The 57,671-nt window shown below is 43.9% G+C and carries 44 protein-coding genes (1 of these 44 running past the window's edge); 13 read left to right on the plus strand and 31 right to left on the minus strand.

Going from position 1 to position 57,671, the window contains the following annotated elements; translation table 11 throughout:
• A protein-coding gene (locus NSQ91_RS27245) for a response regulator (RefSeq protein WP_076184797.1) crosses the window boundary here: on the minus strand, positions 1-139 show its beginning. The gene continues 1,400 nt to the left of window position 1, outside the view; 139 of the gene's 1,539 nt are visible here — the first part of the coding sequence; it begins with the start codon at positions 137-139; its stop codon lies off the left edge, out of view.
• 261 nt (positions 140-400) lie between these two features.
• Here NSQ91_RS27245 and NSQ91_RS27250 point away from each other — a divergent pair, with 261 nt between their 5' ends.
• Both NSQ91_RS27250 and NSQ91_RS27255 read left to right on the plus strand, forming a co-directional pair.
• Complete coding sequence (locus tag NSQ91_RS27250) at positions 401-1,603, plus strand: MFS transporter (protein WP_076302394.1); 1,203 nt, start codon at positions 401-403, stop codon at positions 1,601-1,603.
• A complete protein-coding gene (locus tag NSQ91_RS27255) occupies positions 1,596-2,261 on the plus strand; it encodes a TetR/AcrR family transcriptional regulator (protein WP_076281962.1) in 666 nt (221 codons plus the stop codon). The genes NSQ91_RS27250 and NSQ91_RS27255 overlap by 8 nt, the downstream gene beginning before the upstream one ends.
• A 37-nt stretch (positions 2,262-2,298) precedes the next feature.
• Here the strand turns inward: NSQ91_RS27255 and NSQ91_RS27260 are convergent, their stop codons facing one another.
• From NSQ91_RS27260 to NSQ91_RS27300, 9 genes are all read right to left on the minus strand, one after another.
• Positions 2,299-3,369 carry a bifunctional transcriptional activator/DNA repair enzyme AdaA gene (locus NSQ91_RS27260; protein WP_076304963.1) on the minus strand — a complete coding sequence of 357 codons (1,071 nt, stop codon included), beginning with the start codon at positions 3,367-3,369 and terminating at the stop codon, positions 2,299-2,301.
• 7 nt (positions 3,370-3,376) lie between these two features.
• The gene (locus tag NSQ91_RS27265) at positions 3,377-4,165 is read right to left on the minus strand and encodes an isocitrate lyase/PEP mutase family protein (protein ID WP_076304964.1); all 789 of its coding nucleotides are present in this window, start codon (positions 4,163-4,165) and stop codon (positions 3,377-3,379) included.
• Positions 4,166-4,327: 162 nt separating this feature from the next.
• Positions 4,328-5,254 (minus strand): EamA family transporter, encoded by a 927-nt coding sequence (locus NSQ91_RS27270; RefSeq protein WP_076130480.1) that lies wholly within the window; start codon positions 5,252-5,254, stop codon positions 4,328-4,330.
• A gap of 208 nt (positions 5,255-5,462) precedes the next feature.
• Entirely contained in the window at positions 5,463-12,833 is a 7,371-nt protein-coding gene (locus NSQ91_RS27275; RefSeq protein WP_076304965.1) for a pectinesterase family protein, read from the minus strand.
• 80 nt (positions 12,834-12,913) lie between these two features.
• Positions 12,914-14,500: a glycoside hydrolase family 43 protein gene (locus NSQ91_RS27280; RefSeq protein WP_340920735.1), complete on the minus strand. Its 1,587-nt coding sequence runs from the start codon at positions 14,498-14,500 to the stop codon at positions 12,914-12,916.
• A 74-nt stretch (positions 14,501-14,574) separates the two neighbouring features.
• A complete protein-coding gene (locus tag NSQ91_RS27285) occupies positions 14,575-15,945 on the minus strand; it encodes a glycoside hydrolase family 28 protein (RefSeq protein ID WP_076130458.1) in 1,371 nt (456 codons plus the stop codon).
• Positions 15,946-15,950: 5 nt separating this feature from the next.
• Complete coding sequence (locus NSQ91_RS27290; protein ID WP_076194114.1) at positions 15,951-17,108, minus strand: glycoside hydrolase family 88/105 protein; 1,158 nt, start codon at positions 17,106-17,108, stop codon at positions 15,951-15,953.
• A gap of 94 nt (positions 17,109-17,202) precedes the next feature.
• Positions 17,203-18,759: an extracellular solute-binding protein gene (locus NSQ91_RS27295; RefSeq protein WP_076130457.1), complete on the minus strand. Its 1,557-nt coding sequence runs from the start codon at positions 18,757-18,759 to the stop codon at positions 17,203-17,205.
• A gap of 88 nt (positions 18,760-18,847) precedes the next feature.
• Entirely contained in the window at positions 18,848-19,705 is an 858-nt protein-coding gene (locus tag NSQ91_RS27300; RefSeq protein ID WP_370510797.1) for an ABC transporter permease, read from the minus strand.
• A gap of 383 nt (positions 19,706-20,088) precedes the next feature.
• On the opposite strand from NSQ91_RS27300, the gene NSQ91_RS27305 reads away from it, so the two are divergent.
• Positions 20,089-20,973: a carbohydrate ABC transporter permease gene (locus tag NSQ91_RS27305; protein ID WP_076130456.1), complete on the plus strand. Its 885-nt coding sequence runs from the start codon at positions 20,089-20,091 to the stop codon at positions 20,971-20,973.
• A gap of 64 nt (positions 20,974-21,037) precedes the next feature.
• On the opposite strand, the gene NSQ91_RS27310 is transcribed toward NSQ91_RS27305, so the two are convergent.
• The 8 genes from NSQ91_RS27310 to NSQ91_RS27345 form a co-directional block, all read right to left on the minus strand.
• Positions 21,038-23,284 (minus strand): AraC family transcriptional regulator, encoded by a 2,247-nt coding sequence (locus tag NSQ91_RS27310; RefSeq protein WP_076304968.1) that lies wholly within the window; start codon positions 23,282-23,284, stop codon positions 21,038-21,040.
• A 198-nt stretch (positions 23,285-23,482) separates the two neighbouring features.
• Positions 23,483-26,152: a copper amine oxidase N-terminal domain-containing protein gene (locus NSQ91_RS27315; RefSeq protein WP_076184806.1), complete on the minus strand. Its 2,670-nt coding sequence runs from the start codon at positions 26,150-26,152 to the stop codon at positions 23,483-23,485.
• Positions 26,153-26,331: 179 nt separating this feature from the next.
• A complete protein-coding gene (locus NSQ91_RS27320; RefSeq protein WP_076304969.1) occupies positions 26,332-28,404 on the minus strand; it encodes a peptidoglycan D,D-transpeptidase FtsI family protein in 2,073 nt (690 codons plus the stop codon).
• A gap of 545 nt (positions 28,405-28,949) precedes the next feature.
• Entirely contained in the window at positions 28,950-31,007 is a 2,058-nt protein-coding gene (locus NSQ91_RS27325; protein WP_076304970.1) for an iron ABC transporter permease, read from the minus strand.
• A gap of 8 nt (positions 31,008-31,015) precedes the next feature.
• Positions 31,016-32,038 carry an ABC transporter substrate-binding protein gene (locus NSQ91_RS27330; RefSeq protein WP_076130322.1) on the minus strand — a complete coding sequence of 341 codons (1,023 nt, stop codon included), beginning with the start codon at positions 32,036-32,038 and terminating at the stop codon, positions 31,016-31,018.
• 149 nt (positions 32,039-32,187) lie between these two features.
• Entirely contained in the window at positions 32,188-33,027 is an 840-nt protein-coding gene (gene licT, locus NSQ91_RS27335) for a BglG family transcription antiterminator LicT (protein WP_076144575.1), read from the minus strand.
• Between the two features lie 129 nt (positions 33,028-33,156).
• Positions 33,157-35,001 carry a beta-glucoside-specific PTS transporter subunit IIABC gene (locus tag NSQ91_RS27340; protein WP_076302384.1) on the minus strand — a complete coding sequence of 615 codons (1,845 nt, stop codon included), beginning with the start codon at positions 34,999-35,001 and terminating at the stop codon, positions 33,157-33,159.
• Between the two features lie 280 nt (positions 35,002-35,281).
• Positions 35,282-36,694, minus strand: a complete 1,413-nt coding sequence (locus NSQ91_RS27345; RefSeq protein ID WP_076194102.1) for a glycoside hydrolase family 1 protein — start codon at positions 36,692-36,694, stop codon at positions 35,282-35,284.
• A 112-nt stretch (positions 36,695-36,806) separates the two neighbouring features.
• Here NSQ91_RS27345 and NSQ91_RS27350 point away from each other — a divergent pair, with 112 nt between their 5' ends.
• A complete protein-coding gene (locus NSQ91_RS27350) occupies positions 36,807-37,775 on the plus strand; it encodes a LacI family DNA-binding transcriptional regulator (protein ID WP_076130318.1) in 969 nt (322 codons plus the stop codon).
• Positions 37,776-37,861: 86 nt separating this feature from the next.
• Complete coding sequence (locus NSQ91_RS27355) at positions 37,862-38,455, plus strand: YdeI/OmpD-associated family protein (RefSeq protein WP_076098816.1); 594 nt, start codon at positions 37,862-37,864, stop codon at positions 38,453-38,455.
• Between the two features lie 20 nt (positions 38,456-38,475).
• Here the strand turns inward: NSQ91_RS27355 and NSQ91_RS27360 are convergent, their stop codons facing one another.
• Positions 38,476-39,387 (minus strand): LysR family transcriptional regulator, encoded by a 912-nt coding sequence (locus NSQ91_RS27360; protein ID WP_076194098.1) that lies wholly within the window; start codon positions 39,385-39,387, stop codon positions 38,476-38,478.
• A 135-nt stretch (positions 39,388-39,522) separates the two neighbouring features.
• Here NSQ91_RS27360 and NSQ91_RS27365 point away from each other — a divergent pair, with 135 nt between their 5' ends.
• From NSQ91_RS27365 to NSQ91_RS27395, 7 genes are all read left to right on the plus strand, one after another.
• Positions 39,523-41,136: a carboxylesterase family protein gene (locus NSQ91_RS27365; protein WP_076194093.1), complete on the plus strand. Its 1,614-nt coding sequence runs from the start codon at positions 39,523-39,525 to the stop codon at positions 41,134-41,136.
• Between the two features lie 44 nt (positions 41,137-41,180).
• Entirely contained in the window at positions 41,181-41,978 is a 798-nt protein-coding gene (locus NSQ91_RS27370; RefSeq protein WP_076098819.1) for a sulfite exporter TauE/SafE family protein, read from the plus strand.
• A gap of 279 nt (positions 41,979-42,257) precedes the next feature.
• Positions 42,258-42,755, plus strand: coding sequence for a DedA family protein (locus tag NSQ91_RS27375; RefSeq protein ID WP_076130315.1), 498 nt, complete (start codon positions 42,258-42,260; stop codon positions 42,753-42,755).
• A gap of 30 nt (positions 42,756-42,785) precedes the next feature.
• On the plus strand, positions 42,786-43,349 hold the full coding sequence (locus NSQ91_RS27380; protein WP_076144587.1) for a class I SAM-dependent methyltransferase: 564 nt from the start codon (positions 42,786-42,788) through the stop codon (positions 43,347-43,349).
• A gap of 31 nt (positions 43,350-43,380) precedes the next feature.
• Positions 43,381-44,061 carry a response regulator transcription factor gene (locus NSQ91_RS27385; RefSeq protein ID WP_076304971.1) on the plus strand — a complete coding sequence of 227 codons (681 nt, stop codon included), beginning with the start codon at positions 43,381-43,383 and terminating at the stop codon, positions 44,059-44,061.
• A 55-nt stretch (positions 44,062-44,116) separates the two neighbouring features.
• On the plus strand, positions 44,117-45,151 hold the full coding sequence (locus NSQ91_RS27390) for a sensor histidine kinase (RefSeq protein WP_340921572.1): 1,035 nt from the start codon (positions 44,117-44,119) through the stop codon (positions 45,149-45,151).
• Positions 45,152-45,157: 6 nt separating this feature from the next.
• Positions 45,158-45,712 carry a class I SAM-dependent methyltransferase gene (locus tag NSQ91_RS27395; protein ID WP_081391922.1) on the plus strand — a complete coding sequence of 185 codons (555 nt, stop codon included), beginning with the start codon at positions 45,158-45,160 and terminating at the stop codon, positions 45,710-45,712.
• 181 nt (positions 45,713-45,893) lie between these two features.
• Here the strand turns inward: NSQ91_RS27395 and NSQ91_RS27400 are convergent, their stop codons facing one another.
• Both NSQ91_RS27400 and NSQ91_RS27405 read right to left on the minus strand, forming a co-directional pair.
• A complete protein-coding gene (locus NSQ91_RS27400; RefSeq protein WP_076280285.1) occupies positions 45,894-46,679 on the minus strand; it encodes a TrmH family RNA methyltransferase in 786 nt (261 codons plus the stop codon).
• A 41-nt stretch (positions 46,680-46,720) separates the two neighbouring features.
• Positions 46,721-47,380: a potassium channel family protein gene (locus tag NSQ91_RS27405; RefSeq protein WP_036685517.1), complete on the minus strand. Its 660-nt coding sequence runs from the start codon at positions 47,378-47,380 to the stop codon at positions 46,721-46,723.
• Positions 47,381-47,614: 234 nt separating this feature from the next.
• Between NSQ91_RS27405 and NSQ91_RS27410 the strand changes: the two genes are divergently transcribed.
• Positions 47,615-47,851, plus strand: coding sequence for a small acid-soluble spore protein SspI (locus NSQ91_RS27410; RefSeq protein WP_076130310.1), 237 nt, complete (start codon positions 47,615-47,617; stop codon positions 47,849-47,851).
• A gap of 100 nt (positions 47,852-47,951) precedes the next feature.
• Here NSQ91_RS27410 and NSQ91_RS27415 read toward each other — a convergent pair whose 3' ends face one another.
• From NSQ91_RS27415 to NSQ91_RS27460, 10 genes are all read right to left on the minus strand, one after another.
• The gene (locus tag NSQ91_RS27415) at positions 47,952-49,550 is read right to left on the minus strand and encodes a peptide chain release factor 3 (RefSeq protein ID WP_076130309.1); all 1,599 of its coding nucleotides are present in this window, start codon (positions 49,548-49,550) and stop codon (positions 47,952-47,954) included.
• 555 nt (positions 49,551-50,105) lie between these two features.
• Positions 50,106-51,656: a glucose-6-phosphate dehydrogenase gene (gene zwf / locus NSQ91_RS27420; protein WP_036685526.1), complete on the minus strand. Its 1,551-nt coding sequence runs from the start codon at positions 51,654-51,656 to the stop codon at positions 50,106-50,108.
• Between the two features lie 205 nt (positions 51,657-51,861).
• Entirely contained in the window at positions 51,862-52,677 is an 816-nt protein-coding gene (locus tag NSQ91_RS27425) for a YwmB family TATA-box binding protein (RefSeq protein WP_076184820.1), read from the minus strand.
• 191 nt (positions 52,678-52,868) lie between these two features.
• Complete coding sequence (locus NSQ91_RS27430; protein ID WP_036685532.1) at positions 52,869-53,522, minus strand: response regulator; 654 nt, start codon at positions 53,520-53,522, stop codon at positions 52,869-52,871.
• 18 nt (positions 53,523-53,540) lie between these two features.
• Complete coding sequence (locus NSQ91_RS27435) at positions 53,541-54,575, minus strand: sensor histidine kinase (RefSeq protein ID WP_076130326.1); 1,035 nt, start codon at positions 54,573-54,575, stop codon at positions 53,541-53,543.
• Positions 54,576-54,606: 31 nt separating this feature from the next.
• Positions 54,607-55,254, minus strand: a complete 648-nt coding sequence (liaF, locus tag NSQ91_RS27440; RefSeq protein WP_036685537.1) for a cell wall-active antibiotics response protein LiaF — start codon at positions 55,252-55,254, stop codon at positions 54,607-54,609.
• A gap of 197 nt (positions 55,255-55,451) precedes the next feature.
• On the minus strand, positions 55,452-56,156 hold the full coding sequence (locus NSQ91_RS27445; protein WP_036685540.1) for a PspA/IM30 family protein: 705 nt from the start codon (positions 56,154-56,156) through the stop codon (positions 55,452-55,454).
• Positions 56,157-56,159: 3 nt separating this feature from the next.
• A complete protein-coding gene (locus NSQ91_RS27450) occupies positions 56,160-56,627 on the minus strand; it encodes a PspC domain-containing protein (protein WP_076184838.1) in 468 nt (155 codons plus the stop codon).
• Positions 56,628-56,631: 4 nt separating this feature from the next.
• Positions 56,632-57,309, minus strand: a complete 678-nt coding sequence (locus tag NSQ91_RS27455; RefSeq protein ID WP_076304974.1) for a PspA/IM30 family protein — start codon at positions 57,307-57,309, stop codon at positions 56,632-56,634.
• Positions 57,310-57,353: 44 nt separating this feature from the next.
• Positions 57,354-57,659 (minus strand): LiaF transmembrane domain-containing protein, encoded by a 306-nt coding sequence (locus NSQ91_RS27460; RefSeq protein ID WP_076130307.1) that lies wholly within the window; start codon positions 57,657-57,659, stop codon positions 57,354-57,356.
• Positions 57,660-57,671: the final 12 nt, after the last annotated feature.

Genomic DNA, 57,671 nt, shown 5'->3' on the forward strand with positions numbered 1-57,671 from the left:
TCTCCTGGATAAGCCTCATCGCATCCGTGCCGTTTTGAGCTTCACCACAAACTTCATAACCGAATTTTTCCCAGTCGATCATCGTCCTTAGCCCCTCAAGAACCCAGGGTTCATCGTCCACGATCAGAACCTTAAGCATGATGTTCGCTCCAATCTTATTAAGTTAAGCCCGCGCTTTACACCAAAATATATAGATCATGCTATCATACTTGGATAATGATGTGAATTCATAAATTTTCCTTCTTTTGTTTAAAACAGTACTTTTTTTACTTGAAAAAACGTACAAAAAACGACGTATCCTAAATTTCAGATACACCTTTACAAGGGCCCATCATTCCATTATCATGGTTTACATCGAGTAAAGAATTACATAGTGTAAACCATATGGGAGGGCTAAGATATGAGCAGCTTATCTAAGTCTGCTAGATTTCCACTTTTCATTCTGATGTTGAATCTATTTATCGCTTTATTAGGGCAAGGTATGGTTATTCCCATTCTACCTGAGTATCTGAAGCTGTTTAATGCGTCAGGAGCTGCTGCCGGATATCTTATTGCAGCTTTTGGAGCAGCACAGTTTATTTTTTCACCTATAGGGGGACAGCTTTCGGATAAATGGGGAAGAAAATCAATGATCATTTCCGGAATGTTTTTAACCGTACTTTCAGATCTGATATTTGCTGTCTCTACGACATTGCCCCTACTCTATGTCGCTAGATTTATTGGGGGTATAGGTATCGGAATCATGGTTCCTTCCAATATGGCCTACGTCGCTGATATCACTACCCATGAAACCCGCGCTAAAGGTATGGGGTACTTGGGGGCTTCCATGAATTTGGGTATGGTGCTTGGTCCAGGGTTAGGCGGCATTATCGCTGGGTTTGGCATACGCATGCCTTATTTTTTTGCGGGTGGACTTGGGCTTATCGCTACGATACTTTGTTTTTATATGCCAGAGACACTCCCAAAGGAAAAACGGAAATCCGTTAACAAACAGGCCCCTCGGGAATCCATTCGTAATCAAATCGTAAATTCATTCCGGACGTCCTATTTCCGCTATCTTTTGCTCATTCTGATCATGACATTTGGTCTGATGAATTATGAAACGGTGTACGCCCTTTTTGTGGAACAAAAATACGGTTTTGATGCAACGAAAATCTCAATCATTATTACGGTTGGTGCTGTTATAGGCATTGTTGTACAGATCTGGCTGCTTGATCATCTGATTAAAAGACTTGGCGAGATAAAGCTTATACGTATATCATTGGTGATGACCGCTATAACCTTATTGTTGATGATATTCAAGATCAATTTAGGTTATTTATTAGTTGTATCCGGTTTATTTTTTGCTTTTAATGCTTTTTTACGACCCACAGTAAGTACATTGATTGCCAACTCAGCTGGTGATCGGCAAGGATATGCTGCCGGATTAAATACAACGTATACCAGCATTGGAAACATACTTGGACCCATTTTAGCGGGATTGATGTTTGACAAACACATGGATATCCCCTATATTTTTGGGGCAATTATCCTGGCATCTGCCTTTTTCATCACCTTACAAAAACCAAAAAAAGAACAAGAAAGGAGTGTAACCCATGACTGAGAACTGGCACCAGAATTTAAAAAACAGAAACCGGGAAGAATTGATTGCTGCGGCGAAGGATCTTTTTATGAAGCAAAGCTTTCTCAAAGTTAATATTAAGGATGTCTGCGACGTGGCTGGTGTAAGCCGGGTTACCTTTTATAAGCATTTCCAGTCCATGAACGAACTGATTTTTGAGGTCCAGATGGAAATCCTGGAGAGCATGACGCAATTTGTTAGAAACGCACCTTCTTCAATTGAAATGAATGGTAAGCAAATGCTTGCTTCGATGCTTAATGCTTGGATTGATTATGCCCGGCAACACCCAGGTTACATCAAATTCATTCTTCTATTCGACTTGCATTTTGAAGCCTATGATTACAGTAAAGAACTCAAAGAAAATTACAGAAATTTTGTGATGCGGGGTAAAGAACGACATTTCTTAATGGATGCTCTGGAGGCCGGAGTTAAAGATGGATCATTAAAATTTGATACAGAACCCTTATCCACTGCTCATTTCATCTTCACGTCTATGATGGGTTTATTGCAGAAAATGAGCCTGATTTCCAAAGACGATTTCAACAACGAACTTCAGGATATTCAAATTGCTAACCGATTTGTGGACATGTTAGTTCAGTATTTAAGTACAGAAAGTGATGAATCTCCTGCCTTGAAGTAAGGGGACCCATCACTTTCTCCGTAATAGAAAGAAGTAGTTAAATGAAATTATTCTGCTTTAAGGAGCGGTTAGACTCATGTTTGATTAACCATTCTTTTCTGGCAAGCCCGCCTCCATAGCCCCCCAATTCACCATTGCTATTTATCACTCGATGACATGGAACCAAGATTGAGAGTTGATTGGTGCCATTCGCCCTTGCTACAGCGCGGCAAGCAGAAGGATTGTTGATTTTCTCTGCAAGCTCCTTATAAGAAGCTGTCTGTCCCAGAGGTATTTTCCGGAGTTCATTCCACACCTTTTGCTGAAAGTCTGAGCCCAGATAACGAACCGGCGTTGTAAATTCCGTAAGTTCACCGGTGAAATACAGCTTCAATTCCTCCTCAATTTGGTCAAGGACGGCTACCTTTTCAGGTAATATAGTTGCATTTAAGCGAATGCGTAATCTCTTGATTTCATTTTCAAGTCCCTTGCGATCCACAAATTCCAGCAGTAAAAGACTCTCTTCATCGGAGATGGCCAGCATAGAACCCAATATCGTTTCTATCCAAGTACAGTACAGCACTTTAATCTGCTTGGAATGATTCGGGACAGTCCCCATCGTTCGTGAAAAAGCATCCCTAAACCCATTGCTCGAATCGTACCCGCTTTCCAGTTGTGCGTTAATGATTGAATCCCCATTCCTAATATGTTTGAATGCCAGTCCTAAACGTCTAGAACGTGCATATTCGATAAAGGTCATTCCAAATTGTTTCTTAAATTGGCGGCGTGCCGTGTTTGCACTAATAGACAGCTCATCAAAATCTTTATCTGTCCATTTTCGTTCCGGATTGCTCTCAATAGCTTCTACAAGCCGCTTTACTTCAGGAGACATTTTTGTTGGATTGGATAGCGGCTGACACCTTTTACAAGGTCTATATGAAGCTAATAAGGCTTCCTTGGCTGTAGCAAAAAACTCACAATTTTCTTTTAATGGCTTTTTAGCCGGACAAGTTGGCCTACACATGATGCCCGTTGTTTTCACTCCTACAAAAAATACGCCCTCATAATTCGAATTTTTCTCGACCAGCATCTTATAATATTTATCGATATCCTGCTCATTAGTTATCATAGTGTGGTTAGCTCATTTCTAAATAAAGTCCTGAGGCGTCAAGCGTTTGCCGGGCATTTTCTTGGAGGTTATGTTGTGCCTGAAAGAAACTACGCGGTCCATAGCTAATCCGTTTCACGCCAATATTTTGCAATTCATGATTTGAAAGCATACCGTCCATAACCATAATATTCACAGGCAGTGGCGATTTTTCAACAAATTGTTCAATCAAGCTTGGATCAGCGAGCCCCGGTATAAAAATCCCATCCGCTCCAGCGTCAGCATAAGCATAGGTACGTTCTATAGCTTGATTCACTAGATCCATCGAATGTTCCTTAGCCTTGAAAAAGATATCCGTTCTAGCGTTAATAAACACGCGCTTTTGCAGTTTGGAGGCTACTTGTTGTATGGTTTTGATCCTCCGGCTTTGTTCGCTGGTCTCCCATAGTTCATTGTTAGGATGATTTACGATCTGATCTTCAAAATTGATACCACAGATATCTAATTGAAATAACTGCTCCATGTTATGCGCTAAAATATCCTCATCTATAGCATATCCACCTTCGATGTCTACGGTCAATGGAACCGCTACTCGTTCGGCAATCTTTGAAATCATCCAAAGCATAAACTCAAATGTAAGCTGTTCACCGTCCGAATATCCCCACGCTTCCGCCATGGAATAGCTGCTAGTTGCTACCGCCTTTGTTCCAGCTTGCTCTATTGCTTTAGCCGAGGCTACATCCCAGCAGTTGTACAGGATCAGTGGATTTTTTTGATCATGCAGCGTTTTAAAATAGTCATAGTTTTTAGTGTTCATAAGTGGTCATCTCCATTTAGTTAAGAATAGAACCACTATATAATAGACATCCATTATCGATACCAGAAAAATTAACACCAATCTTTTTTTCCACAAAAAAAACACCGATAGATAATCTAATCCTCTCAGGATCAGATCATACCATCGATGCCAGTTTGCCGATTAAAGTTCTACCTTACGGAGTGATTGTTTTGGTGATGGTTTGGAAGACTTTTTCCCTGTCCCCATCGGTAGGATTTGTGGAGCTGCGATCCCGATCAGAACTACGATAATCCCGATCCAGCGAAGTAATGATACCTCTTCTTGCAGAACTAACACGGAGGCTACTACAGCTGCCGGTAACTCCGCTGCCCCTAAAATCGCGCCTAGACCTGAACCCAGCTTCGGAACCCCGATCGAAAAGAACAGAACTGGAATTACGATGCCCAACAAACCTAGAGGTAGGCCGTATTTCCAAAGCCCATCGGTAATCGCACCGTCATATAAAAACGAAGGCGAAAAAACAGTCATAATAATAACCATTGCACTAGTGGTCATATACAAGCTTTTATTAACGGCAGGCACCTGCGTAGCTACTCTTCCACTCACAAAAATATAGAAAGCAAACGACACGGCTGACATTAAGCCAAAAATCACACCAGTGGTCGTAATTCCACCTATACTCGGCTCAAGGATGCCCCCCGCTAATACTGTACCAATTAGAAGGATAACCATCGAAATCACTTTTTCCCGACTAGGAAGTTTTCGATCTACAACTGCCTCCAGAATTACACCGATCCAAGTAAATTGGAATAACAGTACAATCGCAATCGAAGCAGGTAATTGTTCAACGGCGAAGCCATAAAATATGCCAGTTAAACTGATGGTGATCCCAGCGGCTAATAATTTCCCGCCTGTTTTTAACCCTAATTTCTTTCGAGAAAATAATAAGACCAGCAAGAGCAGCATACACCATCCAAAAAAGTATTGTGATCCTACCAATTGTTTCATTCTAAAGCCATCGTTCATTCCAAGCTTGACGATCGTAGAGAGTGAGCCATAACTACAAGCGCCTAAAAAAACTAGTAAAGCATATTTGAATAACTTCATATTCATCGTAAACCTCTTCCCTTTCTCTTGAGCAAGTTCATTAACATAATAAAGCCCCTTGTCATCGAAATGACAAGGGGCGATTGAAACCAAAGAATACATCTTTGACAAAATTCCGCCACTCCATCCACTGGATAGAGTTTGGTTTATTTACTTATAACAACTCCAATCATAATATGATAAATCACACAGGGTGTCAACTTGAAATTTAAGGATTTAGCTGGAACAATCGATAGACAATAACAGCTGCCTGAGCACGAGTTGTATTGGCTTTAGGTGCAAAGTTATCTTTGCCCACACCTTGAATAATCTTTGCTCCGCTCATGAATTGTACAGCCTCACGAGCGTAGGCTGAAACGTCAGCGGCATCATTGAAATTCACTGGCTGGTCCACTCCCACGACCGTAAGCTTAGCGAGCTGTGCTGCACGATAAGCCATCAACGCCATTTCCTCACGGCTAATCGTTTCATTAGCACCGAAGGTTCCATCAGATCTGCCCTGAATAATTCCTAGCTGCTGAGCAGCAGCAACAGAGCTGTAGTACCAAGCATCCAGCGAAACATCCTTAAATGTACTTGCCGCATTACCTTCCTCTAGCTCTAATGCAAGCATCAGCATCTTTAGGAACTGTGCCCGAGTTACATTCAGCTGTGGCCCGAAATTATGATCTCCGGTGCCATTCAGGATGTCTCTGGCGGCGAGGGCTTGAATGCTATTTTGTGCCCAGCCTAGTCCAGCGATATCCTTAAAGGAATTTTCCGCATATGCTACTGCGAATCTGCTGGAATTGTCTGGTCTAAAGATGATCTTGCCAGTTGTCAGATTAAACTGAGAGTTTCTAACCACCTCCACAGTCCCGTCTTCACGGATTTGGTAGACTACTATTTGTTCTACACCTGAAGTTGTCTTTGGTTTGTAATCCCGTTCAACCTTCAGTCCACGCCCAAAGCTGTCAAACTGTTTGCCATCAACAAAGAACTTAAACTCATAAATATCCCCGACATCTGTCTGAAGCGACAGTGTCTTCGCGTCAACTTTGCCAACTACAAGCTTCACGCTTGCGGCGTCAGATCCTGCCATCTCAAGAAGCAGGTCAGCATTTATTCGGAACGTAGACAATCCCATGTCTATTTCTAAAAGTTGAATTGCTTTTGCTCCAGCCAACTCACGAGCTGGCAAGGTCAGTTCAACCACCGAGCTGGCAGAGGCTGGCTTCACTGTGATTCTCAATACTCCATTCTGCATTGAGCCAATTGCTTGTTGCAGAATCGCTGAGGATACCTCTGCAATAGCTTTACCATTCACATCCGCTGTCACAGAAAGAGTAACTCCATCTGCGTTCACAGTTGGTTCCGGTTGTTTCACTGGTTTGACTGTCGTTGAAGATGAAGTACCGCCCGATTCTGAAACCTGCGATTTTGCCTTAATCTCAATGGACATCATGCCTACAACACCAGAGCCATCTTTAGCTGTCGCTTTCACGGTTACCTTGCCTGCTGCAATTGCAGTGAGCAAGCCGGTATCCGTAATAGATACTCGCTCAGTAGCTGATCCATCCTCATTCACCACTGACCAGCTCACTGCTGGATCGGATGCATGGTCCGGCAGGACTACAGCTGCCATTTGCAGGGTTTGCCCTGACTTGATTTCGCTCACATTATCTTTGGAGGAGACTTTTATCTCCATGACGGATATAGGAATGACATGAACAACCGACTGTGCCTCATGCAGGATGTCAAATTCAACATCAGTGTTGGATCCCCGGAAAGAAATAAATCCAAGCGGCACGGTGATTTCACGGGTTGTCTTCTTCGCTTTGAAGATCATTTCTAAGAATTCCGCATCATCGGTCAGGATATTTCCTGCCTCCGTTCCAGCTACACTAACTGTTATTAGACCTGGACTGTCCTCATTAATATGAGTGATGCTGAATCCGTCTGGCAAGGTCTGAGCGGATACGAATTCCACACCAGATACGTCATATGCCATGGTAAAGTCTACAGCATACACTTCCTTGTAGACGGAGGTAGTAACATTTGTAAGCCCTACACGGTAAGTGAAATCCTGTCCTGCCGCCACTGTGACCGGTCCGTTCAGCGTTGCAGCGGGCAGATTACGGGCAATCTCACCTTGTCCGCTGATGTTAATCTCTAGGCTTCCGGATACTCCACTTCCATCTATAGCTCGCGCAGTTACTTGTACGCTACCGTTCTTTCTAGCTGTCAGCAAGCCCTTCTCATTAATAACCGCTTTATCCGTAGAGGTTATCCCATCTGCTTCAGTTACCGTCCAGATAACTTTAGGATTCGTCGCATTTTCTGGAAGCACAGAGGCTTGCAGCTGCAAGGCACCGCCCTTCGACTCAATGCTGCTAATTCCATCTTTACCCGTTACAGTAATTGAAGAGACATGTAACTCAGGTATCTGCTCTTGACCCACTAAGATCTTGGATTGCTGTGGATTCCAGCCATCACTTCCACCAAGCACAGCTTCAATCGTATAGGCAGCCGCCTCTTCTGCTGTTAATTGTTTGGACCAGCTGTGACGTGAAGCTGCATTAGCACCCTCTCCGTAACTTAAAAACTCAGAGAACCGTGCAGTTTTGGAACGACCTTCATACCATTCATGCCAGCCAGTAGCACGAATATGAGCTCCCAGCTCCGTATTAATGAAGGTAGAGCTGCCGTATTCTCTCCATGGCCGGCCCAAGTCAACGGTTCCAGCAGCAACGTCCTCACTGGCAGTTAGTCGATTATTGATGAACACATAACCAGGCTTACCCGCTGCCGTGGAAGGCGCAGTAACATAGCCAGCACCCGCACTTTGAATCACATTATTCTCGAATACAGCAGCGGAATTACCGAAGATAAAGTCCACTGTACCTTCAATATGGCTGTCGACGAAATAAGCTCTTCCCTTATCTGCGAACAGGGTATCCTGATATCCTAGAAGCTTAACATTTCTGTACACTCCCCGGTCTCCTTCAGCATATAAAGCGACTGCCTGACCGGCATCCCGCCCAGCACTGTTCTCAACCGTCATGTTCTCCAGTGTGAAATCAGTTGCAGCAGCCTTTAGTGTATAACTGCCGCTGGTGCCCATTTCTTTACCATCTGAGCCAATGGTTTTCGCGGAGTCACCGTTAATAAGTACGGTACCTTCCCGGCTCTCACCGATGATACTAATATTCATCTTACTAGAAGGTACAAGCACCTTCTCCTTATACGTGCCGTTCTTCACTTTAATAATCGTGGTTAGGGCACTATTATCAGGTGCTGCTTGAATAGCGTCATTAATCGTTTTATAATCTCCTGTCCCATTCTGAGCAACAATAATGACAGGAGCTGGAATTCCCTTGACCACCTCGGATGGAAGACTGGCACCCTTATCACCGATGGCGATTACCGCATATTGATAGGCAGTCCCGTTGCTCAAGCCTTTATCGGTATAATCGGTTGCTTCGATGCCGTCGGCCACGACCGCATAACTGCCACCGCTCTCCGAGCGTAGAATTTGATAGCTGCTAGCTCCATCAGCTACATTCCAAGTCAGATGGATATCAGTGTTGCCAGGCTCAGCACTAACTCCTTGTGGAGCCTGCGGCTGGCCGGAATTCTGGTATGGAACCGCTGAGGCAACAGCTGAATCTAGACTACTACGGGTACCATTTATTGCTTTGACTTTGTAATAATACGGTGTTCCGTTTACGAGCCCACTATCAGTAAAGCTTGTGCCTGATAAATCAGACCCGAGCACTTCATAAGGACCTTTCGCCGATGTGGCACGTTTGACAATATACTGGTTCGCCTCCTCAATCGCTGGCCAGCTTAGTTTCATTACACTGTCACCAGCTTCAATGGAAACCACAGGCGTTCCCAAAGGAGATTGCGGAGTAGCTTCAACAGGCGCTGATTCTTTTCCCTCTCCGGCCACATTGGTTGCAGATACGACGTAACGGTAGGTTTGCCCGTTGGCCAGACCTCCGACGCGGTAAGTTGTGCCGGCGATTTCTTTTGCCACGAGTTCATAGCTGCCTGAAGTCTCATTCCACTTCTTGATGCTGTAGCTAGCTGCATTCTCCACAGCATTCCAGCTGAGATCCAGCTGAGTATTCCGACTTACAGCCGCGAACGATTCTGGCGCAGGCAATTTCACCGCCAAAGCGGACGGGGTAATACTAATTTCATTGGAATTTCCCGATTCACCAGTGGGCGCCATCGCCGAGATAACATAATAATAGGTAGTTTCGTTGGTAACTTCAGTATCAATATATGATGTCTCTGTAATAGCGTTGGCAATAGTCTCATAAGGCCCCCCGCTCTTAAGACTTCTCTTAATATTGTAGGAAGTTGCCCCTTCAAGAGCAGGCCAGGATAGCTGGGCTGCTTGGTTTCCTGGAAGTCCAGTCAGTCCAAGCGGTGTTTCAATCGGCTCAACATAGATCTTTAAATTATCTAAGTAATAATTTCCTGAGCCGCCGCCCGGTGTCTTGGACAAAATACGCCCAATGCCATAGCTGGCGAAATTCGTAGTTGTGAACGGAAAAGAGCCCGCAGGCTGATCATCGATATATACAACCACTTTATCGTTGTTCACATCCACCTTTAGCTTCAGGTTATACCATTGTTTTAGGGAATAAGAGTTCATCAGTTGATGATACTGACTGCTTCCCCTACTCATGGTTAGCGTATATTTACCTGTAGCTTCAGGAAGCGTTGGCTTTCTGCTCTCAATGGAGAATGCCGTTTTGCTTCCATCTGTACTCTGGGCCTGCAGGAACACCGAGGTTCCCGATTCTGTCGCAAACATAAAGTCAGTGTCAATAACGAGTGCACCCGTAATTGGCGCGAATTTGCGGATAAACTGCACGCTGCCGTTCGCACCATCGAACACATTCAACACTTGATCTGACGTATTCCCCTTACTGTCAGACGGTGTGGGAGATACAATAACCTTTTGAATTTCAGTCTGTGGATTTGGAGTCACATCATAATACTCTGGTGTCACACCCACAGCAACCTGTTCAAAGTCTTCATCCACATAATACACATTACCTGCTTCACCTTCAGCCGTAGCGCTGGCCTCATCGGAATCAAAGCTTTCACCAAGCTCATTCACAGCACTGACCACGTAGTAATAAGTTTTTCCGGAGCTGAGTCCGGAATCAGTATACAGGCTATCTTTAATTTCAGTATTGATCGTCTTGTATGGACCGCCTGAAACCTCACTACGTTTAACACTATACGACTTGGCAGAACCAACATCCTCCCAATTCAGCTTCACTTTTTCCTCACCTGCTGTCGCTGTAAGACCACGGGGCGCAGTAGGAAACTGATCACTAAGCGGTTTCAGCTCCACCTCACTGAAGACAGATGCATTATAACGATTAACCTCGTTATCTACCTTAGCGGCATCGGCTGCAAGACCAAAATAAACCGTATCATTCAGGTCAAGCTTCACCGTGCCTACCTTGCTCCATGTTACTTTATCCGGCGATACCAGACCTGTCACTTCATTACCAAGACGAACCAGCTTCACCCAATAAGGTGTATTGATGAAGCTGTCCGGTTCTGTTTTTACCACCTTGGCTCCTGTGGTGGAGCGGGTAATCATAACTCCCTTCTTGCCATATTTGACATAAGGGATTGCCAGCATTGTCATTTTAGAGTTCTCATTGAGATTATCACGAATCATGACACCTGCTTTGGCATAATCGTCAGTTCCCGTTACGGAGTCGATTCTAGCAATAATTTCACCATTGCCTGTCAGGGTTTGATAAGCAAACTGAAAGTTATCAACAGCCGTTTCACTCTCTGATGTTGCTCCGATAAGTCCAGCCGATTTGAGCGTAATCTTCCCGCTATCCGGATGAAGCGTAGTCACTCCCGCTATCCCTGGATGGCCAATATCCACCGAAGTCCAAGGAAGAACGGATCCAGACGTGTTGACATGAATAGCCACGTTATCAGATTGTGTCTTGAGACCCTTATTGTCTATAGCCTGAACAACGAGATAATAGGTACCATCCTGCACATTGTTCCAATCGAAACTATAAGGTGCTGTGGTAGCTTCGGCTTGCTTCACACCATTAACGATAAATTCCACCTTAGCAATACCATCACTATCACTGGCAGAGGCTGTAACCTTCACATTGTTGCCTGACTCTATGATTTGGTTATTCACAGGATAATTGATAGCGGTTACAGGATTGTCTGTATGCTCATTCCCTGCTTTTCCCAAAACAATCAGATCATTCAGATACACTTCTAGATTCGTATAGCCCTCCGCAGATAATGTCGTCTTCTTACCATCCTCAGAATCGGTAGGGTCTAGTCCATTAGCAATCTCCCAGCTGTCATCCATACCGTCATGATCCATGTCGATTACATTGGAAGCTGTCTCTGTATAGTCTGGGTAACCGCCTATTTCAATAGGTGAATTAATATGCTGTCCAGTGCGATTCTTCACATCATTAATGACCCGCGCATCGTAAGCATCACGCCTTGGCAGAGTGGCACCGGCATCAGCCATTACATTTACGTAGGCTTCCTCCGCCGACACTGCCGCATAGGGGTTAGGCATCTTTGCCGGCTCCGTAAGCTTAGAGATATCCGAATACTTTTGCACACCCTTCCAGTTGTCTTCAGTAACCTTCGGATTACCATCCATGATGTTCCCATCTATAAACAACCGGGTTTCTGGTGACACTTCCCCAAACAATTGATTTTTTACACTGGTGTAGGTGTTTGGACCATTTTTATAATAATTGTTAGTGATATTATATCGATAATCTTCTGCTCCCCCACCATAGGTCGAAGCGAATCCCCAGTTATAGATAACGTTATTAGACATTTCCGTCAGGTCCACCAATTTGGTCACCGTCGGCAAACGGGGGTTGCGGCTGGTGCTATGAGCAATCAGATTGTGAAGGAAACTGGCATTTTTGCCACCCCAGATTCCTCCGTAGCCGTGACGTCCCTTCTGGTGCGTCGTCATCAGCATACTTTCAGCAGATATCGACCATTGTACGGTAGTATTCTCGTTGTCATACAGACTGACCACTTCATCCACCGACCAGCTGAATGAGCTATGATCGATAATGAGATCCTTATGGTATCTTGATCCAAAAGCATCATCTTCACTAGCTACCCGGTCGCCTAACCGGAAACGCATATAGCGCATAATAATATTGTCAGCTTCAACAGAGGTTGTGTAGTCGGCAATTGTAATTCCGTCACCTGGAGCCGTTTGTCCGGCAATCGTCAGATTTGAGCCGGTAATCTTGAGGGATTCCTTCAGATGGATGGTTCCCCCCACTCGAAAAACAATGGTCCGATTACTTTGGCTTACCGCATCGCGGAAGGAGCCGGGGATCGGAGTTTCCTTGATACCATAATCAGCCAACGTCGTTACTTCATACACAGGTTGAGCTCTTCCGCCGGTTACATATTTGCCGCCGCCTTCCGCGCCCGGAAAAGCAGGAAGCGCTTCCAAAGAAGCGGCCTCGACACCACCAAATGGCATACATGTTGCAAGAAGACTCGCGACCAGCGCCCCGGATAACCATTTTCTCTTCATACAAGACCTCCTAATATCTATTGGAATAAGAAGGGGGCCCTGTCCTCAGAGCAACCCCTTCCTTAGTAAAGCCGTGTGTATTATTCCTTGCCCTGATAACGGAAATATGCGAAATCAGCACTGCTGCCACCGAACTGCTGCATATCATGCGCCGCAATGCCAACAAAATTCCCAGTGAAGCCTCCCGACAAAAAGCTGATATTCTGCGGATCGCCAAGTGGCTTCCACTCCGTATCGTCACCCTTAAGATAAACAAATTGCCCAGCCACTTCCTGCACCTCAACCGCGATCCGCACTGTCTCCCCTGCATTTAGTTCAATCATTACAGGCTCCGCAGTGAATTCATCGCGCTGACAGCGCATTAACCGCAGCACCTTGCCACGTCCTTCTTCATGGCTGATATACGCATAAAGATAGTTATCCTCATTCAGGTATAACAGTAGTCCTGCCATCTGCAGATAAGTATTCGGTTCATATTCAAGCGCTGTTTCGGCGCGGAAGCTTATATCCGTCTGGCGAATAGCCAGAATATGATGCTCAAACAGACTCTGCACGGACTCCCCGGCCCTGATTCTTAACCAGCCCGGTCTTTCAGCAAGGGAACACCAGCTTTCATTCCTAGGAATCCGCAGTGTATTCCAGTTCTTTTTCAATTCCGGACCATTAAAATCATCCTCGAATTCAAGCGTCCGCATTTGGTTCAGGAACTGTGTTCCTTTAGGTGCTGGTACCTTGAGCTGTGGTGTATTACCGCCTGAGGTTAGTCTTAACCAGCCCTCCTCATTCCAGTGCACCTGCTGAACGGCAGTCTCTCTCCCCAGTATGGCGTATTCGCCTTCCAGGGGTCGCGTACATAAATGGGCCATATACCATTCACCTTCTGGTGTCTCTACCAGACTTCCATGGCCTGCACATTGAAGCGGCAGCTCGGGATTATCCCGAGAGGTCAACATCGGATTGAGCGGATCCACCTCATACGGACCAAGCAGCGCCTTGGAGCGCGCTACGGTTACGGCATGCCCCGATCCAGTGCCGCCTTCTGCCGTAATTAAGTAGTAATAACCTCCCCGCTTGTAAATATGCGGCGCTTCCGTCTTCTTCAGCGGCGTGCAATCAAAGATTTTCACAGGTTCACCTATTAATTGGCACTGCTCTGGATCGTACTCCTGAATTACAATCCCGCAGGACTTGTTGCCTTCCGTAATCCGGTAATCCCACAGCTCATTCAGCAGCCATTTGCGCCCATCCTCATCATGATACAGAGATGGATCGAACCCGCTGCTGTTTAGGTATACCGGTTCAGACCAAGGTCCCTCAATACCCTCCGCAGTGATCAGATAGTTATGACAGTCTTTAAAAGGCCGTTTGGTGCTCTTAACATCGGTATAAATCAGATAAAACAAACCGTCATAATAACTAAGCTGTGGAGCCCAGATACTGCAATTTTTCGGATTTCCCCGCAGATCCACCTGATGAGTCAGAATATCTGTGCAATGCTCCCAGTCTGCTAAGTCCGCTGATTGATACACCCTCACACCGGGCAGCCATTCAAAAGAAGAAACAGCAATATAGTACATCTCCCCTGCTCTTACAATACAAGGGTCAGGATTGAAGCCTTTTAATATGGGATTGTGAATAACTCCTGTCTGAATGTTATCTGTAATCATCTTCATACTCCTTCCTATTTCCATACATCCGCACCCTTCACCCAAAGCAAATCTGCAGTCTATCCTGTCAATTATCAGTCTGTCTGCTCACTTAGATCTTCCTGTGACGGGATAACGGTTACTTGCTGCACTAATTCTTCCACTTTACGGGTGTTTCTCGATTGGCAGCCGGTGATATCTACCGTTTCTCCATTTTCAATATAAAAAGCCGGTCCTTCATGATTCTCGATCGTCACTTGGCGGAAACGAATATCTCTTACGTTGCCCAGATAGAACCCACGGTTGTTCATATCCTGGATTCCTGACATCATGGCTGGACGACCAGGGATTGCATTCTCTGCCATGGAAATATCAATATCGGAAAAGGTAATTTCTGAAATGTATTGCTCCGCAAGGCCGTAAAGAAAACCTGCAGCCGCGTGAACATTCCGAGCAGTAATATTAGCAAAATGAATCCGTCGGAAGCAGGGGGTCTCCTCCGTCACCGGATAAGGATTCTTATCCCATACGTATTTGTCCTTACCACGTGGTCCGCAGAAATAATAAAGATTAAGAATAAACGGACAGATCACGTCCTCCATCACGATATTACTGACACGAATATCTTCGACAACACCTCCGCGCCCGCGTCTGGACTTCAGCCGAATGCCGCGGTCCGTCTGCTTGAACACGCAATTACTGATCACGATATTACGGATATCTCCGCTCATTTCGCTTCCCAGCACCACACCGCCATGACCATGAATCATCGTGCAGTTAGTTATCGTGATATTCTCGCAGGCAACCCGCTCCTTCGTATCCTCCGTCCCTGCTTTAATGGCGATGCAGTCATCACCCACATCGATATTGCAGTTGCTGATGCGGACATTCACACAGGATTCTGGGTCAATACCGTCTGTATTAGGCGAATCCGCCGGATTATAGATCGACAGATTATCAATCGTAACATCATGGCAACAGATAGGATTCACAGTCCAGCTTGGGGAGTTCACGAGTGTCAGATCTCTGAGCGTGACTCTACGGCAGTTGTCGAAGCTGATAAGCTTCGGGCGGGGATACAGCAGTGAATCAGGAGAATTCCGATGTTTATCCCACCAAGGTGCGCCCCTTCCATCCAGCTTGCCTGCACCTGTAACCGATACATTCTCTAGATTTATTCCAAAAATACATGAAGCATGGACGTTCTGCTTCACACCCTCCCAACGGGAATCCACCACCGGATAATCGTTAGGATCAGAGCTGAAGCTAAGCACAGCTCCAGGACTGAGCTTCAGCTCAATATTGCTTTTCATGAAGATAGCACCCGTCTGATAGTGCCCGGAAGGAACATAAACTGTTCCTCCCCCTGCCTCGCTTGCCGCATGAATGGCACTGGCTATCGCTTCCGTTGAAGGCTCTGCACTATTAGGATGTGCTCCGTAGTCGTTTATATTGTAGATAGACATGTGCTTCACTCGCTTCCTTTCGTCACGGCGGGACGCTGCAAATATTCATATTCTCCACAAGCCAGGAGGAATGCGCCAAGCCCCTTCTGATCATTGGTTACGATCGGTTCACTGATATAATAGGCGTAAGTACCATCTCTCCGGTCCTCACCACCGAGTCCAGCGACCTGGCAGTTTTTATTCAGGTTAACCCAGCCTTTTTTGGTTTCCAGCACAAATTCAGCAATAAGACCTTGATAAGCACGGTCAAGAGTCTCGAACCAACTATCATCGAGTACACCAATCCGAATGCCCTTAGCCATTGCATAGGTGATCATGCTAGAGGCGGAAGCCTCCAAATAATTGCCTTTACGGCCGCCCATGTTTACAACCTGATACCAGACTCCAGCATCCGCATCCTGAACCTGACGAAGCGCTGTCAGCGTATCTGTCAGAATACGTGCCAAGATCTCGTAATCCGCGTGTTCCTCAGGGAGCATTCCGAGTACATCCACTAGCGCCATCACATACCAGCCCAGCGAACGCCCCCAAAAGTTCGGAGACAGCCCCGTTTCAGGATCGCACCACGGCTGTACCCGCTTTTCATCCCATGCGTGAAACAGAAGGCCCGTCTCAGCATCCTTGGTATGACGCTCGCACAGAATAAATTGCCGGGTCACATCGTCCAGACCCTTGCCGCCTTCATACTCAAGTAAATACTCCAGATAGAAAGGAGAGCCCATATACAAGCCATCCAGCCAAATCTGATAAGGATATACATTCTTATGCCAAAACGCACCTTCCGAGGTTCGAGGATGCGTTGTTATCTGCTTTCTTAATAAATCTGCAGCCATTTTATATTTCGCTAACCCAGTTTCTTTATGGAGCACAAATAGGATCTTTCCGTTATTTAAGTGATCAATATTATGTTCGCTCAGGCGATATCCCTTCACAGAGCCGTCTTCCTCAATAAAATAATCCATATTATCTTTGATGAATTGATAATATTTAACCTGCCCGGTCTGTCTCCACAGCAGCTCAAAACCCTTCAAGATGACTCCATAATCATAAGACCATTTTCCATGATATCCGTTATCCTCATATAATCTTGGCGTTCGCTCCATAATCGAATCTGCCATTCGAACACCCCAGCCCATACTCCTAAGTGCATTGTTGTCTTTCATTTTTTCCTCCTGTTTGAATAGATATGGTCCTAAACGCAGCCTCCCCATTTAGGACCCCTCTACTATTTTCTTAGAATATAGTCTGTAGTACTTCTTAAGGATTTACAGCTTTATAAGCAGCTTCATATTCAGTAATGATTTTGCTGCCGCCGGATTTCTTCCACTTTTCAACCTCAGCTTTAAATCCGTCCAAATCAATTTTGCCTAGGATATATTTATAAGTGGCATCTGTCATAATCTTCTGCAACTCAGATCCTTGAGTAGAATAGGTCTCAGATTCCAGAGAGTAAGCAGGATTCAGTACAGCATATTTAGCATTCTCAACGATCAGCTTATCAGCTTCAACTTTGAGTGGATCAGCATCATGGATAATGAATCCATTCTCTAATGGACGAGATGCCGAAAATGGCTGAACTTCTTGCTTCCAGAGATCTGTATCCTTAATCGTAACCGCTTGTTCTCCATCGATTGTATAGTGGACATCCTTAATACCATAAGTCATCAAGCCATAGACATCTTCATTCATAAGATCATTAACAAATTTCAAGATCCGTCTTAATTCATTTTCATCCTTGACTTCGGATTTCGGGAAAGACAACAGTCCCCCAATTCCGTTATTACCAGCCCAGATGGCGCGATCCGCTTCATTACCGGTGGAAGTGATATCGTTAACCATAACCAAATCCATACCATCCTGTATGCCTTTAGACAGATTCAGCAGGTTCTTGCTGTCAAACAAGGCACCCACATAAATTCCAGCCTTTCCTTGCGCAAAATTCTGCTGCTGATCTGTTTTAGCCGTCACAGCGAAATCCTGATTGATATAACCACCATCATAAAGAGTCTTCATATAATCCATGGTCTTGACATAAGCCTCTGTATCGAACTCTGGTGTCATTTTACCCGCATCATCTACACTCCAATAGTTCGGTGTTCCAAAGTATGAGCCCAATGTCTTAAATGCTCCATATACAAGATCGCTGCGGTCCATGAAGCCTGTGGTATCCTTTTTGCCATTACCATCAGGGTCTTTTTCGGTAAACGCTTTCGCAACTTCCATCAACTCATCTGTTGTTTTTGGAACCTGCAGTCCAAGCTTATCCAGCCAATCTTTACGGAGAACAACGCCGTTTCTAGCCAAGGACTTCTGGAAAGGAACCCCGTACAGCTTACCTGCAATCGATGCCGATGTACGTGTATCCTGTGAAATTTTAGCCAAATTCGGGAACTCATCAAGATAAGGACTTACTTCCCAGAACATACCGGCCTTCAGTGCATTACGTACAGAAGAGTTATCAAGAATAGTCAGGGTAACGATGTCTGCTAGGGAATTCGATGCTAATGAAGTATTAATACGTTCTTCTTTGGAAGGATCCGGAATCCATGAGAATTCAATCTCTGTATTCGTCAATTCTTCAATTTTGTCCAGAATAGGACCCGTTGGTGTTGTAGACGTTTGTAAAATGTTCAGCCAGCTAATCTTTGCTTTAGCATCTAGCACATCTGCAGGTGCGGCAGTAGTTTTAGCCGTTGAATTCGTTCCCTCATTTGAAGAATTTGACTCCTTCGCGTTATTGCCTCCTCCGCATGCAGTGAGTACTAACCCGCTACACAACATTAAGGCTGCAATTTTTTTGTAATTGCGATTCATCAACATTACCCCTTTTACTAATGTATTTGTGTTGTATCTTCCACCTCTGCCTTTAAGGCAGAGGTAAGAATTCAGCATACTATGAAGCCTAGTAAACACCATCTTCGCCGATTTTTTTGGCTAACTTGTTCGACAGCATAACGAGAATCAAGCCAACTACACCCTTGAACAGACCTACTGTGGTACTGAAACTCAATTGTCCGTTCTTTAAACCAGCTGTATAGATATAGGTATCGAAAATTTCTCCAACTTCGCGGTTCAAGGAATTGATCAGCAAGTACATATGCTCAAAGCCCAGATCCAGCGTGTGGCCAATCTTCAGAATAAGCAAGGTAATAATGATTGGGCGAATCGCCGGCAAGGTGATATGCCATGTTTTGCGTAATCTTGCCGCTCCATCCATCTCAGCTGCTTCATATAACTGCGTATCCACTACGGTAATGGCTGCCAAATAAATAATGGTTGACCAACCAATTTCTTTCCAAATGATCTGTCCGATATACACGGTACGCAACCACTCAGGAGAAGTCAAAAAGCTGATCTTCTGCATCCCAAGGGCCGCCAACATCTCATTCAGCACCCCTCCATCCACATTCATAAATACATAGGAAATGGAGACGATGATAACCCATGACATGAAATGGGGGATATAAATAATCGTTTGAATGGTGCTCTTAAATAACTTGTGCTGAACTTCGTTAAGCATCAGCGCCACTATAATAGGTAGCGGGAAGAAAATAAAAATGTTTAATGCAAACAGGATAAGTGTATTACTCAATAGCATAAAGAAGGTAGGTTCTGTAAACAATCGGACGAAATGCTTAAACCCTACCCACGGGCTATCCGCTATACCCAGAAACGGCTGATAGTCCTGAAATGCAATGATAAGACCGCCCATAGGCAGGTACTTAAAAATAACAAAATACAAAAATCCCGGGAGTATCATTAGATACAATAACTTGTTTCTTTTTAAACTCAGCCAGCTAGGCCCCGTTCGCTTTTTTCTTACTGGATTAACTTTCGTGTTCAGCATGGTGACGTTTGCCTCTTTCACCTGATCGGCCTCCTTGATCGCGTTTCTTTACGATTCCCAGATTACGATCATTCGTCCATTACGTATATAATCATCAGATACTGATACTCCGAGAACCCTACAGCTATAAGGTTTTCCAGGCCCGTGCATCTTATAGTGATTACTACAATACATAAAGATCATCTATGCCTTATCACGCTTTTTCCTCCCAAAACAAAGCCCAAGCTAATGATTATATACGGAATAACAGACCCCTGTTAAAGTTTCAATGAAACGATTACAAGGAGGATATCTGCATGTCGCAATCATCTTTTAAAAAAGAAAATATGGGTAGCCGGCTGTTTACTATTGTAAATACCACACTGCTTACACTCATTGCCCTAGCCTGTCTTTTACCCTTTGTCAATGTGTTTGCCAGTTCCTTTGCTTCAACACAGGAGGTAGTAGAAAAAAGCTTCATCCTGTTCCCGACGACATTCTCTTTGGATGCTTACCGTTATATACTGTCAACGCCTACTATTTTTAAAGGGCTTGGCGTATCCATCGGTGTAACCTTAGTGGGTACAGTTGTCAGTATGGTTCTTACCTCTTTAATGGCTTATGGATTATCTAGAAAATATCTATACGGAAGAGATTTCATCAATTTCGTAATCGTGTTCTCCATGCTCTTCAGCGGGGGAATGATCCCTACTTTCCTGGTAGTTAAATATTTCGGATTAATCGATTCCTACTGGTCCATGATCATGCCTGTTGCGATCAATGCTTTTAACCTGATCATTATGCGTAACTTCTTCCAGGCGCTGCCGGAAGGGCTAGAGGAATCAGCCAAGATTGACGGCTCTAATGATTTTGGTGTATTTTTCAAAATCATGCTTCCGCTGGCGATGCCATCTATCGCGACCCTCTCCTTGTTCTACGGGGTAGCTTACTGGAACACTTATATGAGTGCAATTTTATATATGACAGACTCCACTAAGTGGCCTATTCAAGTCCTGCTGCGCCAAATTGTTATCGTCGCCAGCGGGATGCAGGGAGATAATGCTTCTGTTGATATTATCCCACCTGCTCAAACCATCAAAATGGCGGTTATCGTAGTCGCAACCGTTCCAATGCTGCTCGCCTATCCTTTCGTACAAAAACACTTCACCAAAGGAGCCCTGCTGGGTTCTGTAAAAGGCTAAAACATTGCAGCTGCACAAACAGCCAGCCCCGGTCTCCCGGGGCTGGCTGTTTGTGTTCAGCGCCTTACTTCTCCTGTTTCTGGGTTCGGTATGCACCTGGTGTTACATGTTCTTTTTTACGGAAGGATCGAATAAAGTTCTGTGGATTATGGTACTGCAGCCTTTCAGCAATCTCTTTAATGGTCATATCCGTTTCCACCAGCCACTTCTTAGCCATTTCCAGACGATAGTTCATCAGATACTCGCTAAACGTCATCCCGTACTCTTTTTTGAAAATACTGCTTAAATAGTTCGGACTGTAATGGAGGCGATCACCAATTAATTCTAGCGTTAAGTCCTGATCAAATTCCGAGCGGACAATCACCGCAATTTTATCGGATAAGAGGCGGAACTGACGGTCTGTCTTCTCCTTAACGCTGGTCACCATCGGATGGATAACTTCTTTGACCAAAATGCGTTCGATCTCTTCCGGATTACGGATGTCTAACAATCGGTGATACAACGTAGAATTGTCCTCTGTCAGCAGAACCTCTACACCCAGCAGCTGCTCCAGCTGAATCAGATTGTTGACGAAACGTATTAATGTGACTTCGAAATTCAAAGGGTTCTTACTGTGCTTCATCATTTCCCCGAGTAATGGATACAGAGAACAGGATACTTGTTCTTCATCTCCAATCCGAATCGCGTCAAATAACTGGGACTCAAACTCAGACGGATAATGCAGTAGAACTGGACCCGAGATCACCTTCGATATATCCTCATAGAAGATGATGGACTCTTTGCCCAGATTTAAACGATGATGCAGCGCCTGCTTACTCATCTCGCAAGCTTCCCTACTAAACAATAAATTATCATAAAAATTGCTGATTCCAACGCTAATGGATAGTTTCAGGATTTCTCTAGCTGTTCGAATAATTGTCTTGGCATAGTCCAGTGCTATTCTCCGGTTCTCCTGTTCATTCGCTCCCTCAAAGATCAGGATAGTCGCTTGTGTACGGTCATTTAATAGGATAGGAATCATCCGCCTCTCCTGCGGAATCAGCTCTTCCACCAGTTTGTTAACCGCTACAAGCAGAAGATCCTTATCGCTAGCCTGCCGTTCCCCATAGTTATCCAGCTGTATTAGCAGCGTTGCATACACCGAATTCTGTGACAGCTCATAACCGAAACGAGGCAAACCCAGATTAAGCTCTTCTTGGGATATCCGGCTACGAAACAGATTTAGAATAAACTGAGTTTCCAACTTAGGCATCTCAGACTCAATCAGACCCTCTAGGCTTTCTTTCTCCGATAAGATGGTATCAATCGAATTAATAATCCAGTCTACCTCATTCTTAGGCTCTAGCTCCGCATTGGCGGGCAATAATCGGCGCTGAATCTGCCGGAATGGCTTGGTGAAATACAAAGAGATCACATAAGCGACTACCGCAATCAACAACGTAATAAGCAGTACCATCATCACAATCCCGAATCGGGTTGTCTTTAGTGCATCAGAAATTTCTGATTTATCCAAAATAGTTACGTAGATCCAATTATTATAAGAAGATTTAGCATAAATAGCTTTTATCGATTGGTGATCAGCCCGCTCCATGGCAATCGTCCCCAATTGCCCCCCGCCTCCGGCAACATTAGTGATATGGCTAAGTTGATTATTAGTCAGCAGGGACTTTCCAGTTTCCGACTCATATAAAAGCTCACCCTCCCGGTTAAGAATAAACACCGGTGTGTTTCCTTCGGTCTGAAGGGTGCTCTGCAAGGTCTGAAGGGATATATCAGATAAGGCAATCGCCTGTTTGGTCTGTGAGAATACCGGCAGGGTATTTACAAAGCGGATGCCTTTATCCGTCTTCACCCAAAATAAACCCCGGCTACGGTTATTGATATAGCTCTCATAAAGTGCCTTGCTCTCTTCTTCCGTTAAATGTGAAAGCTTACCATTGGAAATCTGCCATTTCTGCTCCAAACTGATTAGAGAATAATTAACAAAATCCATCCCCATGCTGGCAATGTAGTTAAGCTGGGAATTAATCTCGCGATACTTTTCAAAATCCTGCTCAGTGATCGGATTTTGCACGACCTCCCTAAAGGAACTGGTGGTACTGTAAGTATTAAAAGCGTATTCGATGGTCTGAATTTTCTGTTCCAGGGTGTTTTTAATTTGAGTAATTAAACTCTGTTTATCATCCGCTACTCTTTCATTTACCGAATTAATCGTCGTCAGATAAATATAGCCACCGAAGCTAATAACCAGGCCAATTCCCAGCACTAGAATAGGAACAAAAATCTTGTAGAATATCCTGCCTCTTTTCATGATAGACTCCTTAAGCATGTAATTATTTTCAATTATAGCGCTTCCAATAGGTTAAACCAAATGTTTTAAATGTGTATAATCGCAACCCTATTTTTATAAAAAATAGAAAACAAAAAAACAAGGCAAAAAGCGCTTCATCAAGCCCAGTGCTCAATGAAGGTTTTTTGCCTTATATTATAATGATTTTATTCCCTATCCTTATATTTCAATCTCTTCCGTTGAATCCGAAAGACCACCACTCTGCACGCCATTATTATTGGCTACCGCAAGAACATATACTTTATATTTAACACCCTTAACAATTAATGCACCATTAACATCTCTTCTCGAGGCTACAATTGTAGGATTCGTTCCGTTAGGCGTTATCGACGTATAATACGAGGATTTCACCTCAATTGCTTCCGCTGAACCAAAACCTTGTTTAGACGGAACCACCAGAATTCGATATTCCGAAATGTTAGACTCGTTAGAGGAACGGTTGAAACTTACTAGTATTTTACCCTCATCCACACTGTACGTTACATTGGTGACAGAGGTTACCGGCAGCTTAGTGGATAAAGTTATGGCATTCGACTCTGAGGACAACACATTAGTGCCTGAGTACTTGCCGCTGCCAATCGTTAACACATACACTCTGTAACTGATTCCACTCTTTATTAAATTTCCGTTTACGTCTCTGGCTGAAGAATCCAAGACTTGACTGGTGTTATTTCCTGAAGTGCCTACCGCTGTGTAATTGGAGCTAGAAACCGCATTTGCCTGGGTTAAACTAAAGCTGCTGTAATAGGAAGTAGGTACAATCAGGATTCGATACTGGCTAATGTACGTTTCATCCGTGGCATGGTTAAAGGATACTTTTAAATCACGGCCGTCTTCGTAATCATTAACGTCCCTTACATCCAAGCTCGAAATAGGAGCCAATTTGTAATCTACATTCAACGTAATTAAAGGTGAACCAGAAGAAAGAACATTGCTGCCCGAGTAATTCCCGCTTCCGACGGTTAAAACATATACTCTGTAATTGATTCCACTCTTTATCAGGTTACCGCGCACGTCCCTTGATGACGAGGTTAACACTTGATTGGTGCTGGATCCTGTTGTGCTCACTGCTGTGTAGTTGGAACTGTACACATTATTGGCGTCAGATAAACTGAAGCTATTGTAATAGGAAGTAGGTACAACCAGGATTCGATACTGGCTAATATACGTTTCATTCGTAGCGTGGTCAAAGGATACTCTTAAATCACGGCCATCATCATAGTCATTTACGTCGCTTACATCTAAATTGTAGACAGCACTCACATTGTAGTCAACAGCCAACGTAATTAATGTTGACTCCGTTGAGAGAATGTTGGTGCCCAAATTCTTCCCGCTTCCAATCGTTAACACATACACTCTGTAAGGTGTTCCATTCTTAATCAAATTACCACGCACGTCTCTTGCTGACGAGGCTAACACTTGACTGGTGCTAGATCCTGTTGTGCTCACCGTTGTGTAGTAAGAGCTGGAGACATTATTCGCCTCAGATAAACTAAAGTTGTTGGAATAAGCTGTAGGCACAACTAGAATTCGGTACTGGCTAATATACGTTTCATCTGTAGCGTGGTTAAAGGATACTTTTAAATCACGGCCATCTCCAAAGTCACTAACGTCGCTTACACTTAAATTAGAGACATTGACCGAGGACAGCGTAATCGCAGATGAAGCAGCAGACAATAAATTATTGGCTGTATTACTGCCACTATCTACACCCATAACAAACACACGGTAACCAACTCCCGTCTTAATGAGGGCTCCATCTACATCCCTCGCTCCTGACGATAGGATCTGAGTGATATTGGAGCCTGTTTTGTTGACCTGTGTGTAATTTGAACTGCTAACAGCATTTGCTGCCGCCAAATTAAAAGAAGAATAATTAGTAGCTTTGACTACAAATATCCGGTAAGAACTCACCTTCGATTCATCCGATACCTTATTAAAACTTACGGCTAAATCGCGGCCATCACTATAATCGCTCACATCACTTACTTGTACATTACTTGGAGCAACGACTACAGTATTAGTATTAAGCGATATAGTCGAAGAACTATACGAGAGAGCGCTGGTATTATTGCCTTTGCCCACTGCGAAAACATAAGCTACATAGGTTTGATTACCTTTAATGAGGTCACCATCCACATCCCTTGAATTTGCGGTCATTCTAATCGTAGGATTAGTGCCTGTAGCTAAAACAGTAGAATAATTGGCGGATGTAACCTTTTGTGCAGATGAGATATTAAAAGTGCTCCAAGCCTTTACAATCATTACCCGGTAATGATCCACAAGAGCTTCATTAGAAGATTGGGTGAAGCTGACCTGGAGATCACGGCCGTCACCGTTATCACTTACATCCTTTAACTGTACATTCGATGCCGGATTTACAGTTCCAGTTTTACCGCCGGAAGTCGTTATGGTCACCACTTTGGTACTTGGATTCCAACCCACATCATGACCCAATGACTCACTTACAAACCGTGTAGGAACCATCGTTCTTCCTTTCAAATTCTGACCCGGCACATCTAGAGTTACAGCTTTATTGTTAATCGTGGCTGTCTTTGAGCCAATCTTTAACATAATCGTTGTATCATCTTTAGTTGCAGTTACAGTTTGTGTTTTCTGATTCCACTTGATGGTGGCATTAAAGGCTTCAAAGATTGCCCGTAGGGGTACCATCGTCCGTCCATTTACCATCACCGGTGCTTGATCTGTGGACAATCGAACCCCATCAATAAAAATACTGATGGGCGCAGTAGCAGCTTTCACTGAAGATTGAAACATCATCGGCAAAACTAATAAGCCCACTAAAATAGAAATCCATAACTTCTTCACAGATTCACCCTCCTGGAATGACGAATACATTTTTTTCCTAACCTTTTGACGCTCCTACTAGGATAAAAGTTTCACGCATTATGGTTACAATATTTTAATCTGGAACCCGTTCCTTCGATCCGCCACAAACCGCTCTGTAAAAAGAAAAAGAAAGCGCAGTGTGCGCTCTCTCCTTTGTGTTATTCGCTGATACTTTTATCCACATTTTTCTTCGGAATTCCATCCAATCCGTACTCCCAATCATAAGCATCAAAAATTTTTCTCGCTACAGGTGCTGCACTGCTAGATCCAAATCCGCCTTCAGGAATAACTACAGCTACAGCAAGCTTTGGATTTTCACGTGGTGCAAAAGCTATAAACACTCCGTTATCACGGTTTATGTTTTTACTATCCGTCTGTTGTGAAGTTCCTGTTTTACGCGCAAAATCATAGGGGAAATCACCGAAGGCACTTTTAACGTCACTGTTCATCCCTTTCTTTATCTCCCGCCAATAGGATTTATCGAAAGTAGTCACTTCATCAAGCACTTCCCGTTTGAATTCTTTGATAACTTTACCTTTGGAGTCCGTGATCTTGCTTACTAGCTGTGGTTTGATTCGTTGCCCTTCATTGGCTAGTGTAGCCGCATATTGCGCCAACTGAAGAACGGTATAACGTCCCTGCTGCCCAAAAGAAGCATAAACAAGTGCCGACTGAACTGAACCCGCTTTAGCTTCAGCTTTATAATTCAAATCACCCAAGTATTCCCTTGGTAAACCTATCCCTGTTGGCACACCTAGACCGAATTCTTTCATATATGTGTCCCATACCCCGATGCCCTTAGACTTGTATTTTTCGTACAATTTTTTTCCGATCATATCAACCATATATACGTTTGAAGATTTTTCAATGGCTGTATAAGGATACAAAGAGCCGTATACATGATTGGATGAGTTCCTTACATTAGTCTCATGTCCTTCCCTACCAAATGAGGTGATCCCTTTATCTTGATAAGTAGAAGAAGTACTTATAAAGCCCTCTTTTAAGCCAATTAACACACTCAATGGTTTTATGGTCGAACCAAGCAGCACGGTGGATTCAAAATTATGCCCTGATCTTCCTGATGAGTATGGAGTTATCGTTCCATTTTGGTAATGCTTTTCAATTTTTTTATACACCTCTGGAGAGATCGAACCCGTAGCCCAACTGTTGGTATCATAGTCAGGCATACTTGCCATAGCAATAACATTACCTGTATCCACTTCCATGGCTACAGCGTAACCTGTTAAAGCATCAGGATGTGTTTCTCCCTGAACGGTGTGTGAATGCAACCACTGAATCTGATCTTTAATGGCTTCTTCGGTCTTCAGCTGAATTTTTTTATTAAGGGTCGTCCAGATAGTGCTTCCTTTGACCGGGGGTTCAATACTGACAATTTTTTCCGCCATATTCTGCGGATCTACGGAAACTTCCTTATAACCATTCTGTCCCCGAAGCTCCTTCTGGTATTGCAGCTCCAAGCCATCAAAGCCTACTAGCTCATCCTCTTTATAGTTAAGTCCAGGGTTCTGATTATTTTTCATCGCCTGAAGTACATCCTTATAAAGATCTAAACTAGTAGAGGATTTAAAAAATTTCACGTAACCAACAGCTTGTACAGCCACCGTATCGGTATCATAATGCCTGCTACTTTCCTCTATCACTTCAAGGTTTGGATATTCGTTTTTGTGTTCTAAAAAATAAGCGATTTCTTTCTTAGTTAAACCTGATTTAATTCTTCGTGCTACATAACCAGAGAGTTTTTTTGAATATAAATCCATAGACTCAAGGATCTCTTCTGTGGTTAGTTTTTTCTCATTAGGATCACCATAAGTTTCGAAGGCTTCTGCTAACTTGCTGGCGAGTGCCTTTGATTTATTATTTGCCTCAGCAGTTAAGGTAACTTTTTTCGTAGTTTTATCTGTTTTTGTTGCGGTATATTCCTTATCCAAAGTAAGGTACAAAGATTGAACGGGCGTTGAGTATGCCAATTTCTCACCATCAGCAGCGAGGATATTCCCTCTCAATGCCGATAATGCCACTATTTTCGTATCCCGATTAGCCTCAGCTTCAGATAACGTAGGTCCTTCGACAAATTGCAAGACCGCAAGGCGTAGGATAATCACACAAAAAATAATAAAAGTGCTAAAGAAAAAAATATTGATTCTTAATTCGCCAGAGTTGTTAATAGTTTTGCTGTCGTCTTGTACACCTTTTCTGTCGAAGAGCCTCACATAATCCCACTCCTTATTTCCAAAATTCTACAGCATAAGATTAAAGTATAAACTAGCAAACGGAAATATACAAAATTAAGAATAATAGTTAAATAATTGTTCACAAATCGATAATATCCAATTAAAAAAGCAGCTTTCCCCGGTATGGGAGAATCGCTGCTTTTTGTTTATGGGCGTTGGTGGCCTGCACCAATAAATTCTCAACATTCGCTGAGGCCTACGGACTCAGATGACGTTATATGCGCATTTTTAGCCTTTGGAGCTTGGTTTCGGACTCCAATGACGTTATTTCATAGGAAGAAGGGCAAATCGGGTGCTTTTCATACCAATAGCGACTATGCGGTCCGTTGGCACTTCAAATGCGAAATAAAGCTGCGTTTAAGGTCATCTGTGTCCGATAGCTGTAGCGTAAGGGAGGGGAATTTTAAACAGATGAAACGATGTTTGAGGAGTTCTTGATAGAGCAAGCTCTAATTAATCAGGGGGTGCCCAGCAGCCATTTTACGGCTGATGGGGCACCCCCTGATTTTTTCTTATAACAAAATCTACACTTTTCTAACCTGTGACCGGTACATTAAAAACAAGAAATACGGAGCCCCAATCAGCATAATAATAAGGCCTGAAGGGATTTCTTTCGGCGCCATTATGGTTCTTCCGAGCGTATCGGCAATAACGAGCATCAAGCCGCCAAGTAACCCTGACAAAACAATCGATCGTCTCGTATGATGACCAATCATCATACGCACCGCATGCGGCGCCATGAGTCCGAGAAAGCCAATTGTTCCCACACTTGCAACGGCTCCCGCTGCAAGCAAAACGCCGATAATCATAGCCCAAAGCCGCGTTCCTCGAACCGGCAAGCCCAATCCTGTTGAACTCTCGTCACCAAATGCCAACAAATCGCATTTTCGGCCCAAATAGTATGCAATCGGAACAAGTACAAGCAGGAATGCAAATAGGATGTAAAATTGATTCCAGCTTCGTCCATAAGTCGAACCCGTTAACCAAATTAAGGAGCTACTGCTCCATAAACTTCCTTTGACGATCATGACCTGGATTCCCGCAGAGGCAATAGCAGAGACTGCGATTCCAAGCAAGATCAGAACCGATGGATTCAAGGACCTGCGCCAGGCCATAAAAAAGACAAAAGCAGCAGCCAGTGCCCCACCCACGATTGCGGCAAGCGGAACTGCAAATACCGTCAATGCTGGCCAAACGGTCATTACGGCCAAAGCACCAAAGCCAGCCCCTGAGGTCACACCAATAATAGAAGCATCTGCCAATGGATTTCGAACAGCACTTTGAATCAATACACCACTGATTGCAAGTGCGATCCCTCCTGCAGCCGCTACGAGTGTACGGGGAAGCCGTAAATTCAGCAGGACGGAATAGGATTGATCCCCCCTATGGAACAGACTACTTAGCAATTCACTGATCGGTATTTTTGTTCCCCCAAACGATAAGCTTACGAGGATAATAACAATGAGCAGCACGGTCATAACTATAACCGTCGGCACAAAGCGCAGACGCAGTCCCGCCCCACCGATACTCATCGATGATTGGCCAGCGCCTGAGCCCGATATATTTTTCATCTTGGTGAGTACCAGCCAAATGAGCCACGGGGCTCCAATAATCGCCATAACTGCACCAACAGGCATTTCACCCACACTGCTTCGCACTACACGCGCTAGCGTATCCGCTGCCGTGATGAGCAAGGCTCCCCACAACGCGCTTGCAGGAATGAGCAGGCGATGCTTGCGAATCCCACTAAGTCTGACGAGATGGGGAGCCACTAAGCCGACGAAGCCAATCGGTCCAACCACGCTGACTACAACCGCAGCCATTAATACCGATAGGCCAAGTCCTGTCGCCCGAATTAACCCTACTCGCTGTCCAAGTGAACGAGCGGTTGACTCATCGAGCTCCAGCGCATCAAATTGTCTGCCGGCAAATATCGCTGCCATTAGCAGTACTACGACAAAAGGCCAGGCATATATAACACCGTCCCAATCCAACTGGATTAGGGAACCTGAACCCCATAAAAACAGATTTTGTGTTTCTGTTCTTTTAAAAATATGTATGGCCGATGTAAACGCTCCGAGCACCATGGAGACGATCATACCTGACAAAGCCAGCCGAACAGGTGTGGCTGCCTTGCCTCCACTCAATAAATAAGCGGCTAAAGCAGCAAGCAGTCCCCCTGCAACTGCGAGCAAAAATGGAAACTCATGCTGCAAAGCAGGAAAAGCTACCATACCAAGCACGACCATAAAGTATGCCCCGGCATTAATCCCAAGTGTATCTGAGGAAGCAAGCGGGTTCTTCGTTATAGTTTGCAATAATGCCCCAGCCACAGCCAGAGCAGCCCCGGCCAGCAGACCAATAACTGTACGTGGCATGCGGATATCCCAGAGCAGATTATGTTCCATTATATCTTGGCGATTCAGCAAACCATCTATTACAGTAGCTGCAGGAATCTTGGCTTCCCCAAAGCCCAAACTTAAAACGAACAGAATGAAGAGGACGGCAAAGCCGCCCCCAAATATTCCAATGATCCGCCAGTTCATGCCGATAGAGGCTTCTTTGCTACTCTTTTCGTTCATAACCGCACTCATTTCGTTAATGTATTTACAACTTCATCCACGATAACTTTGGAGGAGATCGGACCGCCGAACACCCAAGTAGTACTGCTCAATCCGAAGGTGCGATTCTCTTTCACAAAGTTAAGGCCATTCCAAACGGAATTATCCTTCAGTTCTTTCGTGAAAATATTATCATCCTCTTGGACGATATAGATCAGATTTGTATCCTGAACCGCAGGCAATGCTTCAACTGTAGAGGTACTGAATCCGTAAACTTCGAAATTTTCGGGTTTCCAGTCGTTTTTCAGACCGATCCGATCCAAAGTTTGTACCGCAAGTGAATTATCTGTAAAAAGACGCATCGTTGCTGCATTCTGGTAGCTGTATGCTTGTGTCAGTACATAGTTCAAGCCTTCTTTGCCTGCATCAGCCAGCTTTGCTTTTGCATCTGCATAATGTGCATCCAAATCAGCAAGAACCTTATCGGCTTCTGCTGTTTTACCTACTGCCGCTGCAATTGTTTTGAAAGTATCTTCCATCAGCGTGTACTGATTACCTTCTCCTTCATTCGGATACAAGCCGAAAATCAATGTTGGAGCGATACTTTTAAGTTGATCATAAATTCCTTCATGCCCACCCGTATTGGCAATAATCAGATCAGGCTTTAATGAAGCAATTGTCTCCAGATCTGGCTCGTCACGGGAACCAACATCAGTCACGTTTGCATCAAGTGGTGCTTCAGAAGTCACATACAGCTTATAGTTTTCGTTATCTGCGTTACCTACTGGCTGCACTCCCAGTGCAATAACATCCTCCGTAAAGGTCCATTCCAATACCACAACTCTTTGCGCAGGTTTGTCCAGCGTAATCTCACCTTTAGAATCCTTTAAAACAATAGGACCGCTTGTAGATTCACTGCCCGCGTTTTCAGCAGCTGGTTTATCAGTTGCTCCCGCGTTCGATGTTGAATTGTTCTTTTGGTTAGTACCACAGCCTGATACGACCAATATAATAGCAATAACCATAAATAAACTAATTAACCTTTTGTGCATTTGCTTTATCCCCCTGGATTCAACGTTCGAAGTTGATTCCATGATAACCGTTATCAATCTATTGATAATGATTATCACAGAAAACATATTAGTAATCTTATACGCGATTCTCCCGAAAGTCAAAGTTAAAATTTAAGGCTTAACCGTCCCTACTCCATGATCTGGTTTGTAATTCTTTCAATGTGTATGGTCAGATACAGCATTTCATCATTTGTTAACTCCCGATTATATGTTTTATCAATATAGATTTTAATTTTCTCAACGCTTGCGAAAGCTTCCTTATACTGCTGCTTTACCAAAATAAATAGGCCATTCTCATTATCAGGAGGTGGAGTACCATTGATGAGACGTTGTGCAAAAAATTTCAAATGAGTGATAAAACGGTAATAAGCAAGGGACTCCTCATCGTACTCTAGCCTGAAATGGCGCTTCACGATATTTAGGATGTCGTTCATAATCTTGGTGATATTCACCATGTTAGGCATCTCTTCATTTAGTTCTGCATTCACCAGATGGAGCGCAATATGTCCGGCCTCATCTTCGGGAAGTCTGACTCCGAGCTTGGAATGTATAATTTGAAGCGCAGCTTTCCCAACCTCATATTCTTCTTTATAGAATTTTTTGATTTCCCAAAGCATGGCGTTTTTAATCTTCATCCCTTTTGAGAATCTCTCCAGCGCAAAACTGATATGATCTGTCAGACTAACATAAATACTGTCATCCAGCATTTTACCGAGCTGCAGTTTGGCGAAGTTTATAATCTCTTCTGAGAGCTCCATGTGCTCGATTGGAATCTCGGAAAGCAGCGTTTTTAGCTTATCTGAAAGTTTTTGATTACTTAAAGTGAATATCTTTTCAATTTTATCTTCTTCTAAAAAGTCTCCACGTTTTTTCTTAAAGGCCAGTCCTCTTCCCATAACTACTAGTTCAAAATTTTGGTCATCTATGACAGTAACAACATTGTTGTTTAACACTTTTTCGATCCGCATATTTCAGCTCCTTACCTTTTCATCTTACGAAGCTAGCACTTTTTTATAGTATTCTATAATAAAAAATCGATCTCTAAGTAGCAGTACTAAGAGATCGATTCCATTCATACCTTATGACTCTTCAATAGATCACACTACAACAGTCAGCAAATCTTCGCCCGGTGTAATAACTGTTTTATTGGTACCAATCACATCACTATAATTAGCCGTATTGGTAATAATTATCGGTGTTGTGCATTGATAACCTTCATTTTTTATTTGTTCAAAATCAAACTCAATCAATAGATCACCCTGTTTAACGGTTGCTCCTTCTTGCACCTTCACATCAAAGTATTTACCTTTTAGCTTCACGGTTTCTATACCGATATGAATCAAGACCTCAACACCCTCATCCGATACTACCGCAATACAATGACCTGTTCTGAAAATAGTGGATACAACTCCACTTACCGGTGAATAAAGCTTACCTTCTGTGGGTTCAATTGCAATCCCCTTGCCCATTGCTTCAGAAGCAAAGGCAGCATCATCTACTGAGGTTAACGGGATTACGTTACCAGCCAGAGGGCTTACAACGGTTGAACTTTTAACGGCGTGAGGGAGGATAACCTCGCTTTTTTCAGTATTCGTTTTTTCTTCTACAATATTCACTTTCTTTTTATCTTCATAACCAAATACCATGGTAATTACCATAGCCAATACAATGGTCACACCTGCTATAATCGCTTGAACGACCAGCGGAGAGAATGCGGGAAGACTTAATACGCTCACAAATGCGAAGACTTCCATCTTCACTTTGAAAAGACCACTAAGTGCTCCACCTACACCGCCGGCAATGGTTACATAAATGAAAGTCCGTTTGTAACGAGTCAGCAAACCGTAAATAATAGGTTCTGTTACACCTGAAAGCGCGCCTGGTATAAATGTACTGCCGGCCAATGTTTTCAACTGTTTGTCCTTTGTTTTCAGGAAGATACCCAACGCCACACCCAGCTGCGCGAAGATGGCCATGCCGGCCATTGCATATATCGGATCTCCACCCTTAGCAATGTTCTCAAGAATAATTGGCACAAGTCCCCAGTGCAATCCGAGTACAGTCAAATACGTCCAAGCTATTCCCACAATTGCCCCTGTAACAATACCGCTTTTCGTACTGAGGAACAAAATAGCGTCTCCAATTAAATTCCCTACATTCACGCCAAACGGTCCGAAAGCCAAAATAGTTAACGGAACAATCACAATCAAACATAGCATAGGGACCAAGAACATCTGCAAATCCTTGTGTATAAACTTTCTTAGCTGCTTATCCAATAAAGCGTATATACAGATGGCGATAAAAATCGGAAACACGCTTGATGAATAGTCCGAAATTACTAAAGGAATACCTAAAAAATGTGGAGATTCAACACTTGCTAATCCCGTAATATTAGGTTCAAGTAAAGCCGCACCGATACTACCACCCACATAAGCATTAACACCCAGCCTAATCGATAACGTAATTCCTAAGAAAATGGGTAGAAAATAAAACACAGCATTACTAGCGCCGGCTAATACTTTGTAAGTTTCACTATCCGCACTTAGAACATGTAACGAAGCAAGTACGGTTAATAGCGCTTTCAACATACCCGCACCTGCTAAAGCACCAATCAGAGGCGAAAAGCTTCTAGAAATAACATCAAAAATCAGAGTCCCTATAGGTTTCTTTACCTTGTTCTCGCCAGAGTCACTGTTAGGGGATATGGATTTGGCAATTTCTTTATACACATCAGCAACATGGGTACCCACTATAACTTGAAACTGTCCCCCTTTGCTAACTACCCCAATAATCCCTTTCATTTTTTCCAAATTTTCTTTATCAGCTTTTTGCTCATCGTTAAGTGTGAATCTTAGTCGCGTGGCACAATGAATCACATTGTTAATATTTTTCTCCCCACCGACAGATTGAATAATGTCTTTACTTAGCTGTTCATAACTCATTTTTATACACCCCTTTGTAACAGATCAATTAATCACGGATATCAGGGAACACAAAAAAACCTAAATCACATCTATGTACGAGAGAGATTATCCCCGTAATCATAAATGAAACTTAGGTTTTGCCTGCTATGCAGTAGCAATCCTGATATCCGATTAATTTATTATTTACAAATTAACATGTTCAATTAATGATGTCAACAATAAACCAGAGCCTGTATAATATTGGATAACAAAAAAGACCCTGATAAATCAAGAATAACTTGATTATCAGGACTTTTTTTTAGAACAGGCTTTGTCCGTTGGATTCAATTACTTCTTTGTACCAGTGGAAGGACTTCTTACGGTATCTGTCCAGTGTACCTGAACCATCATCATGACGATCTACATAAATGAAACCATAACGTTTCTTCAGCTCGGCGCTTGTTGCGCTAACCAAGTCGATGCAGCCCCAGCTTGTGTATCCCATAACTTCCACGCCATCAGCAATAGCTTCCGCTACTTGAACCAAATGATCTTGCAAATAATTGATCCGGTAATCATCGTTTACGATCTTCTCACCGTTCCCGTCTACAACCAGCTGATCGACGGCGCCAAGGCCATTTTCCACGATAAACAGCGGTTTTTGGTATCGGTCATAGAACATATTCATCACATAACGCAAGCCCTGCGGATCGATCTGCCAACCCCATTCGCTCGCTTCCAGATACGGATTCGGTACCCCACCCAGCAGGTTTCCTTCTCCTCTGATCTGTTTCTCCGGATCAGCCGTTTCACATGTGCTCATATAGTAACTGAACGATATGAAATCCACGGTATGCTTCAGAATTTCCTCGTCCCCTGGCTCGAAATGAATGTGAATTCCATTTTCCTTAAAGAACCGTTTCATATAGCCTGGATAATAACCTCTGCTATGAACATCCGCAAAAAACATATTTTTGTGATCACTTTGCATCGCCTTGATCAAGTCGTCCGGATGCGGAGTGAGCGGATAAATTGGCATGCTCAGCACCATGCAGCCTATTTTGAAATCAGGATTGATCTCATGACCGATTTTTACCGCCAAAGCACTTGCAATGAACTCATGGTGAATGGCCTGATACAGATCCTGCTTACTCAATTTTTCCAATGGAGTATTGATTCCGCCACTCATAAATGGGAACTCTAGGATAGAATTGATCTCGTTAAAGGTCAGCCAGTATTTGACCTTGTTCTTGTAACGATTAAAGATCGTTCTCACATAACGCTCGTAAAATTCCACCATCTTACGGTTAACCCATCCATCATACTCTCGTGCCAAATGCAGCGGGGTCTCATAATGGGAGATCGTAACTAGCGGTTCGATGCCGTATTTATGACACTCGTCGAACAGGTCGTCGTAGAACTGCAAGCCCTGTTCATTCGGCTCCAGCTCGTCCCCTTTCGGGAAAATCCGGGACCAGGCAATAGACGTCCGGAATACTTTAAAGCCCATTTCCGCAAACAGCTTAATATCTTCTTTATATCGGTGATAGAAATCGATACCAATCAACTTCATGTTATCGTCGGTAGGAACTTCTGTAGGCGCAGACTTAATGCCATGCGGCATGACATCTTGGGTAGACCAGCCTTTGCCATCATCCTGATATGCCCCTTCAAGCTGGTTAGCGGCTACAGCCCCACCCCATAGGAATCCTTCTGGAAATTGTAAGTTCATATTTCTTCCCGCCTTTGCTATTGTGATAGTATAGGTTTACTGCTCTAATCCGAATCCTAAACCTTGGAACGCGTTACATGTCAAGGATTAATCTTGCAAAGGAGATAAGCCGATGTCCACACTTGACGAAATTGCTAAGCTGTCGGGCTTTTCCAAAGCTACGGTATCCCGAGTCCTGAACGATTCTCCCCATGTCAGCAAGGAAACTAGGGAGAAAATTCTCGCCATTATGAAAGAGACGGACTATGTTCCCAATCGGAATGCCATATCTTTATCCAAAGGCCAAACCCAGCAAATCGGCATGATTACCTTAGACCTCAACGAGCTTATTTTGTGCTTCATGAACAGCTTCGTCGAAATTTCCGGCCGTTACGGGTATCAGACGATTATTTATACCACCGGCGGTGATAAGCAAAAGGAACTTCAGGCCTTCGAGGATCTCAAACAAAAAAGAGTCGACGCTCTGCTTATTCTGACCGCTGTTAACGATAAAAATGTCATAACTTCCTACTGCAAATACGGCCCGATTGTGTCTTGGCAACGCATGGACCATCCTGAAATACCGTCAGTTGCCATGAACCAATATGACGGATATGCACTCGCTCTAGAGCATTTGATAGAGCGGGGTTATACGCGTATCGCTAATGCTTTTGGCCGCCCAAGCAGCATAAATACCCAGAGTAGACGACTAGCTTATGAGCAAATCATGACCAAATATAATCTTCCCATTGTTGAGAAATGGTATTACTCCACGATTTATGGAATCCGTGACGGAGAGCAATTGGTGCGAACCCTAATTGGACAACCAGATCAGCCGGATGCCATTCTGTGCTCCAATGATTTGGTGGCGGTGGGCGTTCTGAGCGAAGCACGTAGACAGCAGCTGGAGGTGCCCCGTGATCTAGCCATCATTGGTTTTGATAATTCGGAGCTGTCACAGACACTCGGAATTACCACTGTTCGGAATCCGATTGCAGGACAGGCGGAGAACGCCTTTCTTCTGCTGGCTCCAACCCTGCTTGGACTGGATATGGAGCTGCAGCCCCTATCATTCCAACTGATCGAACGGGAGACAACATAGGTTGCCCATTCCCAGAAGATTACGACTGTACATTCCATAAAAAAAGTAAAATTGTATTGAAAATATGATGAAGATGGGTGTTTTTTATGACAAATAATGTATTGAATCCTAGGGTTGATAAATTTTTAAGTAAAGCGAAACAATGGCGGGAAGAATATGAGCAGTTGAGAACGATCGTGCTTGATTGCGGGCTGACCGAAGATTATAAGTGGATGCATCCATGTTACACATTTGATGATAAAAACATAGTATTAATTCATGGATTTAAAGAATATTGTGCGCTTCTCTTTCACAAAGGTGCCTTGTTACAGGATCCCAATGGGATTCTAATTCAACAAACAGAAAATGTGCAGGCAGCGCGCCAAATTCGGTTTACGAATGTGCAACAAATCGTTGAAATGGAAGCTGTTCTGAAAGCCTACATTCAAAATGCCATAGAAGTTGAAAAAGCGGGTTTGGAAGTCGAATTAAAAAAGAAAGAGGATTACCTCATTCCTGAAGAGCTTCAGACTAAATTCGCTGAACTTCCTGGCTTGAAAACTGCTTTTGAAGCCCTAACGCCTGGACGGCAAAACGCATATATTTATCATTTTTCTCAAGCCAAACAATCCAAAACCCGCGTATCCCGAATTGAAAAATTCATCCCGCAAATCCTTGAGGGCAAGGGATTAAATGATTAGCGTTGCTGACAATGAGTCAATTAAGCCTTAGGGTTAGTTGACTCATTTTTTAATTTGTCTTCTTCTAACTGCTTGTAATAATCCTCAACAAAGGCCTTGAACTTTTTAGCGACATTAGTCATGTACCGGTTGGTATACCATGAGATTTCAATGGTGCGGGTACTTATGGGTTCTTCAATGGGAAGAAGCACGACAGAGGATCCTTGAGACCCCCCCCAAGTTACAGCGGGGATAAAAGAAACCCCTAGTCCCGAACGGACTAGACTGCGTACCATCGAAGGCTCATCGCATTCATAAATGATACGCGGAGCAAATCCGGCGGCGTGACATAGAGAATCCGTCGTGTCGCGCAGCTGCTTGCCTATTTTCAAACTAATAAAACCGTCTTCCGCGAGTTCATTCAGACGTACACTTTTACGGGTTGCGAGCCTGTGCTCATTAGGAACCGCCAGCAGGATTTCTTCCGTTAATACCGGTGTCGACACTGTTCCTGGAATCTTGAGCGGAGTAGAAGAAATACACAAATCAAAAGCCGGATAACGTGAGATCTCCTGATCCTGCTGCAATAGCTTGAATTGAGCTTCCGGGTATTTCTGACGAAATAATGTGATCATATCCGGAAGCAAATAGGAACCCGCTTGGATAAAAATCACTACAGTTCCTGTCGGTCGCTCAGACAAGTCCAATAGCTCTGTTTTCCCCTCCTCTAACGTTTGTAGGGCTAAATCAACTTTCACAAGAAACCGCTTTCCATATTCATTTAATCGAATGTATTTTCCTGTGCGATCAAACAATTTGACGTTTAATTCGCCCTCAAGATTTTTGATCATTTTACTTATAGCAGGCTGTGAGATTTGGAGTATTTCGGCTGCTTGGGTCATATTCTCAAGCTTTGCAACCGTTTGAAAGTACCGAAGCGAAAGTAAATCCAACGAACCCACCCTCTTCTATAACCTTAGAGTTATGTATTTTATATATAATAATATATTTTTCATCATCATAGCAGAACACTATAATAAAGAGAATTAAAAATACATAAGAATCTGCAGGAGAAAGGGGAACTATAAATGAGCACACGAGAACCCATGGAAGAAATTATTACAGTCTCCAGCGGTCAGCTTAAAGGCATACGTCTGCCAACACTTGGGGCGATCGCATGGTTAGGGATTCCTTATGCGGAACCTCCCATAGATAAGCTCAGATGGAAAGCACCGCGTGAGATAGAACCTTGGACAGGTGTATTGCCTGCATGCCATTTTAATAATAGCAGTGTCCAATTCATTCAAGGGGAACCTGGCGGCAGTGAAGATTGCCTCTTTTTGAATATTTGGCGACCGGATCATGCCGAGGCAGGCTTACCCGTATTCGTCTTCCTCCACGGCGGCGGAAATATTGGGGGTTCGGGACGGGATTTTCAAGCTGGAGAATTGGCGTGTAAGACAAATAGTATAGTGGTTACAGTGAATTACCGTTTAGGAGCAATGGGATTTTTCCGGCATCCCTCACTCCGAACCGGGGACCCCTTGGATGACTCAGGAAATTACGGTCTCCTCGATGTTCTTCATGCGCTAAAGTGGCTGCGCAATAACATTGTTTGCTTTGGGGGAAATCCAGGGAACATAACATTAGGGGGCCAGTCTGCAGGTGCAAGAAATGCATTAGCTGCTTACCTTTCACCGCTGGGCAGAGGGCTCTTTCATAAGCTTTTTATTATGAGCGGAGGTTTAACAACGGCTGTTACGGAGCAAAGCGAAGAAAAAGCAGATGACATTTTAACAGAGTTATTAATAAAAACAGGAATGGTCAGCACTCAAGGTGAGGCAAGAGTATGGATTTCCACACAATCTGCGGATAAGATTTCCGCCTTCCTATATCGTCAGAATGCCTTTCACTTTGTCGAAATCATTCGTGAGACGGGGCTTCAGATGGCTGCTTTTCCCCATTTGATCGAAGATGGCACGGTCATTCCTATTGGTGGCTTCGACAATCTAAATAACCGCGATCACCCTTCCCTGCCGATCATCCTTGGCAGCACTGCCAGCGAATTCTCCGAGTTCACTTTATGGGATACTCATTTCTTCTCCCTAGTGCAAAAGGAAGAGTTAGCCGGAAATCTGGAAGAAAAGAAGCTCTATGAAGCTGCAGTCCAATATGGGAGCGATCTGTATGCAGAATTTAATGTAGAGCAGACTACAGAGATATTATTAAGTGCGATTCCGGAGATGCCCATCTATGCTTACCGCTTCGCCTGGGGGTTAAGAGACGGAGTGATCGATCCTTATATCCGTTTTCTTATGGGTGCCCCGCATGGTGCAGACATCCCCTTCTATACAGGTGACTTTTCCGGTGTCCAGGAAAGATTTCCTGCGGATGTAATTTCCGAGCATAACGAGCCTGGGCGTAACATGCTCTCTTCCCTAATGAGGGACTATTTACGGCATTTCCTATATACCGGTAATCCTAATGCTGAGGGACAACCTGCTTGGCAACGATACACCCCTAATCCCCGGTCTGCGGAAATTCTCTGGTTAGATGCTAGCCAGGATCAAACTATTGTTCAATCCGTCTGCAAACTTGTAAAAAAAGATATCCTGTCCCAAATGGACAATGATCCCCGTTTAGCAGCAGAACAGCGCAATTGGCTAAAAAACAATTTATTTGCGGGACGTTTTTTCTGGTAAGATAAATGATTGTAGAATTCACGTAGAGGAAGGAACATGCTGTTGTGCTAACTTACTTACTGCTCTTAGTCATCGGGCTAGCAGCTGGCATTTCCGGTTCATTGGTCGGACTTGGCGGCGGGTTCATCGTTGTGCCTGCGTTGGCTTTCCTTTTTCCTGATATGGAGCCTTCACATCTGGCTGGAACATCAATGGCGATGCTGCTTTTCAACTCCATCTCAAGTACTTATGTGTACGCAAAGCAGAAGAGAATCGATTATCAAGCAGCGCTCACCTTCGCCGCCGTTTCGATTCCGGGTTCAGTAATAGGTGCACTCTTTACCAAGCAAATGGGCGGGAGAATGTTTTTCGTAAGCTTCGGTATTTTCTTAATCCTTGTCGCTTTATTGCTCTTGTTCAAGCCGAACAAACCCATCCATTGGCCTTTCAAACCAACCGTGAAGCGAAGCTTTTCCGATAATAGCGGTGCTCATTTCGAATATGCTTATCATATGCCTACCGGCATAATCATCAGTTTTCTCGTTGGCTTTGTAGCAAGCCTATTTGGGATTGGCGGCGGGAGTCTTATGGTTCCGACAATGACCTTACTTCTCGGCTTTGCCCCCCATATCGCTGTTGCAACTTCTATGCTTCAAATTTTCCTGTCAGCTATCGTAAGCACCACAACACATGCCTTTTTATTGAATGTTGAATGGTTTATGGTGTTAGCCCTAGCACCTGGCGCAATTATCGGCGGTCAAATTGGCGCACGCCTGGCAAAACGCCTTCCTGCCAAGCTGCTTTTAAAGCTATTAGCCGTTTTTCTCATCATCGTTTCGCTTCGTTTGATGATGAAAGGGTAGGTCATTATGTAAAAAGTCCTGATGGATCAAGAGTTTCTTGATCCTCAGGACTTTTTTATTGTGACTGTGGGACTGATTCCTTGATATCAACGACATTTCAAATTGCAGGGCAGAAACGGATCCCCTCTTCTATCATAATTTAGCCCCCTATGGATAAGAGACTTGGCCAATCCTATCGAATTTTAAGTCTCTTCAGGATTTCTTTAGAATTCCCCCACCTAATTCCTCAGTTTTTTTAGTTAAGATTTCTGTATTGAAGTAAGCGAAGGAGGTGGCATATTGGCCAGTAATACCGTCTTAGAGCTAATCAATCAGTATGGATATCTGATTTTTTATCTTGCTTTCACGTTAGGCCCTTTTGGAATTCCAATCCCTAATGAAATTACAATCCTCACTGGAGCTACCCTAAGCCACATGGGGATTATCAATTCCTGGATGACTTATTTCTGCATTTTATCAGGGCTATTAACGGCCTTTACGGTTGCCTACTTTGCAGGTAAATTCTTTGGGCAAAAGCTGAAGTGCAAATTTGAAGCTAACAGACATTTTAAAAAAGCAGAGCAGATTCTAAAAAAACGTGGGCGTACAGCTATGTATATCGGCATGTTTATTCCAGTTGTACGTTACATCATTCCCATGTTGATCGGGCTCAGCGGTACAAGCTATAAACGATTTGCCCTTATTTCATATCCCAGTGCTTTAAGTTGGACCTTACTGTTCTTTTTTGTAGGAACGTACTTTGGAGATCACATCCTATCAAAATTAATAAACATCTAAATCAATTCTAAAATTATGGAGGAATTCCGAATGAGCTTCAATGAAAAACTCTTATTTTTAAGAAGTTTTATTCATGATCCAAAACAGGTAGGCAGTGTTACCCCGAGTTCCCGGTTTCTGGCACACAGCATGGTTAACCAAGCCCCTTGGCATGAAGTTAAAGCAGTCGCTGAACTTGGATCAGGTACAGGTGCAATCACCCGTGTAATCAATACTAAGGTAACTAGTACAACGAAAGTGTTACTATTTGAGATGGATAAAACCATGAGGCATAACCTGAAGACAAGCTATCCGGACTTTTCCTGTTATCATAATGCTGCTAGTTTAGTAGAAACAATTAAAAGTTCACATATTCATCAGTTGGATTGTATTTTTAGTGGGCTGCCCTTTTTCAATTTTGAGCCCGAATTAAGAAATACATTGGTTGAACAGATCTACCAATCCCTTAAACCTGAGGGATTATTTATCGCCTTTCAGTATTCACTTCAAATGAAGAAGCAACTCTCCGAATATTTTAATATTGATACAATAAAATATGTGCCATTTAATTTCCCTCCCGCTTTCGTCTACGTCTGTCGTAAAAGGGAAACATAATAAAATAAATATAGAAGAGGGGCAGCGTCCATTGAATACAATTCTTGTTGCAGATGATGATTCTGAAATTCGAGATGTGATTCATGTTTATTTAAGAAATGAAGGTTACCAAGTGCTTGAAGCTGCAGATGGTCAAGAGGCATTGAGTACAATACAAACAACTTCCATTCAATTAGTTATCCTGGATGTCATGATGCCTCAAATGGACGGTATCACAGCCTGTCTCAAAATTAGGGAAATATCAAATATCCCAATTATTATGCTCTCAGCCAAGCAAGAGGACATTGATAAAATCACGGGTCTAACTACCGGGGCAGACGATTACATGATCAAACCGTTTAATCCACTGGAACTACTGGCCCGTGTAAAAGCTCAGTTACGGCGTCAGTCCTTAATTGGAAAGGAAGAATTCAACTCTCTGCTTATAATTAAAAACCTGATCATAGATAAAAATAAACATTCCGTAAAGTTAAATGGAATGGAAGTTTCATTAACTCCACTAGAGTTTGCGATTTTAACCCTGCTTGCAAGCCGGCCTGGGCAAGTTTATAGTTCGGAGCAAATTTACGAGAGTGTATGGAAAGAGCCTTACGGATATTCTGACAATACCGTAATGGTTCATATTCGTAACTTAAGAGAAAAATTAGAGGAAAATCCAAGAGAACCTCTGTATATTAAGACAGTCTGGGGAGTTGGTTACAAAGTTGATTAAAATCATACGAAATCTACAAATAAATAAACGCATTCAATCCAATATCTTAATCAGGATGGTGTTGAGTTTCATAATTACCATTGCGATAAATACCTCACTTAGCATCTTGTTCTTTCATTTTGGAAATGCAACAAAATTGGATTGGGTGTTCAATTTTCTTGCCTACCTTCTTACTCCGATGTTTTTCATTATATTCGTTATTACATTTTTTACATTGACCCGGCGAATCGTCAAAGATTTAATTGTGCTGGAACAAGGACTTCAGATTATATCCGAAGGTAATTTGAGTTATCGGGTAAATGTTGTGCGCCAAGATGAACTAGGACTGGTGGCTTTGAACATCAACTGGATGGCAGAGCGCTTAGAGCAACAGATCATCAAGGAACGCGAAATAGAAAAATCCAAGATGGAGATGATCACGGGGATTTCACACGACTTACGCACCCCTCTTACAAGTATTATCGGGTATATTGAGCTTTTACGTACAGAATCGTACCAAGATAAAAAAGAATACACACGTTTTATTCAAAACACCTATAACAAGGCGCTTCATTTGAAGAAACTCCTTGATGATTTGTTTGAATATACCCGACTTAATTCGGTGGACTCCCGTTTAAATCTGGAGAGAATCGATTTGTCACAGCTTTTGAATCAATTATTGTTCGAATTCGAACCAATCGCTCAAGAAAACAATGTGCATCTTATAAAAGATATAGATAAGAGTCCAATCATCACCTTAATCGACAGTGAGAAAATAGCCAGAGCCATAGATAATCTACTTATGAACGCCTTAAAATATTCCATCAGCCCGGGAAGCATTAGCATACGAATTACAACTGATTCTGTACACTGTACCATTGCGATTGAAAATAAAGGAACTCCCCTCTCACAGGATCAAGAAAACCGTCTATTTGACCGATTTTATAAGGTTGACCACTCAAGAAAAAGCCAGGGAATTCAAACCGGAGCAGGACTTGGTCTTTCGATAGCTAGGAATATTGCTGAGTTGCACAAGGGTACTTTAACGCTTAAACACACTCATGACGTCTTCACATTCCAACTGAGATTGCCTTTCGGAGAGGATTGCTAATTGATTATGTCTGAATACTTACTTTTCTTACAAGGCTTCCTCAAAGATCCAAAGCGGGTAGGAAATATTCTACCCAGTTCGCAATTATTAGCCAATAAAATAGTCCAGTCTGTACAATGGCATAATGTAAATGCCGTTGCAGAACTTGGAGCTGGTACAGGTGCTATTACACATCTCATGACATCACAATTAACGAATTCTACAAAAGTGCTTTTGTTTGAGCGGAATAAAAAAATGAGAGAACACTTAAAAGCAATTTATCCGGAATGCATTTTCCATTCCAACGCCAGCTACTTACTCAAGAAATTGAACCAGGAAGGCATCCGTGAGTTAGATTGCATAATTTGCGGATTACCATTTTTTAATTTTTCAATTGAAATGCGTGACAAAATCCTACATCAGATTGTTAAGTCACTTAAACCAGGCGGAATTTTAGTTGCATATCAGCACTCGCTGCACATGAAAAAAAGATGGGCTAAACAACTACCTATTGAGAAAATTGAATTTGTGCCTTACACTTTCCCTCCAACATTCGTATATATTTGTCGTAAAAAAGAATGACACATGAATATTCGGAAAACAGTAATTTCTAAAGAATGTATAAGTATTGAGAATGGAAATGACCAGGCCAATATGCAGCCAATACTGTTGCAGGATTATAAAAAAGTCCTGATGATCAAGATTATCTTGATCATCAGGACTGGATTTAGTGTGAGAAAACTACGTTACAAACGGTGACAATTTATCCCCGCTGTCTCATGCCCTCAAACAGCAAAATCGTCGCCGCCATTGCGGCATTCAGCGATTCCGCGCGGCCTGCCATCGGGATGATGATACTCTTGTCCACGAGTCGCGCCGTTTCCGGCGAGATGCCTTTTCCTTCACTGCCAATCAGCAGCCACTGGCTGCCGTGGAAATTGTGCTCATAGCACGATTCTTCGCCCTGCAGCGAAGTGCTCACCAGCAGCGCCCCATTTTCCCGGGCCTGTGGCAAAATCTCACTTAACTCTCCCTCCACCACCGGAAGATGGAACATCGAGCCCATCGTGGACCGGATGGTCTTCGGATTATAGAGGTCGGCACAGCCTTGTCCGAGGATCACTCCGTCTGCTCCCGCTGCATCCGCACTGCGGATGATGGTGCCGACATTGCCGGGATCCTGCACGCCGTCCAGCACAACCACAAGGCTATCCTTCTTCGCTAGGATAGCTTCTACAGCCTGCTGTTCCTTCCGCACGATGGCGAACACCGGCTGCGGCGTATTGGTGCTGCTGCATTTTGAGATGATCGCCGCCGAAACGCCAATCACTTCCATTCCCTGAACGGCCTGAAGCAGCCCCTTAAGTTCAGCAGGCATTCCTTTGTCGAGGTCATAAGCTAGGCATTCCACATCTGCTTCAGCCAGCAGTGCTTCTTGAACCAGATGAACGCCCTCTACGATATATTTACGAGCCTTGTCACGATGCTTTTTCTCCTGTAACCCGGCCCACTCTTTAACCCGCGTATTTTGCGGAGACATGATTTCCATAAAGTCTTCCTTTCTTCTGCCTTGCCATTTATTCTTTGTTCCTACTGATACGCCATCTCCAGCTTCGTCAAATTATCCTTATGCCCAACAATAACAAGGATATCGCCATCGATCAGGCGATCCTCTGCACGGGGAGAGATGTTCATTTCTTCACCTTGGCGAATGGCCATTACGTTGCAGCCAAATCTTGCGCGGATGTCGAGCTCCTGTAGATTTTTTCCGAGCATCGGTCCGGATACCTTCATATCCAGAATACTGTAGTCCGGCGACAGCTCAATATAATCCAATATATTAGGCGAAGCAAGATGATGCGCAACCCGCATTCCCATATCCCGTTCAGGATAAATCACCTTGTCCGCACCAATTTTGCTTAATACTTTGCCGTGCAGTTCACCTTTGGCTTTTGCCAGAATTGCAGGCACACCCAGGTCTTTTAGGATAAGTGTTGTCAGGATGCTAGCTTGTATGTCCTCGCCAATGGCTACAACCACCACATCAAAATTGCGAATACCAAGGGCACGCAGCGCCTCCTCATCCGTGGAATCTGCAGATACGGCATGAGTTACTATACTTGAAATTTCCTGTGTTCGCTGCTCGTCAGCATCAATCGCAAGTACATCAAACCCCATGCCGCTGAGCGCCTTAGCAACACTAGATCCGAAACGCCCCATACCGATGACGGCATATTGTTTTTTGGCCATGTCTATGTACCTCCCGTAGCATTCTATATCTCAAACAGTATAGCATAAGCCAAGAAGAAACGTCATTGCCGTCCTTATGGATGACAACCGTTTCTCGTAGGAATATAAGGATGATATATATGTGTCAAACTTATACTATCTTATATTTGGACAAAAACTTGAATTTCCAGCACCTTTGCAGGGCACATTATAACGAGGTCAATATCACTATATTTTCAAAAAAGGAGGTACATTATGCCCGTTACCATTGACTTGCGCCAGGCGATTATTCATAAAGTGCACGGTCAATCTGAAGAGGATTTACGTCATATGATTGAAGGCTCTGTGGATGGTCCGGAGGCAGCACTCCCGGGACTTGGCGCCGTGTTCGAAATGATCTGGAAGGATTTAGATCCCGCTAAGCAAGATAGGTTGGTTACCATGCTACATGATCACCTGGAGACTATTACCCCTGGGGATATCACATCGTAAACTGATCGCAACTAGTCAAAAACCTCCGCTCACCATGGTGTAACTTCACCTATGGAGGCGGAGGTTTTATTATTACATTCAGAAAGTTATAGCGTCCTAATTATAGTAATGCTTTTGGAGCCATTTCCAGGAATTTAGCTGTCGGGTTCTTATCCATCGCTGTCCGCATAGCATATTCGTTCTCGAACAACACGACAAAATTGCCCTTCTTATCCGTCACCAACGTTGAGTTGATTCTGAATTTGCTCGCATCCGGCTTAGTATCATCTACGATCCAACGTGCAAACTGGTACGGCATTCTCTGCAACTGAACATCCACACCATATTCACCCTTCATGCGGTACTCAAACACTTCAAACTGCAGTTGTCCAACTACACCAAGCAAAATATCGTCAAAGTTGACCGTGCGGAACACCTGAATCATGCCCTCTTCAGTCAGCTGATCGACACCCTTCTGGAACTGCTTTGATTTCAATGCATTTTTTATACTCACTTTAGCAAAAATCTCTGGTGAGAACGTTGGCAGCTCATCGAATTCCATATCTCCTGCTTGGCTCAAGGTATCACCAATTCTAAAAATACCTGGATCAAACAGACCGATGATATCTCCCGGATAAGCTTCCTCTACGATATCGCGGTCCTGCGCCAAAAATTGCTGTGGTTGCGCCAGCTTGATATCTTTACCGGCACGTACATGCTTCACGCTCATACCCCGTTCGAATTTCCCGGACACAATACGCAGGAAAGCAATCCGGTCACGGTGAGCCGGGTTCATGTTCGCTTGAATTTTGAACACATAACCAGTGAATTTCTCATTCGTTGGTTCTACTACCCCTATAGTACTGCGGCGTGGTTCAGGCTTCGGTGCCAGATCCAAGAAATTATCGAGGAAAGTCTGTACGCCAAAATTGTTGATCGCACTGCCAAAGAACACAGGTGTGAGTTCACCACTTAATACTTTTTCATAGTCAAAAGCATCGCCTGCTACATCCAGCAGCTCCAGATCCTGACACAGTTGATCATGCAGATACTCTCCAGCCATTTCACGAATGATTGGATCACGGTATCCGTCAACCTTTTGAACCTTGATTACGGAGTGATCATCACCTTGGAACAGCTCTACCTGATTTTTCATCCGGTCATATACCCCGCATAGCTCACGTCCGCTACCGATCGGCCAGTTCATTGGCACAGAACGAATACCAAGAACCTGCTCCAGCTCTTCCATCAGATCAAACGGGCTACGTCCTTCACGGTCCAGCTTGTTAATAAAGGTAAAGATCGGAATGCCCCGTTTAGCACATACCTGAAACAGTTTGGTGGTTTGGGCTTCCACACCTTTTGCCACGTCAATAAGCATGACCGCACTATCCGCTGCAGTTAGGGTACGGTAGGTGTCCTCACTGAAATCTTGGTGACCCGGTGTATCCAAAATGTTCACGCGATGATTCAAATAATCAAACTGCATCACGGAAGACGTTACAGAAATCCCCCGCTGCTTCTCAATTTCCATCCAGTCACTCGTCGCATGTTTATTCGCTTTACGGGCCTTAACCGTTCCCGCCAGACGGATCGCGCCACCGAATAACAGCAGTTTCTCCGTTAAAGTTGTTTTACCCGCATCCGGGTGGGAAATGATCGCAAAGGTTCTGCGTCTATCCACTTCCTTTTGCAGCTTCTGATCTATTGCTTTGTTCATTACACATATCCCTTCATATATAAAATTCCTGCTTCTGCTTCAATTACACTGGGGTTCATCAAATCGGTGCTCTGCTCATTGTTCATACCCCTTCATTTCTGAATAATAGCTCTTAGGTCTAGCTCCAGTCCGCTTCAAGTGAAAGCATCCTCTAAAGTATATCAAAATCCGGCAGACATTATCTACTAAAAAGCGCGTGCCGCAAAATATCTCCCAAATGGTCTGGATTATGATCCCCACATATCATCGCTCAAGAAAATAGATGTATTTCCTACACTTACTTGAAGTATTAGCATTTTCATTAGCCTTTAGTTGCATTTGATGCAATTAAAAATAAGTTGTGCACGCTTTTCCGCCTTATCCGGTGATTATAGTTGCAGAAAATACATCTAAAAGACTAATCACAACGAGATAAGCGATTTTAATTGTACAAAGTGCAGTTATTAGAACAGTGCCCAGATCCCCCAAACACCGTCTGAAGTCCGATCTTTTAGATCTTAGCATTACAAAAAATCTCCCTGCATCCTCTGCAGGGAGATAGCATTAACTCAAGGTTTAGTTATTCTTCAGCCAAACCACATTATCTTCATCTTGGCCGTTTACAGGCCACCAATGGAAACCTTCTTTAGCAAGCAGTTCATCTGCTTCCACTGGACCCCAAGAGCCAGCAGGATAAGAAGATAAGTCGCTAGACTCTTCGCTCCATGCTTTCGCAATACGATCCACGAATGACCATGCCGAGGATACCTCATCCCAACGAGTGAAATAAGTGGAATCGCCGCGTGCGGCATCATGTAACAAGCGCTCATATGCTTCCGGAGAATTGATTCCAACCAGGCAGCTCTGACAGAAGTCCATAGCCAGCGGTTGAATCTCAGACTCCGAACCCGGTTTCTTGGCATTAATCTTTACATAAATGCCTTCCATTGGGTTCACACGGATTACAAGGAGGTTAGGCTCAAGTTTATGCTTTTGTCCCAAATAAACGTTGGTTGGCATACCTTTGAACTCAACTACCACTTCCGTCGTCTTCACTGGGAGACGTTTACCTGTACGGATGTAGAAAGGAACTCCAGCCCAGCGGAAGTTATCTACAAATACACGGGCAGCAAAATACGTCTCTGTATTCGACTCAGGGTCAACCTTATCTTCCTGACGGTAAGCAGGAAGGGTTTTGCCTTGGTGTAAGCCTTGAATATATTGTGCTCTTACGACATTCTCACGCACCTCATCAGATGTCGCATAAGGACGAAGGGAACGAAGTACCTTCACTTTCTCATCACGAATATCTTCTGCGAGCAGACGGCTTGGTGGTTCCATAGCAATCATAGTCAGCAGTTGCAGTATATGATTCTGGCCCATGTCCCGTAAGGCTCCCGCATGGTCATAGTAACCACCGCGTTCTTCTACACCTACGGTTTCGCCAAGTGTAATTTGAATATTGGCAATATGTTTATTATTCCAGAGCGGTTCGAAAAAAGCATTAGCAAAACGAATCACTTCGATATTCTGTACCATTTCTTTACCAAGATAGTGGTCAATCCGGTAAATTTCCTCTTCTTTGAAGACCTGACGAATCTGTTCGTTCAGCTGTTCAGCCGACTCCAGATTATAACCAAAAGGCTTCTCAATTACGAGGCGATTCCAACCCGTACTATCCAGCATCCCGCCAGCTTTAAGATTGAAGGAGACACTGCCGAACAATTCAGGCGCCAGCGCAAGATAGAACATCCGATTGCCCGGAATACTGAATTTCTCTTCAAGAACTTCAGTTTGTGCTCTTAGCTCGCGGAAACCATCAATATTGTTAATGTCCAGAGATTTGTATTCGAAATGCTGTACAAACTCATTCCATTCGCTTTCTTCTCCCGCTTTGTAACGGCAGAATTCAAGGATGGATTCCTTCACATCACTTCTAAATTCTTCCTGAGTACGCGGGCGCCGCGCCACGCCAATTACCGCAAAATCTTGTGCCAGCTTACCTTCACGGTACAAGCTGTAAATCGCCGGGAAAAGCTTACGCCGGGCTAAGTCTCCGGTTGCCCCAAAGATAAAAAAGACAGCACCGGGTGTGTGCAGTGCATCAAGGGTTTGATTTTCAGCCATGGCTCCTCATCTTTCTGTATGTAATATAGTTTATTGACATGCTCAGCGTCGATACTAACATAAGGTGAATAACGACGTTATGTCATTTTAGCATATTCCTAAAAAGGATGCTATCACATTCCTGACAAATACTCTCGGGATTTCGCAAATTTCAATTAATATTTCTTATTATTAACTATATCTGCGCTTATATAAGAGAAAAATGTCAATATTCGATGGTTATTAAAGGAAAGCCTATAGTTACGCGGTTTGTCCCCTTCTGATCTTCATGATGCACTGCGATTTGGGCAGAAACTAACTGATTTCCACTCATCACAGAGCGATTCAAATTAGGAATCGAATACGTACGGCTAACCGTTGAGATATCCTTGTAGCTTTCTCCTCCGGTCACAGCTTCAAACTGTTCATCCATTAATGACTCCGTCTGTGCTAGAACTTTTTCAGGTGCTCCCTGTTCTTGCGCGCTTCCTTGAAGGGATACATTCCATTCCGCCTTAATTTTATTCTGTTCAAGAATCATACTTACTTCACGAGCAGCCGCTTGAAAGCCAGCTTCATTTTGCAGATCAGCCGTATCTAACGTTACAATCACATAACTGTTTCCTGCACTAAGCTCACTCCAAAATAAGGAGAGCCGCGATTCATATGGTTTTACAGCTTCTGTACGATAAGTCATATGTCCATCTTCCTCAGTACCTGACGGTACATTCAATCCGAGACTTGTGCTTAACTCAGCAACTTCGGCAGACAGATCCGCGTAACTGCTGCTTTCTCCCTGCCACTTTAACACTAAACGCAGCGGTGAATCAGAAACGGTTGTTTCTTTTCCGAGATCTATTAAACTCACAAGAGCATGATTCAGTTCGGCTCCTGTTGAAGCTTGGTTATCGCCCTCATCAAGAACGGGTGAATTCGCTTTAACACTTTGCAGATTAACTAGCAGAGCCGCAGCGCAGCACACGATTATCATTATAAAAAAAGTCCCTTTTTTTGTTCCGTTGTTCAGCTTCATCTTCCGCATATGTCATTCTCCCTTCGAACCTCTCTAGCAATCTACTAGACAGTATGTTCGAATTAGGAGATTCTATACCTGAAATATTCCCACAAAGAGAGGGATTTGCTTCAATGCGTACTCAGATACTTTGCGGAGGCCCCAAAACTACTTTCTTGTACAATAAAAAGGACTGAAGCAGAGGCTTCAGTCCTTTGTTGTTATTCAGCTAGTCCATTTTTATATGCATAAATTGCTGCTTGGGTCCGGTCTTCTACGCCCAGCTTCGCGAGAATATTCGTCACATGAAATTTCACAGTTTTGATTCCAATAATTAGTTGATCGGCAATATCCTGATTGGATTTACCTTGCGCCAACAGACGTAATACTTCCATCTCGCGCTCCGTAAGCTCTTTATAAGCAGGTGATTCTCCTTTTGCATTGTTTCTAAAACGGTTCATCATTTTAGAGGCCACCTGTGACTCAAGCACGGACTGTCCTCTTGCCGCAGCGCGGATCGCATCCGCCACTTCACTGGCCCGCGAAGTCTTCAGCAGGTAACTAAAAGCACCCGCTTCAATAACAGGATACATCTTTTCATCGTCCAAATAGCTTGTAAGAACAATAACTTTGATCTCTGGGTACTGCTTCATCAGCTGTTTAGTCGTTTCTATGCCATCCATCCCATCCATTACGAGATCCATTAAGACCACATCGGGATTGTACTCCTGAGCCAGCCGAATACCTTCTTCTCCACTTCCAGCTTCACCTACGACCTCAATTCCATCCTCGGTACCTAAAACAGCTGCTAGTCCGATCCGTACCATTTCATGATCATCTACGAGTAGTACTTTAATCGCTTCCTCCATCTCCATGGTTACTCTTTCCTCCTATTATTCATTGACTAACGGAACGGTAATCTCAATACGCATCCCTTTACCCGGAGCGGTAATGAACTGAATGGAGCCTCCGATTTCATTAATCCGCTCCTGCATGTTCGACAAACCATAGGAAGCTTGTTTGGTGTCGTCCATCTCAAAGCCGATCCCATCATCACGCAACGTCAAGCGAACTGTATCTCCCCGTCTATGCAGCCGGATTTCCATTTTTTCTGCTTTCGCATGACGAAGTGTATTAGAAATCGCCTCTTGGACGATACGGAACAAGTGATTCTCTACCCCTTTTAACAGCTGCACATCAGGGTCCATTTCAAATACAATTTCGATTGGAACCTTGATCTTAAGCTCCTTGATCAATTCCTGCAGACCTTGTTCGAGGCCCTTTCCTTCCAAATAAACAGGTCTCAAATGCAGCAGCAATGCCCTCATCTCCGATTGGGCAACGGCAGACATTTCTTCTATAAGCGCAATTTGCCGCTGGGCTTTATCGAAATCTTTCTCCAAGGTCCGGCCCACCGCCGTGGCAGTCATGGAGATTGCAAATAGCTGCTGGGAAACAGCGTCGTGCAGTTCACGCGCAAGCCGCTGCCGTTCCTCCATAATAGCAGATACCCGCGCCTGCTCCGCAAGCTTCGCGTTATTCGTGGACAACCGCTGCAGCGTCGTCACTTGATTCTCCCATTTGCCGCTAATCCGGCCAAGCTGTTCTCCGAGCCTTCCCAGCTCATCATCACCTAGATCCGGCATGGACAGCGTCAAATTCCCCTTTTCCCATAATACGAGGGTCTGCCTAAGACGTTCCAACTGCCGCTTCACACGAAAGCTCTGATAAAAGCCATAACCAATCCCAAAGCCCATAGGCAGAAGAATTAGAGTGACGGCTGTCCGCACGCCAAATTTCCAGCTTTCAAAAGGCTTCAAATAGCCATATGTATACATGACATACATTATCACAAGCAGCATGACCAAAGAGAACAGAGCCCCCTCACCCATGCTGCGTGATATCATGTTTTTGTTCTTTTTTTCCATGCGGGGGACTCTCCCTTCTCTATCAAGCTTTTCAGGATAATCGTACATCTAGATCTCCCATTAAATAAGAAACACTAAATTTCACTTTGTATTCACTGCTGTCATAATTAGCTGATTTCCAATTCAGACGGTTCAACATCCCTGTATCTCGCTGGTTGCCGAATTCAATGGACCCAAAGAGCACAAAAGCTTCAATTTCCACGCCGTAATCATCGGACAGGTTAATGTCCATATCGCCAAAAATCCCTTGAAACAGCATGACCGTTTCCTTATGATCCGCCATAGCTAATGAAAGATCCACATCGGCCTCACCCAGTACATGCCAAGAGCTAAGGCTGTGCATCACCCAAGGTGAGCGGTCCCAGTCAAATCTGGATGAAAAGTTCTGCTTCTGCATAAACCCTTCCTTACGCTGTACTCTTTTGGATTTGGTAAAAAACATCCCAAGTGAGATTAAACAAATCCCCAGCACGAGCACCAAATGGTCCAGCAAAAGCAATACAGCACCTATCCCGAGCAGTTTATAGCCCTGCTTTACTTTGCCTGATGTCGTACGGTAGACTCCCAGCAGCAGGAACAGAAGCGCGACAATGGAGAAAAAGCCGAGCCATCTACCAAAAATCATCATGCAGCCAACAGCAATCAGTCCGATGGCAATCAAACGGTTTCGTTTATCCATTTCGCACCTCCTAAAAGTTTTGCGAAGCAAAACTCATTTTATACTATCGGTTAGATATCCGTCACTATGATGAGGAATATTATCACCGTTAAATATTATAGCTAGCCGCTATAAAAGCCATATCGGTATGGAGATCCATACCGTATGGCTTCTTCTTGTCCAGCATATCATATCCGTCCAAGTTTTAGGAACAGGATTTATTGTTCTTTTTTGTTTAGAGAAGGAGCCGCGGGTGTATCATTCAGCTTGTTTTTCAGTAGTGCCAATTGCTCATCCACTTTCAGTTGCTTCTCAACATCAACGGGTTTGCTATAAGCAGCGGATGGGCTGTAAGGTGCACGCATTACATCTGCTTCAGCCTCAAGCTGCATAATTTTCTCTTCCATCCGGTGGAATCCGAGTGATGCACTGCCACTTTCAATGGAATGTACGCTGCTGATTTGCGACATTTGTTTTTTAGCTTTAGCCATTTGAGCACGGGATACAAGCTCGTTACGTTTGTTGCGCAGCTTGTAGAACTCATCCTTCATGTCATGCAGTTGTTGCACTAATTCCTTAGCGTGTACTTCAGCTTGTGCGTGAAGATCACTGTACTCCACTTGCTTTTGGTCAAAGTAGATTTTTTCTTCCAACAGCTTGCGAGTTACTTCTTCTTGGCCATTTTTCAGTGCCAGTTCAGCTTGTGATCCACGTTGTGCAGACATTTTTGCTGCTTCTTCCACACGTTGCTTCATACGGCGTTCGTTAGCCATTTGTTTAGCAACTGTTACTTCTGCTTCGTGAATTTCAGCCTCCATATCGCGCAGATATTGGTTAAGCATTACGATTGGGTCCTCTACCTTATCCAACAAGTCATTTACCGACGCTTTTGTCATATCTTTAATTCTTTGAAATACTCCCATGATTTACAATTCCCCTTTCTCATATTTAGACAGTTTTTGTTTGAGTTCTTCTACTTCTTTTTGCAAAGCCTTCTTCTCAATATCCTTCATCATCGCATCCAAACCGGAGTCCGGTGCGGAATAAGCGTTGTTCTTCTCAAAATTAGGATTGTAATTTGGCTGGCGTCCATAAGGTCCATATCCGCCAGTAGCTTGTGGTCCGTGTCCATGTTCCGGTCTGCCTGAGTAGGGTCCGCCGAATGGGCCACCCGGTGCCCCAGGCCCTGGTCCAAATGGATTATAATGCGTCGGTTCCTTAGGAATGACCATTGCTGCAATGAAGTATACCGGAATCACCGCACCACCTGTAAACGGAATGCTGACCAGTAATAGAATCCGGAATAACGTGGAATCAATACCGAGTGTCTCAGATAATCCACCTGCAAGACCCGTCATCACTTTATCTCTTGTTGAACGATACAATCGACTCATAGCGCTACTCCTTTCCACCATTGTTCAGTTTCTCCTTTAGGCGAGCCATTTCTCTTTCGAGTACGGTCGCTACGGTCTCACCCGCTTGCACCGCATATTCCTGTCCCATGCGCCGCAAATCACGCAAGCTCTTTGCTTCTAATTCCCAATCCAACATCTGATCTTCCAGACGTCCGAACATTTTGGGAACATCACCACCATTGCCATAAGCACTGGCTCTTTGATTCATCCGTTGCTGCAATCGCAGCGACTCCATTCGTGCCGAATAATACTGACGTTTGCTGTACACCGTTTGATACTCTATTTTCAGCTCATTCAGCTGTGCTTCAAGTTCAAACAAGGATTGCTTGCTCTGTTCTAGCAGCCCGCTATATTGCTCCAGTTTTTCCTCGTGAATGATCTTTTCTTGTAAAGCCAGCTTCGCGAGATGATCCTCGCCTGCTTTAAGTGCCAACAACGCCTGCTCTTCACGTTTGTTTCTCATGGCAGTTGCTTGGTTCACTTGCTGCTGCAATTGCTTCGTGTGGGAAGCATATTGCTGGTACAGCCTTTCAGCTTCACTGATTTCCTCACGGGTTGAATGTAGAAATTGATCAATTAGTTTCACGGGATCTTGGCTTTGCTCCAGACGTTCGTTTAGATTAGCTACAGTAATATCCCTCATGCGACGAAAAACACTCATGATCTCCTGCTCCCTCCCTGCTTCTTGTTTAAGTACATTGCTTCTTAATAAGTACCCTTGTTACTTCTGCCCTTTAATGCTGATACGCCCCAGACGATCAACGCCACTCCTAGAAGTGGTCCAATGATCCAGGAAAGCTTCGCGATCAGGGACATCACACCAATGAACATCAGTACCCAACCAATAATCTTGCGTCCGCTCTTAATCCCGTAGTACCCGAGAACAACCAGCAATACCGGGAAAAGTAATCTGAACATTCCGTGGATCAGAGGAAGCGCAATGCCGAGCAGCATAACCGCACCAATCACAATCAGTACAACCGCTAATCCGTTTCCTTGTCTTCTTTGCATTTTTTCTCACCG

This window comes from Paenibacillus sp. FSL R7-0048, from assembly GCF_038004505.1.
In the GTDB taxonomy this organism is placed as follows: Bacteria; Bacillota; Bacilli; order Paenibacillales; family Paenibacillaceae; genus Paenibacillus_AQ; species Paenibacillus_AQ odorifer.

Bases quoted from the DNA above. Each gene is read 5' to 3' on its own strand.
- NSQ91_RS27250 (WP_076302394.1), top strand. From the start codon at position 401: ATGAGCAGCTTATCTAAGTCTGCTAGATTTCCACTTTTCATTCTGATG.
- NSQ91_RS27255 (WP_076281962.1), top strand. From the start codon at position 1,596: ATGACTGAGAACTGGCACCAGAATTTAAAAAACAGAAACCGGGAAGAA.
- NSQ91_RS27260 (WP_076304963.1), bottom strand. From the start codon at position 3,369: ATGATAACTAATGAGCAGGATATCGATAAATATTATAAGATGCTGGTC.
- NSQ91_RS27265 (WP_076304964.1), bottom strand. From the start codon at position 4,165: ATGAACACTAAAAACTATGACTATTTTAAAACGCTGCATGATCAAAAA.
- NSQ91_RS27270 (WP_076130480.1), bottom strand. From the start codon at position 5,254: ATGAAGTTATTCAAATATGCTTTACTAGTTTTTTTAGGCGCTTGTAGT.
- NSQ91_RS27275 (WP_076304965.1), bottom strand. From the start codon at position 12,833: ATGAAGAGAAAATGGTTATCCGGGGCGCTGGTCGCGAGTCTTCTTGCA.
- NSQ91_RS27280 (WP_340920735.1), bottom strand. From the start codon at position 14,500: ATGATTACAGATAACATTCAGACAGGAGTTATTCACAATCCCATATTA.
- NSQ91_RS27285 (WP_076130458.1), bottom strand. From the start codon at position 15,945: ATGTCTATCTACAATATAAACGACTACGGAGCACATCCTAATAGTGCA.
- NSQ91_RS27290 (WP_076194114.1), bottom strand. From the start codon at position 17,108: ATGAAAGACAACAATGCACTTAGGAGTATGGGCTGGGGTGTTCGAATG.
- NSQ91_RS27295 (WP_076130457.1), bottom strand. From the start codon at position 18,759: ATGAATCGCAATTACAAAAAAATTGCAGCCTTAATGTTGTGTAGCGGG.
- NSQ91_RS27300 (WP_370510797.1), bottom strand. From the start codon at position 19,705: ATGATACTCCCGGGATTTTTGTATTTTGTTATTTTTAAGTACCTGCCT.
- NSQ91_RS27305 (WP_076130456.1), top strand. From the start codon at position 20,089: ATGTCGCAATCATCTTTTAAAAAAGAAAATATGGGTAGCCGGCTGTTT.
- NSQ91_RS27310 (WP_076304968.1), bottom strand. From the start codon at position 23,284: ATGAAAAGAGGCAGGATATTCTACAAGATTTTTGTTCCTATTCTAGTG.
- NSQ91_RS27325 (WP_076304970.1), bottom strand. From the start codon at position 31,007: ATGAACGAAAAGAGTAGCAAAGAAGCCTCTATCGGCATGAACTGGCGG.
- NSQ91_RS27330 (WP_076130322.1), bottom strand. From the start codon at position 32,038: ATGCACAAAAGGTTAATTAGTTTATTTATGGTTATTGCTATTATATTG.
- licT (WP_076144575.1), bottom strand. From the start codon at position 33,027: ATGCGGATCGAAAAAGTGTTAAACAACAATGTTGTTACTGTCATAGAT.
- NSQ91_RS27340 (WP_076302384.1), bottom strand. From the start codon at position 35,001: ATGAGTTATGAACAGCTAAGTAAAGACATTATTCAATCTGTCGGTGGG.
- NSQ91_RS27345 (WP_076194102.1), bottom strand. From the start codon at position 36,694: ATGAACTTACAATTTCCAGAAGGATTCCTATGGGGTGGGGCTGTAGCC.
- NSQ91_RS27350 (WP_076130318.1), top strand. From the start codon at position 36,807: ATGTCCACACTTGACGAAATTGCTAAGCTGTCGGGCTTTTCCAAAGCT.
- NSQ91_RS27355 (WP_076098816.1), top strand. From the start codon at position 37,862: ATGACAAATAATGTATTGAATCCTAGGGTTGATAAATTTTTAAGTAAA.
- NSQ91_RS27365 (WP_076194093.1), top strand. From the start codon at position 39,523: ATGAGCACACGAGAACCCATGGAAGAAATTATTACAGTCTCCAGCGGT.
- NSQ91_RS27380 (WP_076144587.1), top strand. From the start codon at position 42,786: ATGAGCTTCAATGAAAAACTCTTATTTTTAAGAAGTTTTATTCATGAT.
- NSQ91_RS27390 (WP_340921572.1), top strand. From the start codon at position 44,117: ATGGTGTTGAGTTTCATAATTACCATTGCGATAAATACCTCACTTAGC.
- NSQ91_RS27395 (WP_081391922.1), top strand. From the start codon at position 45,158: ATGTCTGAATACTTACTTTTCTTACAAGGCTTCCTCAAAGATCCAAAG.
- NSQ91_RS27400 (WP_076280285.1), bottom strand. From the start codon at position 46,679: ATGGAAATCATGTCTCCGCAAAATACGCGGGTTAAAGAGTGGGCCGGG.
- NSQ91_RS27405 (WP_036685517.1), bottom strand. From the start codon at position 47,380: ATGGCCAAAAAACAATATGCCGTCATCGGTATGGGGCGTTTCGGATCT.
- NSQ91_RS27410 (WP_076130310.1), top strand. From the start codon at position 47,615: ATGCCCGTTACCATTGACTTGCGCCAGGCGATTATTCATAAAGTGCAC.
- NSQ91_RS27415 (WP_076130309.1), bottom strand. From the start codon at position 49,550: ATGAACAAAGCAATAGATCAGAAGCTGCAAAAGGAAGTGGATAGACGC.
- zwf (WP_036685526.1), bottom strand. From the start codon at position 51,656: ATGGCTGAAAATCAAACCCTTGATGCACTGCACACACCCGGTGCTGTC.
- NSQ91_RS27425 (WP_076184820.1), bottom strand. From the start codon at position 52,677: ATGCGGAAGATGAAGCTGAACAACGGAACAAAAAAAGGGACTTTTTTT.
- NSQ91_RS27430 (WP_036685532.1), bottom strand. From the start codon at position 53,522: ATGGAGATGGAGGAAGCGATTAAAGTACTACTCGTAGATGATCATGAA.
- NSQ91_RS27435 (WP_076130326.1), bottom strand. From the start codon at position 54,575: ATGGAAAAAAAGAACAAAAACATGATATCACGCAGCATGGGTGAGGGG.
- liaF (WP_036685537.1), bottom strand. From the start codon at position 55,254: ATGGATAAACGAAACCGTTTGATTGCCATCGGACTGATTGCTGTTGGC.
- NSQ91_RS27445 (WP_036685540.1), bottom strand. From the start codon at position 56,156: ATGGGAGTATTTCAAAGAATTAAAGATATGACAAAAGCGTCGGTAAAT.
- NSQ91_RS27450 (WP_076184838.1), bottom strand. From the start codon at position 56,627: ATGAGTCGATTGTATCGTTCAACAAGAGATAAAGTGATGACGGGTCTT.
- NSQ91_RS27455 (WP_076304974.1), bottom strand. From the start codon at position 57,309: ATGAGTGTTTTTCGTCGCATGAGGGATATTACTGTAGCTAATCTAAAC.
- NSQ91_RS27460 (WP_076130307.1), bottom strand. From the start codon at position 57,659: ATGCAAAGAAGACAAGGAAACGGATTAGCGGTTGTACTGATTGTGATT.